The sequence below is a fragment of the Pseudomonas sp. GW822-FHT03F04 genome (assembly GCF_058801405.1).
Genome location: NZ_JBXANF010000007.1, coordinates 115,343 through 173,013 on the forward strand (window position 1 = coordinate 115,343; position 57,671 = coordinate 173,013).

At 59.5% G+C, this 57,671-nt stretch carries 47 protein-coding genes and 3 tRNA genes (1 of these 50 cut by a window edge); 37 read left to right on the top strand and 13 right to left on the bottom strand.

Features of this window, described 5'->3' with window-relative positions; all coding sequences use genetic code 11:
- The 6 genes from dnaJ to AC1RMX_RS17800 form a co-directional block, all read left to right on the top strand.
- Positions 1–53, top strand: partial view of a molecular chaperone DnaJ gene (gene dnaJ, locus AC1RMX_RS17775; RefSeq protein WP_085711856.1) — the end only. The gene continues 1,072 nt to the left of window position 1, outside the view; the window shows 53 of its 1,125 coding nt (coding positions 1,073–1,125); its start codon lies beyond the left edge, outside the window; its stop codon occupies positions 51–53.
- A 9-nt stretch (positions 54–62) separates the two neighbouring features.
- A complete protein-coding gene (gene dapB, locus AC1RMX_RS17780) occupies positions 63–869 on the top strand; it encodes a 4-hydroxy-tetrahydrodipicolinate reductase (RefSeq protein ID WP_085729543.1) in 807 nt (268 codons plus the stop codon).
- Positions 870–1,126: 257 nt separating this feature from the next.
- A complete protein-coding gene (carA, locus tag AC1RMX_RS17785; RefSeq protein WP_493072650.1) occupies positions 1,127–2,263 on the top strand; it encodes a glutamine-hydrolyzing carbamoyl-phosphate synthase small subunit in 1,137 nt (378 codons plus the stop codon).
- Positions 2,264–2,389: 126 nt separating this feature from the next.
- Positions 2,390–5,611, top strand: a complete 3,222-nt coding sequence (gene carB, locus AC1RMX_RS17790) for a carbamoyl-phosphate synthase large subunit (RefSeq protein ID WP_096818824.1) — start codon at positions 2,390–2,392, stop codon at positions 5,609–5,611.
- A 2-nt stretch (positions 5,612–5,613) separates the two neighbouring features.
- Positions 5,614–6,090: a transcription elongation factor GreA gene (gene greA, locus AC1RMX_RS17795; RefSeq protein WP_096819323.1), complete on the top strand. Its 477-nt coding sequence runs from the start codon at positions 5,614–5,616 to the stop codon at positions 6,088–6,090.
- A gap of 28 nt (positions 6,091–6,118) precedes the next feature.
- Positions 6,119–6,523 (top strand): MFS transporter, encoded by a 405-nt coding sequence (locus AC1RMX_RS17800; protein ID WP_493072651.1) that lies wholly within the window; start codon positions 6,119–6,121, stop codon positions 6,521–6,523.
- Positions 6,524–6,532: 9 nt separating this feature from the next.
- On the opposite strand, the gene AC1RMX_RS17805 is transcribed toward AC1RMX_RS17800, so the two are convergent.
- Positions 6,533–6,841 carry a YhbY family RNA-binding protein gene (locus tag AC1RMX_RS17805; RefSeq protein WP_011332401.1) on the bottom strand — a complete coding sequence of 103 codons (309 nt, stop codon included), beginning with the start codon at positions 6,839–6,841 and terminating at the stop codon, positions 6,533–6,535.
- Between the two features lie 101 nt (positions 6,842–6,942).
- On the opposite strand from AC1RMX_RS17805, the gene rlmE reads away from it, so the two are divergent.
- From rlmE to AC1RMX_RS17885, 16 genes are all read left to right on the top strand, one after another.
- Positions 6,943–7,572 (top strand): 23S rRNA (uridine(2552)-2'-O)-methyltransferase RlmE, encoded by a 630-nt coding sequence (rlmE, locus tag AC1RMX_RS17810; protein WP_102619397.1) that lies wholly within the window; start codon positions 6,943–6,945, stop codon positions 7,570–7,572.
- Positions 7,573–7,774: 202 nt separating this feature from the next.
- Complete coding sequence (gene ftsH, locus AC1RMX_RS17815) at positions 7,775–9,685, top strand: ATP-dependent zinc metalloprotease FtsH (RefSeq protein ID WP_085711849.1); 1,911 nt, start codon at positions 7,775–7,777, stop codon at positions 9,683–9,685.
- Positions 9,686–9,693: 8 nt separating this feature from the next.
- Positions 9,694–10,545, top strand: a complete 852-nt coding sequence (gene folP, locus AC1RMX_RS17820) for a dihydropteroate synthase (protein WP_192559751.1) — start codon at positions 9,694–9,696, stop codon at positions 10,543–10,545.
- Positions 10,546–10,561: 16 nt separating this feature from the next.
- A complete protein-coding gene (gene glmM / locus AC1RMX_RS17825) occupies positions 10,562–11,899 on the top strand; it encodes a phosphoglucosamine mutase (RefSeq protein ID WP_493072652.1) in 1,338 nt (445 codons plus the stop codon).
- A 65-nt stretch (positions 11,900–11,964) separates the two neighbouring features.
- Complete coding sequence (gene tpiA / locus AC1RMX_RS17830; RefSeq protein WP_096818836.1) at positions 11,965–12,720, top strand: triose-phosphate isomerase; 756 nt, start codon at positions 11,965–11,967, stop codon at positions 12,718–12,720.
- Between the two features lie 4 nt (positions 12,721–12,724).
- Entirely contained in the window at positions 12,725–13,108 is a 384-nt protein-coding gene (gene secG, locus AC1RMX_RS17835) for a preprotein translocase subunit SecG (protein WP_011332406.1), read from the top strand.
- Positions 13,109–13,130: 22 nt separating this feature from the next.
- Positions 13,131–13,216: transfer RNA gene (locus tag AC1RMX_RS17840), tRNA-Leu, on the top strand.
- Between the two features lie 97 nt (positions 13,217–13,313).
- Positions 13,314–13,390, top strand: a tRNA-Met gene (locus AC1RMX_RS17845).
- Between the two features lie 138 nt (positions 13,391–13,528).
- Positions 13,529–13,987, top strand: a complete 459-nt coding sequence (gene rimP / locus AC1RMX_RS17850) for a ribosome maturation factor RimP (protein ID WP_039769696.1) — start codon at positions 13,529–13,531, stop codon at positions 13,985–13,987.
- 47 nt (positions 13,988–14,034) lie between these two features.
- Positions 14,035–15,516, top strand: a complete 1,482-nt coding sequence (gene nusA / locus AC1RMX_RS17855) for a transcription termination factor NusA (RefSeq protein WP_003221546.1) — start codon at positions 14,035–14,037, stop codon at positions 15,514–15,516.
- Positions 15,517–15,543: 27 nt separating this feature from the next.
- A complete protein-coding gene (gene infB / locus AC1RMX_RS17860) occupies positions 15,544–18,063 on the top strand; it encodes a translation initiation factor IF-2 (protein ID WP_102619400.1) in 2,520 nt (839 codons plus the stop codon).
- A gap of 159 nt (positions 18,064–18,222) precedes the next feature.
- Positions 18,223–18,624 (top strand): 30S ribosome-binding factor RbfA, encoded by a 402-nt coding sequence (gene rbfA / locus AC1RMX_RS17865; protein ID WP_096818842.1) that lies wholly within the window; start codon positions 18,223–18,225, stop codon positions 18,622–18,624.
- A gap of 4 nt (positions 18,625–18,628) precedes the next feature.
- Complete coding sequence (truB, locus tag AC1RMX_RS17870; RefSeq protein ID WP_096818844.1) at positions 18,629–19,546, top strand: tRNA pseudouridine(55) synthase TruB; 918 nt, start codon at positions 18,629–18,631, stop codon at positions 19,544–19,546.
- A gap of 141 nt (positions 19,547–19,687) precedes the next feature.
- Positions 19,688–19,957: a 30S ribosomal protein S15 gene (rpsO, locus tag AC1RMX_RS17875; RefSeq protein WP_011332409.1), complete on the top strand. Its 270-nt coding sequence runs from the start codon at positions 19,688–19,690 to the stop codon at positions 19,955–19,957.
- Positions 19,958–20,151: 194 nt separating this feature from the next.
- On the top strand, positions 20,152–22,257 hold the full coding sequence (pnp, locus tag AC1RMX_RS17880; protein ID WP_096818846.1) for a polyribonucleotide nucleotidyltransferase: 2,106 nt from the start codon (positions 20,152–20,154) through the stop codon (positions 22,255–22,257).
- A gap of 129 nt (positions 22,258–22,386) precedes the next feature.
- Positions 22,387–22,462 (top strand) — tRNA-Thr (locus AC1RMX_RS17885).
- A 6-nt stretch (positions 22,463–22,468) separates the two neighbouring features.
- Here the strand turns inward: AC1RMX_RS17885 and AC1RMX_RS17890 are convergent.
- Complete coding sequence (locus AC1RMX_RS17890) at positions 22,469–22,972, bottom strand: hypothetical protein (protein ID WP_493072653.1); 504 nt, start codon at positions 22,970–22,972, stop codon at positions 22,469–22,471.
- Between the two features lie 276 nt (positions 22,973–23,248).
- On the opposite strand from AC1RMX_RS17890, the gene AC1RMX_RS17895 reads away from it, so the two are divergent.
- Positions 23,249–23,554, top strand: a complete 306-nt coding sequence (locus tag AC1RMX_RS17895) for a DUF6388 family protein (RefSeq protein ID WP_493072654.1) — start codon at positions 23,249–23,251, stop codon at positions 23,552–23,554.
- 51 nt (positions 23,555–23,605) lie between these two features.
- Here AC1RMX_RS17895 and nadC read toward each other — a convergent pair whose 3' ends face one another.
- Positions 23,606–24,454 carry a carboxylating nicotinate-nucleotide diphosphorylase gene (gene nadC, locus AC1RMX_RS17900; RefSeq protein WP_085711842.1) on the bottom strand — a complete coding sequence of 283 codons (849 nt, stop codon included), beginning with the start codon at positions 24,452–24,454 and terminating at the stop codon, positions 23,606–23,608.
- A gap of 255 nt (positions 24,455–24,709) precedes the next feature.
- Between nadC and AC1RMX_RS17905 the strand changes: the two genes are divergently transcribed.
- The 5 genes from AC1RMX_RS17905 (at position 24,710) to AC1RMX_RS17925 (ending at position 31,108) form a co-directional block, all read left to right on the top strand.
- The gene (locus AC1RMX_RS17905) at positions 24,710–26,899 is read left to right on the top strand and encodes a DUF1631 domain-containing protein (protein ID WP_273539757.1); all 2,190 of its coding nucleotides are present in this window, start codon (positions 24,710–24,712) and stop codon (positions 26,897–26,899) included.
- 64 nt (positions 26,900–26,963) lie between these two features.
- Positions 26,964–27,524, top strand: coding sequence for a 1,6-anhydro-N-acetylmuramyl-L-alanine amidase AmpD (ampD, locus tag AC1RMX_RS17910; protein ID WP_096818851.1), 561 nt, complete (start codon positions 26,964–26,966; stop codon positions 27,522–27,524).
- Positions 27,521–28,354, top strand: coding sequence for a regulatory signaling modulator protein AmpE (ampE, locus tag AC1RMX_RS17915; protein ID WP_493072655.1), 834 nt, complete (start codon positions 27,521–27,523; stop codon positions 28,352–28,354). Before ampD ends, ampE begins: the two co-directional genes overlap by 4 nt.
- 179 nt (positions 28,355–28,533) lie before the next feature.
- Positions 28,534–30,564 (top strand): methyl-accepting chemotaxis protein, encoded by a 2,031-nt coding sequence (locus AC1RMX_RS17920; RefSeq protein WP_493072656.1) that lies wholly within the window; start codon positions 28,534–28,536, stop codon positions 30,562–30,564.
- Between the two features lie 154 nt (positions 30,565–30,718).
- Entirely contained in the window at positions 30,719–31,108 is a 390-nt protein-coding gene (locus tag AC1RMX_RS17925; RefSeq protein ID WP_096818857.1) for a hypothetical protein, read from the top strand.
- Here the strand turns inward: AC1RMX_RS17925 and AC1RMX_RS17930 are convergent, their stop codons facing one another.
- Complete coding sequence (locus tag AC1RMX_RS17930; protein ID WP_493072657.1) at positions 31,109–31,885, bottom strand: TatD family hydrolase; 777 nt, start codon at positions 31,883–31,885, stop codon at positions 31,109–31,111.
- A 3-nt stretch (positions 31,886–31,888) separates the two neighbouring features.
- Positions 31,889–32,884 (bottom strand): catabolite repressor/activator, encoded by a 996-nt coding sequence (gene cra, locus AC1RMX_RS17935; RefSeq protein ID WP_096818861.1) that lies wholly within the window; start codon positions 32,882–32,884, stop codon positions 31,889–31,891.
- Positions 32,885–33,190: 306 nt separating this feature from the next.
- Here cra and ptsP point away from each other — a divergent pair, with 306 nt between their 5' ends.
- The 4 genes from ptsP to AC1RMX_RS17955 are packed head-to-tail and all read left to right on the top strand — an operon-like array spanning position 33,191 to position 40,339.
- Entirely contained in the window at positions 33,191–36,052 is a 2,862-nt protein-coding gene (ptsP, locus tag AC1RMX_RS17940; protein WP_493072658.1) for a phosphoenolpyruvate--protein phosphotransferase, read from the top strand.
- Positions 36,052–36,993, top strand: a complete 942-nt coding sequence (gene pfkB, locus AC1RMX_RS17945; RefSeq protein WP_493072659.1) for a 1-phosphofructokinase — start codon at positions 36,052–36,054, stop codon at positions 36,991–36,993. The genes ptsP and pfkB overlap by 1 nt, the downstream gene beginning before the upstream one ends.
- Positions 36,994–37,004: 11 nt before the next feature.
- Positions 37,005–38,738: a PTS fructose-like transporter subunit IIB gene (locus AC1RMX_RS17950; RefSeq protein ID WP_493072660.1), complete on the top strand. Its 1,734-nt coding sequence runs from the start codon at positions 37,005–37,007 to the stop codon at positions 38,736–38,738.
- A gap of 59 nt (positions 38,739–38,797) precedes the next feature.
- The gene (locus AC1RMX_RS17955; RefSeq protein WP_493072661.1) at positions 38,798–40,339 is read left to right on the top strand and encodes an alkaline phosphatase D family protein; all 1,542 of its coding nucleotides are present in this window, start codon (positions 38,798–38,800) and stop codon (positions 40,337–40,339) included.
- Positions 40,340–40,389: 50 nt separating this feature from the next.
- Here the strand turns inward: AC1RMX_RS17955 and AC1RMX_RS17960 are convergent, their stop codons facing one another.
- A complete protein-coding gene (locus AC1RMX_RS17960) occupies positions 40,390–42,918 on the bottom strand; it encodes a PepSY domain-containing protein (RefSeq protein WP_493072662.1) in 2,529 nt (842 codons plus the stop codon).
- Between the two features lie 132 nt (positions 42,919–43,050).
- On the bottom strand, positions 43,051–45,375 hold the full coding sequence (locus AC1RMX_RS17965; protein ID WP_102619411.1) for a TonB-dependent receptor: 2,325 nt from the start codon (positions 45,373–45,375) through the stop codon (positions 43,051–43,053).
- Positions 45,376–45,582: 207 nt separating this feature from the next.
- Between AC1RMX_RS17965 and AC1RMX_RS17970 the strand changes: the two genes are divergently transcribed.
- The 4 genes from AC1RMX_RS17970 to AC1RMX_RS17985 all read left to right on the top strand — a co-directional run bounded on the left by AC1RMX_RS17970 (position 45,583) and on the right by AC1RMX_RS17985 (position 50,401).
- The gene (locus AC1RMX_RS17970) at positions 45,583–46,263 is read left to right on the top strand and encodes a Fe2+-dependent dioxygenase (protein ID WP_085698411.1); all 681 of its coding nucleotides are present in this window, start codon (positions 45,583–45,585) and stop codon (positions 46,261–46,263) included.
- Complete coding sequence (locus tag AC1RMX_RS17975; RefSeq protein WP_096818876.1) at positions 46,264–47,022, top strand: tetratricopeptide repeat protein; 759 nt, start codon at positions 46,264–46,266, stop codon at positions 47,020–47,022.
- A 235-nt stretch (positions 47,023–47,257) separates the two neighbouring features.
- Positions 47,258–49,477: an alpha-xenorhabdolysin family binary toxin subunit A gene (locus AC1RMX_RS17980; protein WP_096818878.1), complete on the top strand. Its 2,220-nt coding sequence runs from the start codon at positions 47,258–47,260 to the stop codon at positions 49,475–49,477.
- A gap of 45 nt (positions 49,478–49,522) precedes the next feature.
- The gene (locus tag AC1RMX_RS17985; protein WP_255261900.1) at positions 49,523–50,401 is read left to right on the top strand and encodes a hypothetical protein; all 879 of its coding nucleotides are present in this window, start codon (positions 49,523–49,525) and stop codon (positions 50,399–50,401) included.
- Positions 50,402–50,444: 43 nt separating this feature from the next.
- Here the strand turns inward: AC1RMX_RS17985 and AC1RMX_RS17990 are convergent, their stop codons facing one another.
- The 6 genes from AC1RMX_RS17990 to AC1RMX_RS18015 form a co-directional block, all read right to left on the bottom strand.
- Entirely contained in the window at positions 50,445–51,608 is a 1,164-nt protein-coding gene (locus AC1RMX_RS17990) for a type III PLP-dependent enzyme (RefSeq protein WP_102619415.1), read from the bottom strand.
- Between the two features lie 323 nt (positions 51,609–51,931).
- Positions 51,932–52,114 carry a hypothetical protein gene (locus AC1RMX_RS17995; RefSeq protein ID WP_176504815.1) on the bottom strand — a complete coding sequence of 61 codons (183 nt, stop codon included), beginning with the start codon at positions 52,112–52,114 and terminating at the stop codon, positions 51,932–51,934.
- Positions 52,115–52,190: 76 nt separating this feature from the next.
- A complete protein-coding gene (locus AC1RMX_RS18000; RefSeq protein ID WP_493072663.1) occupies positions 52,191–53,345 on the bottom strand; it encodes an osmoprotectant ABC transporter ATP-binding protein OsmV in 1,155 nt (384 codons plus the stop codon).
- A complete protein-coding gene (locus AC1RMX_RS18005; protein WP_085729571.1) occupies positions 53,342–53,995 on the bottom strand; it encodes an ABC transporter permease in 654 nt (217 codons plus the stop codon). Before AC1RMX_RS18005 ends, AC1RMX_RS18000 begins: the two co-directional genes overlap by 4 nt.
- Before the next feature lie 13 nt (positions 53,996–54,008).
- Positions 54,009–54,902, bottom strand: a complete 894-nt coding sequence (locus tag AC1RMX_RS18010) for a glycine betaine ABC transporter substrate-binding protein (RefSeq protein ID WP_493072664.1) — start codon at positions 54,900–54,902, stop codon at positions 54,009–54,011.
- 21 nt (positions 54,903–54,923) lie between these two features.
- The gene (locus AC1RMX_RS18015) at positions 54,924–55,613 is read right to left on the bottom strand and encodes an ABC transporter permease (RefSeq protein ID WP_457379587.1); all 690 of its coding nucleotides are present in this window, start codon (positions 55,611–55,613) and stop codon (positions 54,924–54,926) included.
- 357 nt (positions 55,614–55,970) lie between these two features.
- Here AC1RMX_RS18015 and AC1RMX_RS18020 point away from each other — a divergent pair, with 357 nt between their 5' ends.
- On the top strand, positions 55,971–57,554 hold the full coding sequence (locus AC1RMX_RS18020) for a peptide chain release factor 3 (RefSeq protein ID WP_096818886.1): 1,584 nt from the start codon (positions 55,971–55,973) through the stop codon (positions 57,552–57,554).
- Positions 57,555–57,671 lie beyond the last annotated feature (117 nt).

A 57,671-nucleotide genomic window follows, 5' to 3' on the forward strand; every position in this document is an offset into this window, starting at 1 on the left:
CGAAAACCACCGGTTGGTTCGATGGCGTGAAGCGCTTCTTCGGCGATCTGTAAGGAGTCGGCATGCGACGTATAGCTGTGATGGGCGCTGCTGGGCGCATGGGCAAGATTCTGGTCGAGGCCGTGCAACAGCGCGCGCCGTTGACCGGTTTGACGGCTGCCATTGTTCGCCCGGGCAGTACGCTGATCGGGGTGGATGCCGGTGAGCTGGCTTCGCTCGGACGAATCGGCGTGCCGCTGTCCGGTAACCTGGAATCGGTAGCGGAAGAGTTCGATGTGTTGATCGACTTCACGCTGCCGGAAGTGATGCTGAAAAACCTGGCGTTCTGCCGCAAGGCCGGCAAGGCCATGGTGATCGGCACCACCGGTCTGGATGCTGCCCAGAAGCAGTTGCTGGCCGAAGCGGGCAAGGATATTCCGATCGTGTTTGCTGCCAATTTCAGTGTTGGCGTCAACCTGTCGCTGAAATTGCTCGACATGGCAGCCCGTGTGCTGGGTGATGATGCGGACATCGAAATCATCGAAGCTCATCACCGTCACAAGATCGATGCGCCGTCGGGCACCGCCCTGCGCATGGGCGAGGTGATCGCCAGTGCGCTGGATCGTGATCTGCAGAAGGTTGCGGTCTATGGTCGTGAAGGTCATACCGGTGTGCGTGAGCGTGAAACCATCGGTTTCGCCACTGTTCGCGGTGGTGATGTCGTGGGCGATCACACGGTGCTGTTCGCTTGTGAAGGCGAACGTCTGGAGATCACTCATAAGGCTTCGAGCCGCATGACGTTCGCCAAGGGCGCGGTGCGTGCGGCGCTGTGGCTGGATGCTCGCGAGCCCGGTCTGTATGACATGCAGGACGTGCTCGACTTGCGTTGAGCCTTGCTTGAACCCGGCGCAAACGCCCTGTTTGTGCCGGTTTTACCCCGCCCGGCGACGTCCTGTCGCATTCTCCGGCCTTTCAGGCTCATTGGCGGTAGACCAAAAATCCCTTTTTCTGTAAGCTACAGCTTTAGTGTGTCCACTAAAAGCGCGCAGAATAATTCAGTGAAGAAGCGGGGTGACGTGTCCATACGTCACTCCGCTTTTTTACAACCTGCGATTGCCCTTTCATGCGTTATTTACGGGAGGTCTTCTTGACTAAGCCAGCCATACTCGCCCTTGCTGATGGCAGCATTTTTCGCGGCGAAGCCATTGGAGCCGACGGTCAGACCGTTGGTGAGGTGGTGTTCAACACCGCAATGACCGGCTATCAGGAAATCCTTACCGATCCTTCCTACGCCCAACAGATCGTTACCCTGACTTACCCGCACATCGGCAACACCGGCACCACGCCGGAAGACGCCGAGTCCGACCGCGTCTGGTCCGCTGGCCTGGTCATCCGTGACCTGCCGCTGGTAGCGAGCAACTGGCGTAACACGATGTCCCTGTCCGACTACCTGAAAGCCAACAATGTTGTGGCGATCGCTGGTATCGACACCCGTCGCCTGACTCGCATCCTGCGTGAAAAAGGCGCACAGAACGGCTGCATCATGGCCGGCGACAACATCTCCGAAGCCGCTGCCATTGCCGCCGCACAAGGCTTCCCGGGCCTGAAGGGCATGGACCTGGCGAAAGTCGTCAGCACCAAGACCCAATACGAATGGCGCTCCACTGTCTGGGATCTGAAAACCGACAGTCACGCGACCATCGAAGCCTCCGAGTTGCCTTACCACGTGGTTGCCTACGACTACGGCGTCAAGGTCAACATCCTGCGCATGCTGGTCGAGCGCGGCTGCCGCGTCACCGTAGTGCCGGCGCAAACCCCGGCTGCCGAAGTACTGGCGCTGAAGCCGGACGGCGTGTTCCTGTCCAACGGCCCTGGTGACCCGGAGCCTTGCGACTACGCGATCAAGGCAATCAAGGAAGTGCTGGAAACCGAAATTCCGGTCTTCGGTATCTGCCTCGGCCACCAGCTGCTGGCTCTGGCCTCCGGCGCCAAGACCCTGAAAATGGGCCACGGCCACCACGGTGCCAACCACCCGGTACAGGATCTGGACACTGGCGTCGTGATGATCACCAGCCAGAACCACGGTTTTGCGGTTGACGAAGCGACCCTGCCAGCCAACGTTCGCGCGATCCACAAATCGCTGTTCGACGGCACCCTGCAAGGCATCGAGCGCACCGACAAGAGCGCGTTCAGCTTCCAGGGTCACCCTGAAGCGAGCCCGGGCCCGAACGATGTGGCGCCACTGTTTGACCGCTTCATCAACGAGATGGCCAAGCGACGCTAAGCGTTCGCCTTGAGACTGTAGCGAGAAGCCCCTCGAGGGCGGCCCCGAAACCGGCGGCCCCCTCGGGACTTCAGAAATCGATCAAGACGGCTTGCCGACTGACCTGCGGATTTGAGTGACAAACCCATGCCAAAACGTACAGACATTAAAAGCATCCTGATTCTCGGCGCTGGCCCGATCGTTATCGGCCAGGCCTGCGAATTCGACTACTCCGGCGCCCAGGCTTGCAAAGCCCTGCGCGAAGAGGGTTACCGCGTCATCCTGGTGAACTCCAACCCGGCCACCATCATGACCGACCCGGACATGGCCGACGCCACCTACATCGAGCCGATCAAGTGGCAGACCGTTGCCAAGATCATCGAAAAAGAGCGTCCGGATGCGGTGCTGCCAACCATGGGCGGCCAGACTGCTCTGAACTGCGCCCTGGACCTGGAGCGCGAAGGCGTTCTGGAGAAGTTCGGCGTAGAGATGATCGGCGCCAACGCCGACACCATCGACAAGGCTGAAGACCGTTCGCGTTTCGACAAGGCGATGAAGTCCATCGGCCTGGAATGCCCGCGTTCCGGTATCGCCCACAGCATGGAAGAAGCCAACGCGGTGCTCGAGCGCCTGGGCTTCCCGTGCATCATCCGTCCGTCCTTCACCATGGGCGGCACCGGTGGCGGTATCGCTTACAACCGTGAAGAGTTCGAAGAAATCTGCGCCCGTGGTCTGGACTTGTCGCCGACCAAGGAACTGCTGATCGACGAATCGCTGATCGGCTGGAAAGAATATGAAATGGAAGTTGTCCGCGACAAAAAGGACAACTGCATCATCGTCTGCTCGATCGAAAACTTCGACCCGATGGGCGTGCACACCGGCGACTCGATCACCGTGGCTCCAGCCCAGACTCTGACCGACAAGGAATATCAGATCCTGCGTAACGCCTCGCTGGCGGTACTGCGCGAGATCGGCGTCGAGACCGGCGGTTCCAACGTTCAGTTCGGTATCTGCCCGGACACCGGCCGCATGGTCGTGATCGAAATGAACCCGCGTGTATCGCGTTCGTCGGCCCTGGCTTCGAAAGCCACCGGTTTCCCGATCGCCAAGGTCGCGGCCAAACTGGCAGTCGGCTACACCCTCGACGAGCTGTCGAACGACATCACCGGCGGCAAGACCCCGGCGTCCTTCGAGCCGTCCATCGACTACGTCGTGACCAAGCTGCCGCGCTTCGCTTTCGAGAAGTTCGCCAACGCTGACGCTCGCCTGACCACTCAAATGAAGTCGGTAGGCGAAGTCATGGCCATCGGCCGTACCTTCCAGGAATCCCTGCAGAAAGCCCTGCGCGGTCTGGAAGTGGGCGTTTGCGGTCTGGACGAGAAAGTCGACCTGAGCAATCCGGAAAGCATGAGCGTGCTCAAGCGCGAGCTCACCGTGCCGGGCGCCGAGCGTATCTGGTACGTGGCGGACGCTTTCCGCGCCGGCATGACCGTCGAAGAAATCTTCGGCATGAACATGATCGACCCGTGGTTCCTGGTGCAGATCGAGGATCTGATCAAGGACGAAGAGAAGGTCAAGACCCTCGGTCTGTCCGCTATCGACCGCGACCTGATGTTCAAGCTCAAGCGCAAAGGCTTCTCCGATCAGCGTCTGGCCAAGCTGCTGGGCGTCACCGAGAAGAACCTGCGCACTCACCGTCAAAAACTGGAAGTGTTCCCGGTCTACAAGCGCGTCGACACCTGCGCCGCCGAGTTCGCCACCGACACCGCTTACCTGTACTCGACTTACGAGGAAGAGTGCGAAGCAGCGCCGTCCGGTCGCGACAAGATCATGATTCTGGGTGGTGGTCCGAACCGTATCGGCCAGGGCATCGAGTTTGACTACTGCTGCGTACACGCCGCTCTCGCCCTGCGCGAAGACGGCTACGAAACCATCATGGTCAACTGCAACCCGGAAACCGTGTCCACTGACTACGACACTTCCGACCGTCTGTACTTCGAGCCGGTGACCCTGGAAGACGTGCTGGAAATCTGCCGCGTCGAGAAGCCGAAAGGCGTGATCGTCCAGTACGGCGGCCAGACCCCTCTGAAACTGGCTCGCGCACTTGAAGCGGCCGGCGTGCCGATCATCGGCACCAGCCCTGACGCCATCGATCGTGCCGAAGACCGTGAGCGCTTCCAGCAGATGGTTGAGCGCCTGAACCTGCGTCAGCCGCCAAACGCTACCGTGCGCAGCGAAGACGAAGCCGTTCGCGCTGCCGCGAAGATCGGTTACCCGCTGGTGGTGCGTCCGTCCTACGTACTGGGCGGCCGGGCGATGGAAATCGTCTACAAGGAAGAAGAACTCAAGCGTTACCTGCGTGACGCGGTGCAAGTGTCGAACGACAGCCCAGTGCTGCTCGACCACTTCCTCAACTGCGCCATCGAGATGGACGTGGATGCGGTCTGCGACGGCAAGGATGTCGTGATCGGCGCGATCATGCAGCACATCGAACAGGCGGGCGTTCACTCCGGTGACTCCGCGTGCTCGCTGCCGCCGTACTCGCTGCCGGCGCACATCCAGGACGAGATGCGCGAACAGGTCAAGAAAATGGCCCTGGAACTGGGCGTGGTCGGCCTGATGAACGTTCAGTTGGCGCTGCAAGGCGAAGACATCTACGTCATCGAAGTCAACCCGCGTGCTTCCCGTACCGTGCCGTTCGTATCGAAGTGCATCGGTGTTTCCCTGGCGATGATTGCTGCCCGCGTAATGGCCGGCAAGACCCTGAAGGAAATCGGCTTCACCAAGGAAATCATCCCGAACTTCTACAGCGTGAAAGAGGCGGTGTTCCCGTTCGCCAAATTCCCTGGCGTTGACCCGATCCTCGGCCCAGAGATGAAGTCCACCGGTGAAGTGATGGGCGTCGGCGACACCTTCGGCGAAGCCTTTGCCAAAGCCCAGATGGGCGCGAGCGAAGTGCTGCCGACCGGCGGTACCGCATTCATCAGCGTACGTGATGACGACAAGCCGCTGGTTGCGGGCGTGGCCCGTGATCTGATCAACTTGGGCTTCGAAGTGGTCGCCACTGCCGGCACTGCCAAGCTGATTGAAGCCGCAGGTCTGAAAGTGCGTCGCGTGAACAAGGTGACCGAGGGTCGTCCGCACGTGGTCGACATGATCAAGAATGACGAAGTCACCCTGATCATCAACACCACCGAAGGTCGTCAGTCGATCGCCGACTCTTATTCCATTCGCCGCAACGCCCTGCAGCACAAGATTTACTGCACCACCACCATTGCTGCTGGCGAAGCTATCTGCGAAGCGCTGAAGTTCGGTCCCGAGAAGACCGTACGCCGCTTGCAGGATCTACACGCAGGATTGAAGGCATGAGCATAACCAAGTACCCGATGACTGTTCAGGGCGCTCGCGCCCTGGAAGAAGAACATACTCACCTGACCAAGGTCGTTCGTCCGAAGCTCAGCCAGGACATCGGTACGGCCCGCGAGTTGGGTGACTTGAAGGAAAACGCTGAATACCATGCTGCCCGCGAACAGCAGGGCATGGTCGAGGCGCGCATCCGTGACATCGAAGGCCGGATCCAGAATCAGGTCGTGATTGATGTCACGACCATTCCTCACACGGGCAAAGTGATTTTCGGCACCACCGTTGAAATCGCCAACGTCGAGACTGATGAGAGCGTCACTTACCACATCGTTGGTGAGGATGAAGCAGACTTCAAGCTCGGCAAGATTTCGGTCGGTTCGCCTCTGGCCCGTGCCCTGATCGGCAAGGAAGAGGGTGACGTCGTTGCCGTGAAAACGCCTGGTGGCGTTATCGAGTACGAGATTGTCGAAGTCCGTCACATCTGAAACAGGGCGCCCGCTGCATGCGGGCGCCATGCTCTGGCAGCTGACCCAGATGCTGTGGGTCGGCGGATTATGGCTGGTGCACCTTGGTCTGCGGCCGGTGCTGGGCAAGATTGGCCTGGCGCCGCTGCTGATCGACGAAGTCGCCAGTGCGTTTGAAGTGCCGGTGGTGGGTTTCGCTGCCGCGTGCGTGATTTTTCAGGCTTTGGTGCTGGTACAGGCCGAAGGCCTTGCCAGTCTATGGCGGGATTTTCGCGGGCAAGTGCTGCTGGTGGCGTTGTATGCGAGTGCGATGTATATCGCAGTGCGTGTCGGCTGGCCGGATGCGCAGCGCTGGCAGGTGTTCAGCTATCTTGTTCTGGGTTTTTCCGGGCTGGTGCTGGTGTTGCAGCCGGTGCCGGGATGGAGTGGCAGGGTGCGCGAAGCACACCCTTGACCCTTGCCATCACTTGAAGCGATGGACGTTCGACAGCTGCTTGTTGACGCTGAAGTTCTTGCGGTAAATCAGTGCCATCTTGCCGATGACTTGAACCAGATCGGCCTTGCCGACCTTGCACAGCTCTGCAACGGACGCCAGGCGTGCTTCGCGATCGAGGATGTTGAGCTTGATCTTGATCAGCTCGTGATCCGCCAATGCGCGTTCGAGTTCGGCTAAAACACCCTCAGTCAAACCGTTGTCAGCCACCGTCAAAACTGGTTTCAGGTGGTGACCGATGGATTTGTACTGTTTCTTCTGCTCTGGAGTGAGCGGCATAATCTGACCCTTTCGTCTGGATTCTGTAAAATGGCGGCCATTTTACCCGAGGGCTCGTGGATCCGCCCAATTAATCACGACCCTAATCAACGAGGTGCCCAATGGCGCGTTCCAAGACAAGCCTTGGTTGGCTGAAACGACATGTCAACGATCCCTATGTGAAGCAAGCGCAGAAGGATGGCTACCGCTCGCGTGCGAGTTACAAACTTCTGGAGATCCAGGAGAAATACAAGCTGATCCGTCCGGGCATGAGCGTCGTCGACCTCGGCGCGGCGCCAGGTGGCTGGTCGCAGGTCACCAGTCGGCTGATCGGTGGTCAGGGGCGACTGATCGCCTCGGACATCCTGGAAATGGACAGCATTCCGGACGTGACCTTTATCCAGGGTGACTTCACCGAGGACGCAGTGCTCGCTCAGATCCTTGAGGCCGTGGGTAATTCGCAGGTGGACCTTGTGATTTCCGATATGGCCCCCAATATGAGTGGTACGCCTGAAGTGGATATGCCAAAAGCCATGTTTCTTTGCGAACTGGCGCTTGATCTGGCGGAGCGGATACTCAAGCCGGGTGGCAATTTCGTGATCAAGATTTTTCAGGGCGAAGGGTTTGATGTTTACCTGAAGGATGCTCGTCGGAAATTCGACAAGATCCAGATGATCAAGCCGGACTCTTCCCGTGGCAGCTCCCGTGAGCAATATATGCTGGCTTGGGGTTATCGCGGTCGTAGCGAGTAAAACGAGGTTTTTTGGCGGGGTGATAGGTTTTTCGTATTTCGCCCCGCGCGCATAAGCGAATATTGTGTAGAAAGTGTTTCACAAAGGGTTACAGACGGCGCCTGCCAGAGCTGTAGGTAATGTAGTAAGTTAGGCCGGTGAATATCATGCGAAGCGCGCGCCAGTAGCGGAGCTTGCTTCAGAGGGTAGTTAATTGAACGATATGGCAAAGAATCTGATCCTGTGGTTGATCATCGCGGCTGTCTTGGTGACGGTGATGAACAACTTCTCCAGCCCTAACGAGCCGCAGACCCTCAACTATTCCGACTTCATCCAGCAGGTCAAGGATGGCAAGGTCGAGCGCGTGGCCGTCGACGGCTACGTGATTACCGGCAAGCGCAACGATGGCGACAGCTTCAAGACCATTCGTCCGGCAATTCAGGACAATGGCCTGATCGGCGACCTGGTCGACAACCACGTCGTGGTCGAAGGCAAGCAGCCTGAGCAGCAAAGCATCTGGACCCAGCTTCTGGTGGCCAGTTTCCCGATCCTGGTGATCATCGCGGTGTTCATGTTCTTCATGCGCCAGATGCAGGGCGGTGCCGGTGGCAAGGGCGGGCCGATGAGCTTTGGCAAAAGCAAGGCGCGCCTGCTGTCCGAAGACCAGGTGAAAACCACCCTGGCTGACGTTGCCGGTTGCGACGAAGCCAAGGAAGAGGTCGGCGAGCTCGTCGAGTTCCTGCGTGATCCGGGCAAGTTCCAGCGTCTGGGTGGCCGTATTCCTCGCGGTGTACTGATGGTCGGTCCTCCGGGTACCGGTAAAACCTTGCTGGCCAAGGCGATTGCCGGCGAAGCCAAAGTGCCGTTCTTCACCATTTCCGGTTCCGACTTCGTCGAAATGTTCGTCGGTGTCGGTGCCAGCCGCGTTCGCGATATGTTCGAACAGGCCAAGAAACACGCACCTTGCATTATCTTCATCGACGAGATCGACGCCGTTGGTCGCCATCGTGGCGCTGGCATGGGCGGCGGTCACGACGAGCGTGAGCAGACTCTCAACCAGTTGCTGGTCGAGATGGACGGCTTCGAAATGAATGACGGCATCATCGTCATCGCGGCAACCAACCGTCCTGACGTACTGGACCCTGCTTTGCTGCGTCCGGGTCGTTTCGACCGTCAGGTGGTGGTCGGTCTGCCGGATATCCGTGGTCGCGAACAAATCCTCAAAGTGCACATGCGTAAAGTGCCAATGGGTGACGACGTTGCTCCAGCTGTTATCGCTCGTGGTACTCCGGGCTTCTCCGGTGCTGACCTTGCGAACCTGGTCAACGAGGCTTCGCTGTTCGCTGCCCGTGCTGGCAAGCGCATTGTCGAGATGAAGGAATTCGAACTGGCCAAAGACAAGATCATGATGGGTGCCGAGCGCAAATCCATGGTCATGTCCGAGAAAGAGAAGCAAAACACGGCTTATCACGAAGCCGGCCACGCCATTGTCGGTCGCGTCGTGCCTGAGCATGATCCGGTCTACAAGGTGTCGATCATCCCGCGCGGTCGTGCACTGGGTGTGACCATGTTCCTGCCGGAAGAAGATCGCTACAGCCTGTCCAAGCGTGCGTTGATCAGTCAGATCTGCTCGCTGTACGGCGGTCGTATCGCTGAAGAAATGACCTTGGGCTTCGACGGTGTGACGACCGGCGCCTCCAACGACATCATGCGTGCCAGTCAGATTGCGCGGAACATGGTGACCAAGTGGGGCCTGTCTGAAAAACTCGGTCCGTTGATGTATGCGGAAGAAGAGGGCGAGGTGTTCCTGGGTCGTGGCGGCGGTGGTCAGAACGCCAGCTTCTCGGGTGAAACCGCGAAGTTGATTGACTCGGAAGTGCGCAGCATCATCGATCAGTGCTACGGCACCGCCAAACAGATCCTTACGGACAACCGTGACAAGCTCGATGCCATGGCTGATGCCCTGATGAAGTACGAGACGATCGATGCCGAACAGATCGACGACATCATGGCGGGTCGCACGCCACGCGAACCTCGCGACTGGTCGGGTGGCACCGGCACTGGCACGCCTCCTCCGGTGGTTCAGGATGAGCGTCCGGAAACACCGATTGGCGGTCCGGCTGCTGACGTTTAAGGTTTGAAATGACTTCTGTACAGTCCCTGACCCGGTTGCCTTGCGGCAACCGGGTTCTTGATTTGGCCCGGACGCATGTCATGGGCATTCTCAATGTCACTCCCGATTCCTTCTCCGATGGTGGCCGATACAGCCAGCTTGATGCGGCCTTGCGTCATGCCGAGGCGATGGTGTTGGCTGGCGCGACGCTGATTGATGTCGGCGGAGAGTCAACGCGGCCTGGTGCGCGAGCGGTTTCACCGCTTGAGGAGCTGGAGCGTGTGGCGCCAATCGTGGAACTGATCAATCGTGAGCTGGATGTGATCATCTCTGTCGATACGTCGACTCCAGCCGTCATGCGGGAAACCGCACGCCTGGGTGCCGGGTTGATCAACGACGTGCGGTCGCTTCGGCGTGACGGTGCGCTGGATGCCGCTGCGGCCACGGGGTTGCCGGTCTGTCTGATGCATATGCTGGGTGAGCCCGGTGACATGCAGGACAACCCGCAATATCAGGATGTCACCCGGGAAGTGGGTGAGTTTCTCGCCGAGCGTATGGAGCGATGCGCGTCGGCTGGCATACCTGCGGAGCGGATCATTCTCGATCCTGGCTTCGGTTTCGCCAAAACCCTGCAGCACAATCTAAGCTTGTTCAGGCATATGGATGCCCTTCATGCATTGGGGCGACCTCTGTTGGTCGGCGTCTCGCGAAAAAGCATGATCGGGCAGGCACTGAATCGCCCCGTGGGCGAGCGCCTGTATGGTGGTTTGGCCCTGGCTGCACTGGCGTCCGTCAAGGGCGCGCGTATATTGCGCGTCCATGATGTGGCAGAGACGGTGGATGTCGTGCGGATGATCGCGGCCGTGGAATCAGCCGAATAAGAATGATGGAGCACTTATGAGCAAGAAATACTTTGGTACCGACGGTATTCGTGGTCGCGTCGGTGAGTACCCGATTACTCCGGATTTCATGCTCAAGCTTGGCTGGGCAGCAGGGATGGCATTCCGAAAAATGGGCGCCTGCAAGGTGCTCGTAGGCAAGGACACACGAATTTCCGGTTATATGTTCGAGTCGGCTCTGGAAGCCGGTCTCACATCGGCAGGTGCCGACGTGATGCTGCTCGGGCCGATGCCGACGCCTGCTATCGCTTACCTGTCGCGCACATTCCAGGCTGAGGCCGGTATCGTGATCAGTGCTTCGCACAATCCTCACGACGATAACGGCATCAAGTTTTTCTCCGGTCGCGGCACCAAGTTGCCGGATGAGCTGGAACTGATGATCGAAGAGCTGCTCGATACTTCAATGACAGTCGTCGAGTCGAGCAAGATCGGCAAGGTCTCGCGAATCAACGATGCGTCCGGTCGATACATCGAGTTCTGCAAGAGCAGCGTGCCGACCAACACCAGTTTTGCCGGTCTCAAGATCGTGATCGACTGCGCGCACGGAGCAACCTACAAGGTCGCGCCGAGCGTCTTCCGTGAGTTGGGCGCCGAGGTTGTGGTGTTGTCCGCCCAGCCCAACGGCCTGAACATCAACGACAACTGTGGCTCGACGCACATGGGGCCGTTGCAGGCGGCGGTGCTTTCCGAACACGCCGATCTGGGTATCGCTTTCGATGGCGATGGTGATCGGGTCTTGATGGTTGATCACACCGGTGCGGTTGTTGATGGCGATGAGCTGATTTTCATCATCGCGCGCGATCTGCATGAGCGCGGCAAGTTGCAGGGCGGCGTGGTCGGTACGCTGATGAGCAACCTGGGTCTGGAGTTGGCCCTGGCGGATCTGGGTATTCCTTTTGTGCGCGCAAATGTCGGCGACCGTTATGTGATTGCCGAGTTGCTGGAGCGTGATTGGCTGGTCGGTGGTGAGAACTCCGGGCATGTCGTCTGCTTCAATCACACCACAACGGGTGATGCGATCATCGCGGCGTTGCAGGTGTTGATGGCATTGAAAACCCGCAACGAAGGTCTGGCGCAAACCCGCCAGGCGCTGCGCAAGTGTCCTCAGGTGTTGATCAATGTGCGTTTTGGCGGCGGCGACAGTCCGCTCGACCACCCGGCTGTCAAGGAAGCCAGCAAGCGTGTAACCGAGGCGATGGCGGGTCGTGGCCGTGTGCTTCTGCGCAAGTCCGGGACAGAGCCTCTGGTGCGTGTCATGGTCGAAGGCGAGGATGAAGCTCAGGTTCGCAGCTATGCCGAAGAACTGGCAAAACTGGTAACTGAAGTTTCTGCCTGATACGGCTTGCCAGCCATGATTGTGTTGGGTAACATCTGCGCCCACTTTGACCGACGAGGTACAGCATGCGTCGCCCTATGGTAGCTGGTAACTGGAAGATGCACGGTACCCGCGCCAGCGTCGCTGAGCTGATCAACGGCCTTCGTCATCTGGCCTTGCCAAGCGGTGTTGATGTCGCGGTATTCCCGCCTTGTCTGCATATCAATCAAGTGATTGATGGCTTGAAAGGAAAGTCGATTTCGGTCGGCGCGCAGAACTCTGCGGTGGAATCGATGCAAGGTGCATTGACCGGTGAAGTTGCACCGAGTCAGTTGGTGGATGCAGGTTGTTCCCTGGTGCTTGTCGGGCACTCCGAACGCCGCCAGATCATGGGCGAGCGAGACGGGATGCTGAATCGCAAGTTCGCAGCGGCACAGGCATGTGGCTTGATTCCGGTGTTGTGTGTAGGGGAGACCCTGGAGCAACGCGAAGCTGGAAAAACTCTTGAGGTTGTCGGGCGTCAGCTGGGCAGTATCATAGAGGAGCTGGGTGTCGGTGCTTTTGCCAATGCAGTGATCGCTTACGAGCCGGTCTGGGCCATTGGTACCGGGCTGACTGCAACGCCGCAACAGGCTCAGGATGTGCATAAGGCCATTCGCGAGCAGTTGGCGGCAGAGAATTCTGAAGTCGCACGAGGTGTGCGGCTTCTATACGGCGGCAGCGTGAAGGCGGCCAATGCGGTCGAACTGTTCGGCATGCCGGATATCGATGGGGGGCTCATTGGTGGAGCTTCCCTGAATGCAGATGAGTTCGGTGCGATCTGTCGCGCCGCGGGAAACTGAAAAAATGCTGGAAACAGTCGTAGTCGTTTTTCATCTGCTGGGTGCATTGGGCGTAGTTGCTCTGGTTTTGCTGCAGCAGGGTAAGGGTGCGGACGCTGGCGCGTCTTTCGGAGCAGGTGCTTCAAATACTGTGTTCGGAAGCCAAGGTTCCTCTACCTTTCTTAGTAAGTTTACTGCTATACTTGCCGCCGGTTTCTTCATAACCAGCTTGGGGTTAGGATACTTTGCTAAAGAGAAGGCTCATCAGCTGACTCAGGCAGGTTTGCCAAACCCGGCAGTGTTGGAAGTTCCAAAGCAACAACCGGCTTCTGATGATGTCCCGGTGCTTCAAGAGCAAAAGTCGGCTACTCCAGCGACTGACGTACCTCCAGCTCAAGAGCAGAAGTAAGAAGGGTTTCAAACGTAGTATTGCCGAGGTGGTGGAATTGGTAGACACGCAACCTTGAGGTGGTTGTGCCCATAGGGTGTAGGGGTTCGAGTCCCCTTCTCGGTACCAATTAGTCAGGAGAGCCCGCTGTTGCGGGCTTTCTTGCAGGTGGAAGGTTACATTGACCCTATTGGGGATCGGTCGTATACTTCCGCCCCAGCTTTGTCGCGGGGTGGAGCAGTCTGGTAGCTCGTCGGGCTCATAACCCGAAGGTCGTCGGTTCAAATCCGGCCCCCGCAACCAGTTTAAGGAGCCCCTTTTAAGGGGCTTTTTGTTAGCTGGACACTTTCAACGCCGCTGTTCGACGGCGTTTCAAGGATGGGCGTTTCGCCCATTTTTTTATTTTGCATAGCATGCACATACATGCACGAGGGGGTTCAGGTGTCGAGCAAGCTAGAAGAGTTGCAGGCCTTGCTGGCCCCGGTGGTCGTGGCCCTAGGCTATGAATGCTGGGGTATTGAGTTTTCGGCTCAAGGTCGCCACTCAATGTTGCGCGTTTATATCGATAAGGAAGGCGGCGTACTGGTGGACGATTGCGCCATCGTCAGCCGTCAGATCAGCGGTGTGCTGGATGTTGAAGATCCGATATCCGTTGAATACACCCTTGAAGTTTCCTCGCCAGGCATGGAACGCCCACTGTTCACTCTTGAGCAGTTTGCCAAATATGTCGGTGAACAAGTGAAGATCAAGCTGCGCTCGCCTTTTGAAGGACGACGCAACTTTCAGGGCCTTCTGCGCGGTGTAGAAGAACAGGATGTCGTGGTGCAGGTAGATGACCATGAATTCCTGTTGCCGATCGATATGATCGACAAGGCCAACATTATTCCCAGTTTTGACTGAGACGCGGATCCCGCGGATCCAATGGCTTGCGAAAGGCGAGGCGTACGATGAGCAAAGAAGTACTGCTGGTTGTTGAGTCGGTATCCAATGAAAAGGGCGTACCGGCAAGCGTAATTTTTGAAGCGCTGGAGCTGGCTCTGGCCACTGCTACCAAAAAGCGTTTTGAAGACGAAGTTGATCTGCGTGTGGAAATCAACCGCCACACCGGTTCTTACGAAACTTTCCGTCGCTGGACGGTCGTCGAAGAGAATGATCTCGATGATCCGGCCATCGAAACCTGGCCAAGCAAGGTTGCTGAAACGCATCCTGGTGCCAAGGTTGGTGACGTCGTCGAAGAAAAGATCGAATCCATCGAATTCGGCCGCATTGCTGCGCAGACCGCCAAGCAGGTCATCGTGCAGAAAGTGCGCGAAGCCGAGCGCGCACAAGTGGTTGACGCTTATCGCGAGCGCCTGGGAGAAATCATCTCCGGCACCGTGAAAAAAGTGACCCGCGACAACGTGATCGTCGACCTGGGTAATAACGCTGAAGCGTTGCTGGCCCGTGAAGACATCATCTCTCGCGAAACCTTCCGTGTTGGCGTGCGTCTGCGTGCGCTGCTCAAGGAAATCCGCACCGAGAACCGTGGCCCTCAGTTGATCCTGTCGCGTACCGCGCCGGAAATGCTGATCGAGCTGTTCCGTATCGAAGTGCCGGAAATCGCTGAAGGCCTCATCGAAGTCATGGCCGCTTCCCGTGATCCGGGTTCGCGCGCCAAGATCGCTGTCCGCTCCAAGGACAAACGCATCGACCCGCAGGGCGCGTGCATCGGTATGCGCGGTTCGCGCGTCCAGGCCGTGTCGGGCGAGTTGGGTGGCGAGCGTGTCGATATCGTCCTGTGGGACGATAACCCGGCGCAGTTCGTGATCAATGCCATGTCGCCGGCAGAAGTGGCGGCCATCATCGTTGATGAAGATGCCCACGCCATGGACATCGCCGTTGGCGCAGACAATCTGGCTCAGGCCATCGGTCGTGGTGGTCAGAACGTGCGTCTGGCGAGCCAGCTGACTGGCTGGACCCTGAACGTGATGACCGAATCGGACATCCAGGCTAAGCAACAAGCGGAAACCGGCGACATCCTGCGCAACTTCATCGACGAGCTGGAAGTCGACGAAGAGCTGGCTCAGGTGCTGGTTGACGAAGGCTTCACCAGCCTGGAAGAGATTGCCTACGTACCGTTGGAAGAAATGCTCAACATCGACGGCTTTGACGAAGACATCGTCAACGAGCTTCGTGCTCGTGCCAAGGATCGCTTGTTGACCAAAGCCATCGCTACTGAGGAAAAGCTGGCAGACGCCCATCCGGCCGAAGACCTGCTCTCGCTTGAGGGTATGGACAAGGATTTGGCGATGGAACTGGCGGTGCGCGGCGTAATTACCCGCGAAGACCTGGCCGAGCAGTCTATTGACGACCTGCTCGACATCGACGGCATTGACGATGATCGTGCCGGCAAGTTGATCATGGCCGCCCGAGCCCACTGGTTCGAGTAATTAGGCGCGGCCTGAGGAGAGAAATGCATGACGCAAGTCACGGTGAAACAACTGGCCGATGAGGTCAAAACACCGGTAGAGCGCCTGTTGCAGCAGATGCGTGAGGCAGGTCTGCCGCACACCGCCGCCGAAGAACATGTGACTGACAGTGAGAAGCAATCCCTGCTGACTCACTTGAAGAGCAGCCACAAGGCGAAAGTGGAAGAACCACGCAAGATCACGCTGCAGCGTAAAACCACCAGCACCCTGCGTGTGGCTGGCAGCAAAAGCATCAGCGTTGAAGTCCGCAAGAAGAAAGTTTTCGTACAGCGTAGCCCGGAAGAAATCGAAGCCGAGCGCAAGCGTGAACTGGATGAGCGTCGCGCAGTAGAAAATGCTGCCCGTCAAAAGGCTGAAGAAGAAGCCCGTGTTCGCGCCGAAGAAGAAGCGCGTCGCCAGCCTGCTGCTGCATCGACCGCCACTTCCGAGCCTGTTGCAGCACCTGCGCCAGCCGCTGAACCTGTGCGCGAAGCTGCGCCGGTTGTGGCTGCAGCGCCAGCTGCCGACGCTCGCAAGCGCGACGAACAGCGCCGTCCGGACAAACCACGTGCCGACGACAACAACCGTCGCGGCAGTGGCGATGGCGAGCGCAAAAACGCTCCGCATCGCGCTTCGGTCAAGGAAAAGGCACCGGCTCCACGTGTGGCGCCACGCACTACCGACGAAGAAAGCGATGGCTTCCGTCGCGGCGGTCGCGGCAAGGCCAAGCTGAAGAAACGCAACGCCCACGGTTTCCAGAACCCTACCGGTCCTGTCGTGCGTGAAGTGAAGATCGGCGAAACCATCACTGTTGGCGATCTCGCTCAACAGATGTCGGTGAAGGCTGCTGAAATCATCAAGTTCATGTTCAAACTGGGTACTCCAGCGACCATCAACCAGGTGCTTGATCAGGAAACTGCTCAGCTGGTAGCCGAAGAACTGGGCCACAAAGTGACCCTGGTCAGCGACACCGCTCTGGAAGATTCCCTGGCCGAGTCCCTGAAGTTTGAAGGTGAAGCCGTTTCCCGTGCTCCAGTCGTGACCGTAATGGGCCACGTTGACCACGGTAAGACTTCCCTGCTCGACTACATCCGTCGTGCCAAGGTAGCTGCAGGCGAAGCCGGCGGCATCACCCAGCACATCGGTGCGTACCACGTTGAAACCGACCGTGGCATGGTGACGTTCCTCGACACCCCTGGTCACGCCGCGTTTACCGCAATGCGTGCCCGTGGTGCCAAGGCGACCGACATCGTGATCCTGGTGGTTGCAGCGGACGACGGCGTGATGCCACAAACCATCGAAGCCGTTCAGCACGCTGTTGCTGCTGGTGTTCCGCTGGTGGTTGCGGTGAACAAGATCGACAAGCCGGGCGCTGATCTCGATCGCATCCGTAGCGAACTGTCGGCCCACGGCGTGACCTCCGAAGAGTGGGGTGGTGACACTCCATTCGTTCCGGTCTCCGCGAAGATGGGTACCGGCGTCGACGAACTGCTTGAAGCTGTATTGCTGCAAGCCGAAGTTCTCGAACTGACTGCAACCCCATCGGCTCCTGGCCGTGGTGTCGTGGTTGAATCGCGTCTGGACAAGGGCCGTGGCCCGGTAGCGACTGTTCTGGTTCAGGACGGTACTCTGCGTCAAGGCGACATGGTGCTGGTCGGCTCGAACTACGGCCGCGTGCGCGCCATGCTCGACGAGAACGGCAAGCCGATCAAGGAAGCAGGTCCGGCCATTCCGGTCGAGATCCTCGGCCTGGACGGTACGCCTGATGCTGGCGACGAGATGAGCGTGGTTGCCGACGAGAAGAAAGCCCGTGAAGTGGCTCTGTTCCGTCAAGGCAAGTTCCGCGAAGTCAAACTGGCTCGCGCTCACGCCGGCAAGCTGGAAAACATCTTCGAAAGCATGGGTCAGGAAGAGAAGAAGACGCTCAACATCGTCCTCAAATCCGACGTCCGTGGTTCGCTGGAAGCATTGCAGGGCGCTCTGAACGGCCTGGGCAACGACGAAGTGCAAGTGCGCGTGGTCGGTGGCGGTGTCGGTGGTATCACCGAATCCGACGCCAACCTGGCACTGGCTTCCAACGCTGTACTGTTCGGCTTCAACGTGCGTGCCGATGCCGGCGCACGGAAGATCGTCGAGCAGGAAGGTCTGGATATGCGTTACTACAACGTAATCTACGACATCATCGAAGACGTCAAGAAAGCCCTGACCGGTATGCTTGGCAGCGATGTTCGCGAGAACATCCTCGGTGTGGCCGAAGTACGTGACGTGTTCCGTTCGCCTAAGTTCGGCGCTATCGCCGGCTGCATGGTGATCGAGGGTACTGTTCACCGTAACCGTCCGATCCGTGTACTGCGTGAAGACATCGTGATCTTCGAAGGCGAGCTGGAATCCCTGCGCCGCTTCAAGGATGACGCTTCCGAAGTACGTGCCGGCATGGAATGCGGTATCGGCGTGAAGAGCTACAACGACGTCAAAGTCGGTGACAAGATCGAAGTCTTCGAGAAGGTTCAGGTTGCTCGCAGCCTCTGACTCGCGCACTTCAAGGGCCACGTCGGGCCGTCGCATGAAAATGCGCGGCACGGCGTCAGGACTCTAAACGCAACGCCCGGTCTGGCTTTTGTCAGGCCGGGCGTTTGCCGCTTTCAGACCTTGCGGGTTTCACCGCTGGGCAGTAACAGGTAACAAATCATGGCAAAAGAATACAGCCGTACCCAACGTATCGGCGATCAGATGCAGCGTGAGCTGGCCCAACTGATCCGTCGTGAAGTCAAAGACCCGCGCGTCGGCCTGGTCACCATTACCGCTGTTGAAGTCAGCCGTGACGTCGGTCACGCAAAGATCTTCATTACCGTGATGGGGCAGGACAACGCTGAAGACATCGCGCAAAGCATCAAGGTGCTCAACGCTGCCGCCGGTTTCCTGCGCATGCAGTTGGCCCGTGAAATGAAGCTGCGCAGCGTGCCGCAATTGCACTTCCACTACGACGAAAGCGTCGTGCGTGGCGCGCACCTGTCGGCCCTGATCGAGCGCGCCGTGGCTGAGGACAATCAGCACGTGGTTGCGGCAGAACCCGAAGACACCAAGGAGTAACTCGGTGGCTCAGGTCAAACGTATCCGTCGTAACGTCAGCGGCATCATCCTGCTCGACAAGCCGCTGGGATTCACCTCCAACGCCGCGTTGCAGAAGGTTCGCTGGCTGCTCAATGCCGAGAAGGCCGGGCACACCGGCAGTCTCGACCCACTGGCCACCGGCGTGCTGCCGTTGTGCTTTGGCGAGGCGACCAAGTTCTCGCAATACCTGCTCGATTCCGACAAGGGTTACGAAACCCTGGCGCAACTGGGCAAGACCACCACCACGGCAGACGCCGAAGGCGAGGTTTTGCAGGAGCGTCCGGTGACCGTTGGTCAGGCCGACATTGAGGCGGTCCTGCCGAAATTTCGCGGGCAAATCAGTCAGATACCGCCGATGTACTCGGCCCTCAAGCGTGATGGCCAGCCGCTGTACAAGTTGGCCCGTGCAGGCGAAGTAGTGGAGCGTGAACCGCGTTCTGTTACTATTGCGCGCTTGGAATTGCTGGCCTTCGAAGGCGATACTGCGCGTCTTGCGGTGGATTGCAGCAAGGGCACCTATATTCGTACCCTGGTGGAGGATATCGGTGAGCAACTCGGTTGTGGTGCGTACGTCGCTGAATTGCGCCGTACCCAGGCCGGGCCTTTCACCCTGGCGCAAACCGTGACCCTCGAAGAGCTTGAAGCGGTACATGCCGAAGGCGGCAACGAAGCGGTCGACCGCTTCCTGATGCCATCGGACAGCGGCCTGCAGGATTGGCCACTGCTGCACTTCTCGGAACACAGTGCGTTCTACTGGCTCAACGGCCAGCCGGTACGTGCTCCGGATGCTCCGAAGTTCGGCATGGTGCGGGTACAGGATCACAACGGTCGCTTCATCGGTATCGGTGAAGTGAGCGAAGACGGGCGTATCGCGCCGCGTCGACTGATTCGGTCAGAATGACCGGAAACCAGCCTGTGTAACAGCAGGCTGGCGAGTGTGGCTGTTAACAGGCACGGTCACTACTCATTTATAGATACAGGGATTTGTCCCTGGCCTGTTGAAACTGTTTTTGAAACAGTTTCCTGATAAAAGGATTGCCTCATGGCTCTCGACGTTCAAGAAAAAGCTCAAATCGTAGCTGACTACCAGCAAGCTGTTGGTGACACTGGTTCGCCAGAAGTGCAAGTTGCACTGCTGACCGCCAACATCAACAAACTGCAAGGTCACTTCAAGGCCAACGGTAAAGACCACCACTCCCGTCGTGGTCTGATCCGCATGGTAAACCAGCGTCGCAAGCTGCTGGACTACCTGAAAGGCAAGGACGTGAGCCGTTACAGCGCTCTGATCGCTCGCCTGGGTCTGCGTCGCTAATCAGCGATTGCGCTAGAGGTTGGTTGTCTGTCGTGCGTCAGTGGGATTCCCGCTGGCGCATGGCAGGCTCCCAGCCTCAAGTTTTATCTGGATACACGTTTTACCCCGGACAGACGTCGGGCCGATTCCCGGCATTGCCCAAGAATTTCGCAAGAAACCAGTTCCCCCAAGAGCCACAAAGAAGGTAGGACACCGTGAACCCGGTAATCAAAAAATTCCAGTTCGGTCAGTCGACCGTTACCCTCGAGACTGGCCGTATCGCCCGTCAGGCCTCCGGCGCAGTATTGGTCACCGTTGACGATGACGTCAGCGTATTGGTGACTGTAGTCGGTGCAAAACAAGCCGATCCGGGCAAGGGTTTCTTCCCTCTGTCCGTTCACTACCAGGAAAAGACTTACGCTGCCGGTAAGATCCCTGGCGGTTTCTTCAAGCGTGAAGGCCGTCCTTCCGAGAAAGAAACCCTGACTTCCCGACTGATCGACCGTCCGATCCGTCCACTGTTCCCAGAAGGTTTCATGAACGAAGTGCAGGTTGTCTGCACCGTCGTTTCCACCAGCAAGAAGACCGATCCGGACATCGCTGCGATGATCGGTACCTCGGCTGCCCTGGCGATCTCGGGCATTCCGTTCGACGGCCCGATCGGCGCCGCTCGCGTTGCTTTCCACGAAAGCACCGGCTACCTGCTGAACCCGACTTACGAGCAGCAAGCTGCTTCGAGCCTGGACATGGTCGTTGCCGGTACTTCGGACGCCGTGCTGATGGTTGAATCGGAAGCCAAAGAGCTGACCGAAGACCAGATGCTGGGCGCGGTACTGTTTGCTCACGACGAGTTCCAGGTTGTGATCAACGCAGTCAAAGAACTGGCCGCTGAAGCCGCCAAGCCAACCTGGACCTGGGCACCTGCTCCAGAAGCCACCGAACTGCTGGGCGCTATCCGTGCCGAGTTCGGCGAAGCGATCTCCCAGGCTTACACCATCACCATCAAGGCCGACCGTTACGCTCGCCTGGGTGAGTTGAAGGATCAGGTTGTTGCCAAGCTGTCCGGCGAAGAAGGCCAGCCTTCGGCTTCCGACGTTAAAGCCGCTTTCGGCGAAATCGAATACCGCACCGTTCGCGAGAACATCGTAAACGGCAAGCCACGTATCGACGGTCGCGACACCCGCACCGTGCGTCCGCTGAACATCGAAGTCGGCGTTCTGCCGAAGACCCACGGTTCGGCGCTGTTCACCCGTGGCGAAACCCAGGCTCTGGTAGTCGCGACTCTGGGCACCGCCCGTGACGCACAGCTGCTGGACACTCTGGAAGGCGAGAAAAAAGACCCGTTCATGCTGCACTACAACTTCCCTCCGTTCTCGGTGGGCGAGTGTGGTCGCATGGGTGGCGCTGGTCGTCGCGAAATCGGTCACGGCCGTCTGGCCCGTCGTTCGGTTTCGGCCATGCTGCCTGCCGCTGACGTGTTCCCGTACACCATCCGTGTGGTTTCGGAAATCACCGAATCCAACGGTTCGAGCTCGATGGCTTCCGTTTGCGGCGCTTCCCTGGCCCTGATGGACGCTGGTGTTCCGATGAAGGCACCGGTTGCCGGTATCGCCATGGGTCTGGTTAAGGAAGGCGAGAAATTCGCTGTTCTGACCGACATCCTGGGTGACGAAGACCACCTGGGCGACATGGACTTCAAAGTAGCCGGTACCGCCAAAGGCGTCACCGCGCTGCAGATGGACATCAAGATCAAGGGCATCACCGAAGAGATCATGGAAATCGCTCTGGGCCAAGCCCTGGAAGCGCGCCTGAACATCCTCGGCCAGATGAACCAGATCATCGGCCAGTCGCGTACCGAGCTGTCGGCCAACGCTCCGACCATGATCGCGATGAAGATCGACACCGACAAGATCCGTGACGTTATCGGTAAAGGTGGCGCGACCATCCGTGCGATCTGCGAAGAAACCAAGGCTTCGATCGACATCGAAGACGACGGTTCGATCAAGATCTTCGGCGAAACCAAGGAAGCGGCTGAAGCTGCACGTCAGCGCGTTCTGGGTATCACCGCAGAAGCCGAGATCGGCAAGATCTACGTCGGCAAGGTTGAGCGCATCGTCGACTTCGGCGCATTCGTCAACATCCTGCCAGGCAAGGATGGTCTGGTTCACATCTCGATGCTGAGCGACGCTCGCGTAGAGAAAGTGACCGACATCCTGAAAGAAGGCCAGGAAGTGGAAGTACTGGTACTGGACGTGGACAACCGCGGCCGTATCAAACTGTCCATCAAAGACGTGGCAGCGGCCAAGGCTTCGGGCGTTTAATCACCCCGTCGCTTTAGCGCAATAAAAATGCCCCGCCGTGAAAACGGCGGGGCATTTTTTTGCCTGCGAAATATCGAGACATTCAGCGAAGTTGCCGACCTTCAAGACCAGTGCTAGGTTTAGCCCACCGCCCGTGTAGCTCAGCCGGTAGAGCAGCGCACTCGTAACGCGAAGGTCGCAGGTTCGATTCCTGTCTCGGGCACCACTTCTCTTATTTCACCTTGCGGCTCAACTCCTCGACGGTACGTTTGAGCTGATCCATCGCGCGATCCTGATCGTTGAGCTTCTGTTTGAGGCTGGAGATCTCGCTGTTGTTCGAACTGGAGCTGGAGCCGCTGTTGCGCTTGAGGTCTTCGACCTGACGGCTCAGCGTATCGAGCTGACGGTCCTGTTCCTTGACCTTGTTCTTCAGATCGTCGATTTCTCTGCCGCTGGAGCTTGAGCTGGAACCGCTGCTGCGCTTGAACTCTTCGATCTGACGCGACTGCTCATTGACGGTGTCGCGCATCTTTTTCAGTTCCTCGACACCGATGCCGCTCTTGATCACTACGTCTTTGCCGAAATCGTTGTGAATGGCGGAGATCTGGTCGCCATAGGAAGGGCTGCTGCTACTCAGTTCAACTGCCATTGCGCTGGCCGGCAGGGCCAGGGTGCCCAGCAGGGCGGTCAGAGCGGTGGCGGACACAACAGAAGTAATCTTCGAAAAGCTGCGCATCACTGGGTTTCCTTGTGAACAGCGAAGGTAAGTGCCGATATGGCACATCGCTATGACTTGGAATTCCGGTTTATGTTCCCCAGGTCAACTTTTTGTGGGAGAGATGTAAAGACCCGTGTAATTCGCTCGTCAAACGTCCTATATTCGTTGTCTGCATGAGCATCGCCCAGCAGTTTTCAGATGATCCCGAATGGTTCCGAAGGCCGGACAATCCGCGTCAGAGAGATCCTTGATGATCCAGATCCATCTTCCATTCCCATGATCAGCGAGAACGACATGACTGTGAAAGAATTGACCCAAGAGCAAAGGCACGAACAGGCGCTGGAAAAGTACATACTTGATGCGTCGGAGCTGATGGACGAGATCAAGGATCTGAGTCCCGATGAGCAGAAAGACCAGATCCAATGGGCGTTCGAAGACGAAGCCGAAGCCCAGGGATTGCAGCCGTGGGAACTGACGCTCAAATACACCAGCACCCCTGAAGAGTTCGAGGCCAAGCGCCTGGAGCTGCACAAGGAGGCGGCTGAAGTGCTGGGCGTCGAGTGGGAAGAGTACTGCGAGATGAACAATCTGGTGGTCTGAAACAAAAACGCCAGCCTCGAAAGGGCTGGCGTTTTTTATTGCGCGTTCGATTCAGAGGCTGAGTCGCATCGACAGGTCTACGGCCTTCACATCCTTGGTCATCGCACCGATCGAGATGTAATCCACCCCGGTCTGTGCAATCGGCAGCAACGTGCTTTCGTTGATGCCGCCACTGGCCTCCAGTTTCGCCTTGCCGCCGTTCAGGCGCACGGCTTCGCGCATGTCATCGAGGCTCAGTTCGTCGAGCATGATGATGTCGGCGCCTGCCGCCAGCGCTTCCTTCAGTTCATCCAGGCTTTCCACTTCGATTTCCACTGGTTTGCCCGGCGCGATCTTGTGCGCGGCGGCAATGGCCTGCGGGATTCCGCCGCTGGCGGCGATGTGGTTTTCCTTGATCAGGAACGCGTCGTACAGGCCGATGCGATGGTTATGGCAACCGCCGCAGGTGACCGCGTACTTCTGCGCCAGACGCAGGCCCGGCAGGGTCTTGCGGGTGTCGAGCAGTTTCACGTCGGTTTCTGCGACGAAGTCCGCAAGGTATTGCGCGCGGGTGGCCACGCCGGACAGCAACTGCAGAAAATTCAGGGCGCTGCGTTCGCCGGTCAACAGCGAACGGGCCGGGCCTTCCAGGTGAAACAACGGCTGGTTCGGCGAAACCCGTTCGCCATCGCGTACCTGCCAGTGCACCGCCACCCGAGGATCGAGCTGACGGAACACCGTATCGACCCAGGCTGTGCCGCAGATCACGGCAGCGTCACGGGTGATGATGGTGGCTTTGGCCAGGCGTTCGGCCGGGATCAGTTGCGCGGTGATGTCGCCGCTGCCGATGTCTTCGAGCAACGCACGGCGCACGTTGGCTTCGATTTCGGCGGTCAAATCGGCGAGACGTAGATTCGGCATAACGGGCTCCACAAACTAAGTGGCCCGATTATAGGGGCATGGCATCGACCAACCCAAGGCGAGAACTTCCCCGTTGGCTTGCATCCGGTCGAATTTCTTTGAGCAAACCCGATTCCCTGGTGGTCACTTGAAGGTGTCGGCGTCTAGGGGAAACCCTGACGCCTCTGGCGCCGGATGCAACTTTTGCAAGATAATCCGCCTTGCATTTGACGCCATAGCTTTGACGTAGGCAAATCACCGTTTCAGGAGGCTTGGATGCACAACGACGGGAATGTAGTGCCTTTGCACAAGGCTGCTACCGATCAGGCGACTCACTCGCCGCTCGCCCGCCTGCCTGTGATTCTGCTTCAGGTTCGCGACAAGGCTGCACAGCGCCTGCGCAACGGTTTGCAGGAGCTGTTCGATAACGCCGACGACACGCTGTTCGAAATGGCCGACCGGGCGCGCAACGACGTCGAACAGAACATCTTTTTCGAAGCCATGCGCGACCTGCGCCTCAAGCGCAAGAACATCGAGCGTGGCTTTCTCGAGCAATTCTTCGAGGCCTTTGTCGGCCTCACTCAATATGATCCCGCCCAGAATGTCGTGTCTCATGCATTGCAGTACGAAGACACCACGGCGCGCACCGACGACATGGAGCGCAGCGTAGCGATCGAGACCATGGTCGGCCGTGTGCTGAATCGCGACGGTTTCGCCCTCGATCAATTGACCGCGCGGCTCAGCGCGCTGCTGGGCAAATCCCTCGATGATCAACACAACCCGCTGGGCCCGGCGATGCTGTGTGAGTACTTCCTGCAGGCCGGGCGCAATCTGGGCGTGGAGATCAAGGTCAAACTGATCCTGCTCAAACTGTTCGAGCGCTACGTGTTGGCCGATACCGACCAGCTCTTCGCGGAGGCCAATCAACTGTTGGTCGCTACAGGCGTGTTGCCCGAGCTGAAACCGGCACCGGCCCGTCGCGCCAGGGATCATGCTTCGGCCAGTGCACACAGCGAATTCGACGATCTCGATCAATCCCCGGCGGACGCGGGTGTGCAGGAGGTTTTCGCCGCACTCCAGGAACTGTTGATGCACGTGCGCGGCAGCGTCGCGCCGACCCTTGAGCCAAGCGCGGCGACTCAGCCGATTTCCACCCGCGACCTGCTGCGCCTGCTCTCGCATTTACAGCAGTACGTGCCGGCGCTGGCGGGGCAGGAAGACTTCGATCTGCGCAATCAGCTTGAGCAATTGCTGACCCGGGTCAGCGTGAAAAGCGGTAAATCACGGATCGTCGGTGGCGCCGACGAGGACGTGATCAACCTGGTTGCCATGGTTTTCGACTGCATTCTGGATGACCGCAACCTGCCGGATTCGCTCAAGGCGTTGATCGCCCGGTTGCAGATTCCGATGTTGAAAGTCGCGGTGATCGACAAGAGCTTTTTCAGCCGCAGCAGCCACCCGGCGCGACGCCTGCTCAACGAAATCGCCGAAGCGGCCATGGGCTGGGGCGAGTGCGACGGCGACGCGCGCGACAGCCTTTATCTGCGCATCGAACAAGTGGTGCAGCGTCTGCTGACGGACTTCGTCGATGACCCGGCGATTTTCTCCGAGCTGCTGGCGGATTTTCTCACCTTCACCAGCGACGAGCGCCGCCGCAGTGAATTGCTTGAACAGCGTCTGCGCGATGCCGAAGAGGGCCGCGCGAAAACCGAACTGGCCCGTCTGCGTGTCGAACAGGCGTTGAACCAGGCGATGCTGGGCAAAGTCCTGCCGCCGTCGGTGGTGACCTTCGTCCAGACGGCCTGGGGCAAGGTGTTGCTGCTGACGTGCCTCAAGCACGGCGATCAGTCCGCCGAATGGCAAGCCGACGTGCAGACCATGGAGCAGTTGATCTGGAGTGTGCAGCGTCACGAGGATGCCGAGTCAGGCTTGCGCTTGCTGTCGCTGGTGCCGGGCTTGCTCAAGTCGCTGCGTGACGGGCTGAGCAGTTCCGCCTTCGACCCGTTCGCCACCAGCGAGTTTTTCAGTGCGCTGGAAGCATTGCACGTTCGTTTGCTGCAGCCCTCCGTCGAGCCGGATCAGGTTGAATCGCCGCCGATGATCCAGGTGTCGCAAGCCATCGTTCTGCAGACCGCCGACGAAGGCAATCTGACCTTGGGCGCGGGGCGTTTGCCGGCCGATGAGGCGAGCCTGCGCCAGGTCGATCAATTGCGTCTGGGCAGTTGGGTGGCGTTCGAAGAGGATGAAGAACACACGTTGCGCTGCAAACTGGCGGCAATTATCGAGGCGACCGGCAAGTATGTGTTTGTCGACCGCACCGGGATGAAAGTGCAGGAGCGCAATCGCATCGCCCTGGCCATGGAGTTCCGTCGCGGGACGGTGCGGGCGCTGGATGACACCTTGTTGTTCGACCGCGCGCTGGAGTCGGTGCTCGGTAACTTGCGGCGGCTCAATCGCGGCAAGTGATCGCGCGCCAGGGGCCGATCACGGCATACTGGGCGCCAACACAGTCGGCGTTGAAGGAATCGGTATGCAGTTGGATCCCGCAAGCGGGTGGTGTCACGGGGTGCAGGTCTGCCCGTCGCCCAACTTCAATGAACGCCCGGCGGGCGAAGTGTCCCTGTTGGTCATCCACAACATCAGCCTGCCGCCGGCGCAGTTCGCCACCGGCAAGGTGCAGGAATTTTTCCAGAATCGTCTGGATGTCACGGAGCATCCCTATTTTGCAGGGATCGCCGACCTGCGCGTCTCCGCGCATTTCCTGATCGAACGTGACGGCAAGGTCACCCAGTTTGTCTCCTGTCTTGAGCGTGCCTGGCATGCCGGCGTTTCGGTGTTCGAAGGGCGGGAAACCTGTAACGATTTTTCTGTGGGCATCGAACTCGAAGGTACCGATGATCTGCCGTTCACCGATGCGCAGTATCAGGCGTTGATCGTGCTGACCCGCCATTTGCAAAAAGCGTTTCCGGCGATCACTGTCGAACGTATCTGCGGGCACAGCGATATCGCACCCGGACGCAAGACCGACCCTGGACCCGCATTCGACTGGGCACGCTACCGCGCCGCCCTGGCACAAGAGGAAGGACAATGAGTTTTCTGGTGTTACTGCTGGCGGTCTGGATCGAGAAGTTCTCGGCCCTGCGCCATCGGGTTCAACGCGATGGCGGATGGATCCGCGAACTGCACAAGCTTGAAAGCGGCAATCTGGCAAAACGGCCGTGGCTGGTGCTGGTCATTCTGGTTCTCCTGCCGGTGGCGTTGCTGGGGTTACTGCTGGTGGTGCTGGATCCGGTCGCCTACGGCTTGCTGGCCCTGCCGGTGCATCTGCTGGTGGTGATTTACAGCCTGGGTCGCGGCGATCTGCTCGGCGGTCTGGGCCCGTTCCGCGATGCCTGGCGCCGGGAAGACTTGCAGGCCGCCGCCCATGTGGCCAAACGCGATCTGGATATCTGTGCCGAAAATGGCGAGCAATTGCTGGAGCAAGTGCAGCGCCATCTGTTGTGGCAGGCCTACCAGAGCTTCTTTGCAGTGATTTTCTGGTACTTCCTGCTCGGTCCGGTTGCCGCGCTGAGCTATCGCCTGCTGGCGCTGGCTGAAGAAAACGCGCAGAACCCGGCACTGGCCGAGCGGGCAGGGCAACTGCGGCACGCGTTCGACTGGGTGCCGGTGCGCCTGCTGGCGGCGAGTTTCGCCCTGGTCGGCAACTTTGTTGCGGTCAGCCGGGTCATGCTGCATGAACTGTTGAACTGGAACATCAGCGCCGCGCAATTGATCAACAAGGTCGGTCTGGCTGCCGGGGAAATCCCGCCCGCCGCGGTCGGCCCGGAAGGCATCAACACCCTCGATTGCCTGTGGGAATTGCTGCTGCGTGCCGCCGTGTTGTGGTATGCCGGATTTGCGCTGTGGACCGTGCTGCACTAGCACTTCTGTCGTCCTGTTGTAGTCCATGCGTGTAGCGAGGGGGGCAATCCCCCTCGTTAACCTTAAGTTACAAAACCTCCCTTCGATTTGAGCTATACAGAGATAGCGCCCGATAGTGGCTATCTGCTGTCGCCCCGCGCCTGCCAATAAAAACAAGAAAAAACCAAGGGAGACTTCCAGTGAAGAGCTTGCTCTATCCCGCCGTCTCGCTGATGAACCGCTTGAGCTTCGGCATGAAGTTCAGCCTGATCAGCGTGCTGTTCCTGGTACCGATGCTGGTGACCAACTTCTATCTGGTGCGCGATTCCTATCGCGAATTCCAGGGCACCCGGGTGGAGTTGCAAAGCCTCGACCTGCTGGGCAGCAGCCTGACCCTGCGTCGGGATCTGGAAACCCTCAACAACCTGGTGCAGATCAACGTCACCCTCGGCCAGTCGGGCAAGGCCGGCAATGTCGAAGCGCAAATCACTGGCCTTGAGCAAAACGTACTGGCGCGCCTGCAAGGGCTGACGGCCATGACCGAGGAGCCGGAGCAGATCAAGGTCTTCGATGCCAAGCGCGATGAGATGATTACCGCGTTCAAGGCCCAGCAAGCGGAAAACTCCCTGCAAAGCAAAAGTGCGCTGATCGGCAAGCTGCTCGGCAGCGCACAGATTTTCAGTCAGATCATCGCCAGCCAGGCCGGTCTGAGCCGCGACACCCAGAGCGATATCCGCCAACTCAGCGAACTGGTCACCGCGATCACGCCTGCCATTACCCAGACCCTTGGTGAAGGCCGGGCCATGGGTTCTTATTCATTGGGGCAGGGGTTTCTCAACAGTTCCTCCAGCACCCGGTTCGATGAGCTGCTGGCACAGATCGAAAAACTTCAGGGCGAGTACGGGCTGAAATTGCAGGATGCGCTGGGCTCAAGCAAGGCCGCACGGGACTCGCTGAGTACCGTGGCCGACGCCAGCAAGGCCTCGCTGAAGCAGGCCAGCGAAATATTCGAAGAGCAAGTGGTGGTCGCCGAGACCCTCGATGCGCCGTGGCAGGCGTTTTATGATCAGGTCACGGGCCTGATGGACCGGACTTACCAGCTCAATGAAGCCACCCTGAAATTCCTCGATACCCAATTGCAGCAGCGTCTGGCGCAGAACCGCACGCACATGGTGTTGCAGGCCGTGGCGCTGTCGGTGGTGTTCGTGTTGATTTTCTATCTCTATGGCGGCTTCTACGCCTCGACCCGCACCACGCTCAAACGCCTTGGCGCGATGATGGACAAAGTCGCGGCCGGGGACATGACGGTCAACTTCGTAGCCCATAGTCGCGATGAGCTGGGCGAACTGGGTGAGGTGTTCAATGGCACGGTGCGCAAGATCCATGACCTGATCGAGCGGGTCGGGCATACCGTCGGCGAAGTCGAGCGTCAGGCCGGGCAAGTGGAAAACGTCTCGGCGCAAAGCAATCAGGCCGTGGCCGGACAGCGCACCCAGATCGAACAAGTGGCTACGGCCATGAACCAGATGTCGGCCACCTCGCAGGAAGTCGCCCGCAGTGCGGCGGCTGCGGTGAGCAGCGCCCACAGCGTCAACGACGAAACCATCAGCGGACGTGGCCTGGTGGAGTCGCAACAGGGCAGCATCGCGGCACTGGCCAGCGAGATTGATCAGTCGGTGCTGGTGATCAACCAGTTGGCCAGCGACAGCCAGTCGATCAGCCGGGTGCTGGAGGTGATCAAGAGCATCGCCGAGCAGACCAATCTGCTGGCCCTCAACGCGGCGATCGAGGCGGCGCGGGCCGGGGAACAGGGGCGGGGCTTTGCCGTGGTGGCGGACGAGGTACGAACCCTGGCTAAGCGCACTCAACAATCGACCGAAGAAATCGAGCAGATGATCGCCAGGCTTCACGGCGGGGTCGGCGCAGCGGTGAAGGCCATGGGTGTCAGTCATTCGATGGCCAACGGCACGGTTGGGCAGTCGGAAAAGGTCCAGCAAGCGCTGGAAAACATCCTCGGTGCGGTAGGCATGATCGTCGATCAGAACCAGCAGATCGCGGCTGCCGTGGAGCAGCAGACTGCTGTCGCCCATGACATCGACCAGAACATCGTCGAGATCAACCGCGCCGGTGAGCGCACGGCCGAAGGTGCCTATCAGACCGAAAACGCGAGTCGGGCCCTGTCGGCGCAGGTGGTTGAGTTGAAGCAGTTGATCAGCGCCTTCCGGGTCTGAACGAGTCTGCCTCTCAGGAGGCAGGTTTGTCGGAATAATTTGTAGTACTTCTTTGCTTACGTTTGTAAGCAATTTCCTGATTTCCTCCGTGCTCTGATTTTTCGTCTTCAATGGATCAAGATCACATCAACTGACCGTTTGGAGGAGGCCACGCATGTCTGTTGCAACCCTGGGAGTCCAGGGCCGCTGTGCCCATTGTCAGACCACGCTGCTGCTCAAACCCTGGCAACTGAATGCCATCGCGATCAATGAACCGTTCACCTGTGCCCACTGCCAGAAAAGCTTGGAGCTGCGCTGCCCGAAACAGATCAGACGCTTCAGATCCCTCGATTCGCTGGGCTGGTTGCGCTTCAGTGCATCGTTGACGGTGTGCACCGCGTTGCTGGTGGCGCTGGTGATGGAATGGATCGGGCTGCTCAACGTGACGGAACAGTTGAATGCCTCTTTGATCGTGATTTTCGTGTACTTCGCACTGATGCGCCTGGTTCACCACCGCCAACACATGACCCTGACGCTCGACGCCGTCAGGTCCCTCGACGACTGACTACCAGCCGAACACTTCGCAGCCGTTGGCAGTGCTGGCCTCGGCGAGTTGTTCTGCAGTGACGTTCATCAACCCGGCAAGTGCCGTGCAGATGGCCGGCAAATGCGCCGGTGTATTGCGCACGCCGGGGTACATGGCGGGTGCCATGTCCGGTGAGTCGGTTTCTAGCACCACCGAACCCAGTGGCAAGTCGGCCAGCACCCGATGCATGCGCAAGGCCTGGGGCCAGGTGGGTGCGCCACCGAGGCCGAGTTTGAAACCGAGTTTGATGTATTCCCGCGCTTCTTCACGACTGCCGGCGAAGGCATGGATGATGCCCCCGCGCATGAGCTTGAAGCGCTTGAGCGTGGCAATCACCGCCGCATGACTGCGCCGCACATGAATCAACGCCGGTAATTCGAAATCCGCTGCCAGTTGCAGTTGCGCGTCGAACAGCGCTTGCTGGCGTTCGCGGTCGAGGGTTTCGATGAAGTAATCCAGTCCGATTTCGCCGACGGCGCACAGTTGCCGATGACCGCGCAGCCGTGTCAGCCAATCGCCCAGTGCAAGCAAATCTTCTGGCCGATGCTGATCGAGATAGACCGGGTGCAAGCCGAAAGCGGCGTACAGTTCGGGATCGCTTTGCACCAGATCCCACACCCGCTGCCAGTTGCCCTCATATACCCCCAGCACCACCATCCGCCGCACCCCGAGGGCACGGCTTTCCGCCAGCAACGCCGCACGGTCGGCGTCGAAGTCGGGAAAGTCCAGGTGGGTGTGGCTGTCGATCAGCTCCACGGCTCAGTCCCGATGAATACGCTGCTTGAAGGTACGAGCGATGGCCTGTACGCCAGGCTGGTAATCAGATTGCTCGACCGCCGCCAGCGCCAATGCCAGCGCCTTGTCGGCGATCAACTGGTGCTGCTGGGCCATGGCGTTGACCGGCAGCGGCAGGAAGTCCAGCAACTGGGTGTCGCCAAATGTGCCGAGACGCAGCGGGCGGTTTTTCAGCGGGAAGTCATGCAGCGCGTCGAACACACCCTGCAACAGCACGTAGGACGTGGTCACCAGCGCATCCGGCAAATGCCCGAGGCGTTGCAGGAGTTCTTCCATCAATTGCTTGCCGCACTCGCGGCTGAAGGACTCGGCGTGTTCGATCAGCACTTCGCCCTTGAAGCCGGTGAGGGCCTGTTTGAAGCCGGCGGCACGTTCCTGGCTGATGCTCAGTTCCGGGCGGGCGCCCAGCAGCACGATCTGTTTCGGCTGCGGGTCGAGCAGGCTTTCGGTGAGGTGCAGGCTGGCCTCGCGGTCGTCGCTGACCACCGAGCAGAAGTGCTCGGGGTCCATCACTCGGTCGATGGCGATGACCGGCAAACCCTTGGCCTGCAACTGGCGATAACTGTCATCACCGGCCGGTAGGCAACTGGCAACGATCAACGCATCGCAGCGCCGGGCGCGGAACAGTTGCAGCAGTTGCCGTTCGCTGTCCGGCGCATCGTCGGAACTGGCGATCAGCAACTGATAGCCCCGCGCCCGGGCGCCTTGTTCCAGCAGCTTGGCGATCCGCGCGTAACTGGGGTTTTCCAGGTCCGGCAGGATGAAACCCAGGGTCCGGGTGTGCCGACTGCGCAGCCCGGCCGCCTGGGGATTGGGGGTAAAGCCGTGCTGATCGACCACCGCCCGCACCCGCTCGACGGTCGCGGTGCTGATGCGTTGCTGTTCGGCCTTGCCGTTGATGACGTAGCTGGCGGTGGTCACGGACACTCCGGCCAACCGCGCGATATCACTGAGTTTCAACCCGGGATTTCCTTGTTTTTTCGAGCTTGCCGCCACATTTTCGCCAATCCTACCCGATTCAGGCAGGCGACCATTGTCGCAGCGCATCCGACAAGTTGGACTTCAAGGATGAGACATTATCGAGTAACGTGCCGATCAATCTAGATTAAACGTTTCAGCAAGCGTATTTTCTACGTTTTAGACGCCTTTGGCCGGTGCTGCCGTGAAACCGCCAAAACTGCCTCCTGAAAGGGAAGCGCACAAGCGCCTAAGCTGGAACCATTCAAAACAATACCTGGCGCCCCGTGACGCCAAAAAGGAGAACGCATGCTCGAGCTCACTATAGAGCAGATATCCATGGGCCAATCGGCTGTGGATAAACCCGCTGCCCTGCAATTGCTGGCCGATCATCTGGTGGCCGATGGTCTGGTCGCCGACGGTTACCTTGCCGGTTTGCAGGCGCGGGAAGCCCAGGGCTCGACCTTTCTCGGCCAAGGCATTGCGATCCCGCATGGCACGCCCGAAACCCGCGATCAGGTGTTTGCCACCGGCGTTCGGCTGATGCAGTTTCCCGACGGCGTGGATTGGGGCGACGGCCAGATCGTCTATCTGGCCATCGGTATCGCCGCCAAATCCGACGAACACCTGCGCCTGCTGCAATTGCTGACCCGCGCCCTCGGCGAAACCGATCTGGGCCAGGCCCTGCGCCGCGCCAGTTCGCCCGAAGCGCTGCTGAAGCTGCTGCAAGGCGCGCCACAGGAACTGGCGCTGGATGCGCAGATGATCGGCCTCGGGGTCTCCGCCGACGATTTCGAAGAACTGGTCTGGCGCGGTGCACGTCTGCTGCGTCAGGCCGATTGCGTGAGCAACGGTTTTGCCGGTGTGTTGCAGCAAGTCGAAGCGCTGCCGCTGGGCGATGGCCTGTGGTGGCTGCACAGCGAGCAGACCGTGAAGCGTCCGGGCCTGGCCTTCGTCACTCCGGACAAGCCGATGCGTTACCTCGGTCAGCCACTCAGCGGTCTGTTTTGCCTGGCCAGCCTCGGCGAAGCGCATCAGGCGTTGCTGGAGCGTTTGTGCGCGTTGCTGATCGAAGGTCGTGGCCATGAACTGGGCCGCGCCACCAGCAGCCGCAAAGTCCTCGAAGTGCTCGGCGGCGAGTTGCCTGCGGACTGGCCGAGTGCGCGTATCGCACTGGCCAACGCCCATGGTTTGCATGCGCGGCCGGCGAAGATCCTCGCCCAACTGGCGAAGAGTTTTGACGGTGAGATGCGCATCCGCATCGTCGACGGCCAGGACAGCGCCGTGTCGGTGAAAAGCCTGAGCAAACTGCTGAGCCTCGGCGCCCGTCGCGGCCAGGTGCTGGAAATCATCGCCGAACCGAGCATCGCCGCCGACGCCTTGCCGGCCTTGCTGGCGGCCATCGAAGAAGGCCTCGGCGAAGAAGTCGAACCGTTGCCGGCCGTGAGCCAACAACGAGAAGTGATCGCCGACATCGCCGAAGTCTTGAGCGCCCCGGCCTCCGGCAGCCTGCTGCAAGCCATTCCCGCCGCCCCCGGCATTGCCATCGGCCCGGCGCACATTCAGGTCCAGCAAACCATTGATTACCCGTTGCGCGGTGAGTCTGCCGCCATCGAGCGCGAGCGTCTGAAAAATGCCCTGGCCGACGTGCGTCAGGACATCCAAGGCCTGATCGAGCGCAGCAAGGCCAAGGCAATCCGCGAGATTTTCATCACCCACCAGGAAATGCTCGACGACCCGGAGCTCACCGACGAAGTCGACACCCGTCTCAAGCAGGGCGAAAGCGCCGAGGCAGCGTGGATGGCGGTGATCGAGGCCGCCGCAAAACAACAGGAAGCGTTGCAGGACGCCTTGCTCGCCGAACGTGCTGCCGATCTGCGCGACATCGGGCGTCGAGTGCTGGCGCAACTGTGCGGCGTGCAGACGCCCACCGAGCCTGAGCAGCCGTACATTCTGGTGATGGATGAGGTCGGCCCGTCCGACGTCGCGCGTCTGGATCCGGCGCGGGTCGCGGGGATTCTTACCGCCCGTGGTGGCGCCACCGCTCACAGCGCCATCGTGGCGCGCGCGCTGGGGATTCCGGCGCTGGTCGGTGCGGGCGCTGCGGTATTGCTGCTGAAACCGGGCACGCCGTTGCTGCTCGATGGCCAGCGCGGTCGCCTGCATGTCGATGCCGATGCCGCGACCTTGCAACGCGCCACCGAAGAACGTGACACCCGCGAACAACGCCTGAAGGCCGCCGCCGAACAACGCCATCAACCGGCGCACACCACCGACGGCCACGCCGTGGAAGTGTTCGCCAACATCGGCGAAAGCGCCGGTGTCACCAGCGCGGTGGAGCAGGGCGCCGAAGGCATCGGTCTGTTGCGCACCGAGCTGATTTTCATGGCCCACCCGCAGGCGCCGGACGAGGCGACTCAGGAAGCCGAATACCGCCGCGTCCTCGACGGCCTCGCCGGTCGGCCGCTGGTGGTGCGCACTCTCGACGTCGGCGGCGATAAACCGCTGCCGTATTGGCCGATTGCCAAGGAAGAAAACCCGTTCCTCGGCGTACGCGGGATTCGCCTGACCTTGCAGCGTCCGCAGATCATGGAAGCGCAGTTGCGCGCCTTGCTGCGCTCGGCGGACAACCGCCCGCTGCGGATCATGTTCCCGATGGTCGGCAGCGTCGACGAGTGGCGTCAGGCTCGCGACATGACCGAGCGGCTGCGCCTGGAAATCCCGGTCGCCGACCTGCAACTGGGGATCATGATCGAAGTGCCGTCCGCCGCGTTGCTGGCGCCAGTGCTGGCCAAAGAAGTCGATTTCTTCAGCGTCGGCACCAATGACCTGACGCAATACACCCTGGCCATCGACCGCGGTCATCCGACCCTGTCCGCCCAGGCTGACGGCCTGCACCCGGCGGTGCTGCAACTGATCGACATCACCGTGCGCGCGGCCCATGCCCACGGCAAATGGGTCGGCGTCTGTGGCGAACTGGCGGCGGACCCGCTGGCGGTGCCGGTGCTGGTCGGTCTGGGAGTGGATGAGCTGAGCGTGTCCGGACGCAGCATCGCCGAGGTCAAGGCGCGCATCCGCGAACTCAGCCTGACCCAGACTCAAACCCTTGCTCAACAAGCCCTGGCCGTGGGCAGCGCCAACGAAGTGCGCGCATTAGTGGAGGCCCTGTAATGGCCAAGATTCTTACCCTGACCCTCAACCCGGCGCTGGACCTCACGGTGCAGTTGCCGCGTCTGGAAGCCGGTCAGGTCAATCGCAGCGACGAAATGCACACTCACGCCGCCGGCAAGGGCGTCAACGTCGCGCAAGTGCTGGCCGACCTCGGTCATCAACTGACGGTCAGCGGCTTTCTCGGCGAAGACAATCTGCAGGCGTTCGAAACCCTGTTCGCCAAGCGTGGTTTTGTCGACGCCTTCATCCGCGTGCCGGGCGAGACCCGCAGCAACATCAAGGTCGCGGAACGGGACGGACGCATCACCGACATCAACGGCCCGGGCCCGGTGGTCGGCGTGGTGGCGCAACAGGCGTTGCTGGAGCGTCTGGTGCAGATTGCACCGGGGCATGACGCGGTGGTGGTCGCCGGCAGTCTGCCGCGCGGGGTCAGTGCGAAGTGGTTGCGTGAGTTGATCGAGCGCCTGAAGGGCCTGGGCCTGAAAGTCGCGCTGGACACCAGCGGCGAAGCGTTGCGCACGGCACTCAAGGCTGGCCCGTGGCTGATCAAACCGAATACCGAAGAGCTGGCGGATGCGCTGGGCTGTGAAGTGGTGTCGCACGCGTCTCAGGCCGAAGCCTCCAATCGGCTGCACGCTCAAGGCATCGAGCATGTGGTGATTTCCCACGGTGCCGAGGGGGTGAACTGGTTCAGTGTCGGCTCGGCGTTGCACGCCACGCCGCCGAAGGTCAGCGTCGCCAGTACGGTCGGTGCCGGCGATTCGTTGCTGGCCGGCATGCTGCACGGTCTGCTTAGCGCCGATACGCCGGAGCAAACCCTGCGCACGGCCACGGCGATTGCGGCGCAGGCGGTGACCCAGATCGGATTCGGTATTCACGATGCTGCGCAACTGACGCAGCTCGAACAGGGCGTGCGCGTGCGTCCCCTGACAGAACAATAAGAGGGTTTGTCATGAAGTTAGCCATTGTCACGGCCTGCCCGAACGGCATGGTCACCAGTGTGCTGTGCGCCCGGCTGCTGGATGCTGCGGCCCAGCGTCAGGGCTGGAGCACCAGCGTCGAAGTGGTGGATGCGGCGCATCCGGAACGCGAATTGTCGGCGGCCACGATCGAGGCGGCGGAGTGGGTGTTGCTGGTGACCACCGGATCGGTCGACATGACCCGATTCGTCGGCAAACGGGTCTACAGGATTGCCCCGGCGCAAGCGTTGCAGGATGTCGAAGCGGTGCTGCGTCGCGGTGCCGAAGAAGCCGAAATTCATGTTGCCAGCGAAGTTGCACCGACGGCCGCTGAGCAACGCGCACCTCGCATCGTCGCTGTCACAGCGTGCCCGACCGGCGTCGCCCATACCTTCATGGCGGCTGAAGCCTTGCAGCAAGCGGCCAAGCGCCTGGGCTATGAGTTTCTAGTGGAAACCCAGGGCTCGGTCGGCGCGCGAAATCCACTGAGCGCGACGGCAATTGCCGAGGCCGACGTGGTGCTGCTGGCAGCGGATATCGAAGTCGCCACCGAGCGTTTCGCCGGCAAGAGAATCTACCGCTGTGGCACCGGAATCGCGTTGAAGCAATCCGAAGCCACGCTGAAAAAAGCGCTCGCTGAGGGCCAGCAGGAAAGCGCCGCGAGCGACGGCAAGGCCCCGGCCAAACAAGAGAAAACCGGCGTCTACAAACACCTGCTGACCGGTGTGTCGTTCATGCTGCCGATGGTGGTGGCGGGCGGCTTGATGATTGCGTTGTCGTTCGTGTTCGGCATCACCGCGTTCAAGGAAGAAGGCACGCTGGCGGCGGCGCTGATGCAGATCGGGGGCGAGACCGCGTTCAAATTGATGGTGCCGTTGCTGGCCGGTTACATTGCCTACTCGATTGCTGACCGTCCGGGTCTGGCACCGGGGATGATCGGCGGTTTGCTGGCGAGCACCCTGGGCGCCGGATTCATCGGCGGGATCGTCGCCGGTTTCATTGCCGGTTATGCGGCGAAGCTGATCAGTCGTTATGTGGCATTGCCGCAGAGTCTGGAAGCGCTGAAACCGATTCTGATCATCCCGCTGTTCGCCAGTCTGATCACCGGGCTGGTGATGATTTACGTGGTCGGCAAACCGGTGGCCGGGATGCTCGCGGCGCTGACGCATTTCCTCGACAGCATGGGCACCACCAACGCGATCCTGCTCGGTGTGCTGCTGGGCGGCATGATGTGCGTCGACCTCGGCGGGCCGATCAACAAGGCTGCGTATGCGTTCTCGGTGGGGCTGCTGGCCTCGCAGAGTTACGCACCGATGGCCGCGACCATGGCCGCCGGCATGGTGCCGCCGATCGGTCTGGGTATCGCCACGTTCATCGCCCGACGCAAGTTCGCCCAGACCGAGCGCGAAGCCGGTAAAGCGGCACTGGTGCTCGGGTTGTGCTTCATCTCCGAAGGGGCGATTCCGTTTGCCGCGAAAGACCCATTGCGGGTGATCCCGGCGAGCATTGCCGGCGGTGCGCTGACCGGTGCGCTGTCGATGTACTTCGGCTGCAAGCTGATGGCGCCGCACGGTGGCCTGTTTGTGCTGGCGATCCCGAACGCGATCAACCATGCGTTGTTGTATCTGCTGGCAATCGTTGCGGGCAGCCTGCTGACGGCGGTGGTGTATGCGTTGGTCAAGCGGCCGGAAGCCGTCGAGCTGGCGCTGGAGCCCGCCAACGCCTGAGGTGTCATACCCGCTTCATCTGGTGATGGTTAAGTTTTCCTTTTTTCAGGGAGAACAGCATGAGCGATTTCAACCTCGGTCGCCGGCGCGTGATGCAAGTGGTCGGCGCCGGTTTGCTGATGCCAGGGCTGGCACCGGCCGTGATCGCCTCGGTCAAGGATCGACCGCAACTCACCGACGGCGTGCAGTCCGGCGACTTGCAGGGCGATCGGGCGATGATCTGGAGCCGCAGCGATCGCCCGGCGCGGATGGTGGTGGAGTGGGACACCCGCAGTCAGTTCCGCCATCCGCGACGCGTCATCTCCGCGTTGGCCGACGCGCGCAGCGATTTCACCGCCCGCGTCGAACTCACCGGATTGCCCGCCGATCAGGCGATTTTCTACCGCGTGTATTTCAAGGACGCCCAGACGGGTGTTGCCAGCGAACCGTGGCTCGGCCACCTGCGCAGTGCACCGACCGCACGGCGCAATATCCGCTTCGTGTGGAGCGGCGACACCGTCGGCCAGGGCTTCGGCATCAACCCCGATATCGGCGGCATGCGCATCTACGAATCCATGCGCATGCGCCTGCCGGACTTCTTTATCCACAGCGGCGACACGATCTACGCCGACGGCCCGGTGCCGGCGCAACTGACCACCGAGGGTGGCCGCGTGTGGCGCAACCTCACCACCGAAGCCAAGAGCAAGGTCGCCCAGACCCTCGACGACTATCGCGGCAATTACCGCTACAACCTGATGGATGAAAACATCCGCCGCTTCAACGCCGAAGTGCCGCAGATCTGGCAATGGGATGACCATGAAGTGGTCAACAACTGGTCGCCGGGCAAACAGCTCGACGAGCGCTATCAGGAAAAAGATATCCACACCCTGGTCGGCCGTGCGCGTCAGGCCTGGCTCGAATATTCGCCGATGCGCCGTCAGGCAGCGGACGGTGGCGGGCGGATCTATCGCAAGCTGAGCTACGGGCCGATGCTCGATGTGTTCGTACTCGACATGCGCAGTTATCGCGGCGCCAACGACGACAACCTCGGGGCGGAAAAACCGTTCCTCGGGCGCGAGCAATTGAACTGGCTTAAGCGCGGATTGAAGGCATCGAAAGCCCAGTGGAAAGTCATCGCCGCCGACATGCCGATCGGCCTTGGCGTGCCGGACGGCGAAGTCAGCCCCGGTGTGCCGCGTTGGGAAGCCGTGGCCAACGGCGACCCCGGCCCGGCTCAGGGACGTGAACTGGAAATCGCCGAATTGCTGGGGTTTCTGCGGGCGCAACAGGTGCGCAATTTCGTGTTCCTGACGGCGGACGTGCATTACTGCGCGGCGCATCACTATCACCCGGATCGGGCCGCGTTCCAGGATTTCGAACCGTTCTGGGAGTTTGTCGCAGGGCCTCTGAACGCCGGGAGTTTCGGGCCCAATCCGCTGGACAAGACCTTCGGCCCGGAAGTGGTGTTTCAGAAAGCACCGCCGACGCAAAACGCTTCACCGTTTGCCGGGTTTCAGTTTTTTGGCGAGGTGAACATTGAAGGACAGAGCGGGGAGTTGAGTGTGGTGTTGCGGGATCTGGATGGGGTGGCGGTGTTTGAGCAGAAGCTGCAGCCAGTCTAAATGCAGTGAACCTGTGGGAGCAGGCTTGCTCCCACAGGAATGCAGGTGAATCAGTAAACGTCGCGGCGATAACGACCCTGTTCGATCAGGCGTTCGACTTCGGCGGCCCCCAGCACTTCATTGAGCACCTGATCCACCCCTGACGCCATGCCTTGCAAGCTGCCGCAGATGTAGATCACGGCACCGTCCGCCAGCCATTTCTTCAGCTCGGCAGCCGACTCGCGCAAGCGATCCTGCACATAGATTTTTTCTGCCTGATCCCGCGAGAACGCCAGGTCCAGTCGCGCCAGATCACCGTTGATCAGCCACTCCTCCAGCTCTGCACGACAGAGGAAATCGTGTTCCCGGTTGCGCTCGCCGAACAGCAGCCAGTGGCGTTGCTGCCCGTCGGCAATCCGCGCCTTGAGCAGGCTGCGCAGGCCGGCAAGGCCGGTGCCGTTGCCCAGCAAGATCATCGGCACCGGCTGGTTCGGCAGATGGAAGCCGCTGTTGCGGCGTACCCGCAGGCTGATGCTGCCACCCACGTGAGCATGCTCGGTCAGCCAGCCGGAGCCGATGCCGAGGGTGCCGTCGCTGTGTTGTTCCTGACGCACGATCAATTCCAGCACGCCGTCGGCGGCAATCGAGGCGATCGAGTATTCGCGCATCGCCAGCGGCACCATCGCATCGACCAGTGCCTGGGCATGCAGGCCTACAAGATGGGCGCGGTGTTCGGGCAACTGGCGGGTGGCGAGGGCCACTTCCAGCGACTCTTCCAGGCCGTTGACCTTCACGCTGGTTTCGCCACGAATGCCGAGGCCGTCGAGGAAATGTTCGATGGCCCACGGGCAATTGCGTGGCAACACTTCCACCAGATCGCCAGCGAGCCAGCTGCTGGTGTCAGGCGCCGAGAGACCCAGCAGGAAAACCGGTGAACCGCTGCTGTCAGGGTTCATCAGTTCGCGGCGTTCCAGCGTCCAGTTGCTGTAGCTTGGTGCCTGCCAGGTGTCGACCGGTGCTTGCCCGGTGATCAGGCCGAGCTGGGTCTGCCAGTGACGCAGTGCGTAAGGATCACCATTGTCGACCTCCACCGGAGCGAACAGCGTCTTGCCGCCATGCTCGCCCAGCCATTGGTGCAGACGTCGGGCGAAACCGCAGAAGTGCTGATACTGACGGTCGCCGAGACCGAGTACGGCGTAATTGAGGCTGTCGAGTGTCGAGGCGTTGTTCAGCACTTTGCGTTCGAAACCGCGAGCGCTGTCCGGTGCTTCGCCGTCGCCGAAGGTGCTGACCACGAACAGCGCATTGTTGGATTCCTGCAGATCCTGCTCGCTGACATTCGCCAGCGGCTGCACCTTCACCGGCAATCCTGCTGCCTGCAACTGGCCGGCGGTCTGCCAAGCGAGTTGCTCGGCAAAACCGCTCTGGCTGGCGAAACCGATCAACCATGCCGGGGTGTCACCGGTCGGTTGCTCGAGGCCTTGGCGGGCATCCTTGATCTGCTTTTTCTTGCGGCGGCGATCGAGGTACAACAGCCATCCGGTGATAAAGAACAACGGCATCAGCACCGCTGCGACTGTCACGATGATTCGCCCGACCAGACCGAAATAGCTGCCGACGTGCAGCGCGTAAATGCTGGTCAGCAATTGCGCCTTGAAGCTCTTGTCTGCGTAGCGGTCGACGCGTTTGACGACGCCGGTGGCCGGGTCGAGGATGATCTGGTTCAGCGCGCGCTCGTGGGGCGAGCTGTCTAGCAGATAGAACACGGTCGCCGGTTGGCCGGCCACAGGCGGCATTCGGATGTTGTAGGAGGCGAGGCCTGGACCTGCGGAGCTGTAGATGCTGACCCACATTGCGGCGTAATCGGCGGTCGGCGCCGGGCCTTCAGGTGCCGGGCCGCGTCCGCCGCGCACGCGTTCGTTTTGCGGCGCATCGGAAAGCAGTCTGGTCAGGCCTTTGTTGTACCACTCGTAGGACCAGGACAGACCGGTCAGCGCCAGCAGCAGGTAAACCAGCATGCACCAGGTGCCGAACACCGAGTGCAGATCCCAGTTGAAGCTGCGGCCCTTTTTCTTCCAGTCCAGGGTCAGCCACACGCGCCAGCTGTTCCACTGACGCGGCCAGCGCAGGTACAGGCCGGACAGGCAGAAGAACAGCAGCATCAGGGTGCAGGCGCCGGTAATGTTGCGGCCGGTGTCGCCCATGGCGAGGAACCGGTGCAGTTGCAGCATCAGGCCGAAGAAGTCCTGGCCGGTGGCCTCGCCCTTGAACTCGGCGGTGTAGGGATCGAAGTAGCGCATCTCGCCACGACGCTCACCTTTCGGCGGGGTGAACCAGACGCGTCCGGCGCTGCCGCTTTCCGTTTCGACCGAGAGCATCGAGACTTTCTTGCCCGAGGCCGCTTCGATGTGCGCCACCAGGTCGGCGGGCGGCAGGACGCCGGCCACCTGCTTCTCCACCTGCAACACGGATGGGTTGAGGGCTTTCAGGATCTCGTCCTGAAACGAATAGGCAGCGCCGGTGATGCCCATCAGGGCCAGCACCAGCCCGGCAGTGATGCCAAAAAACCAGTGCAACTGGAACAGGGTTTTCTTCAACACGTCGCTTGCCTTGTCCGTTCGGAAATTGTGTTCACGGCGTGCATTATGCCGTGGCTTATCGAGAAACGTTCTTTATTACGCACAAAAGCCCCGTTCAAGTGAATGAACGGGGCCCGAGGCTTCCGGCTTCTATCAGAAGTGGAAGTTGGTGCTCAGCAATGCCGTACGGCCCGCCGCCTGGTTGGCGAAGTGAGTCGAGAAGGCTTTGTCGTAGTAGGTTTCGTTGGTCAGGTTCTGCACGTTCAGTTGAAGGTCGACGTTCTTGGTCAGCTTGTACGCAGCCATCGCGTCGTAGCGAACGTAGGAATCGACCATGGTGGTGTTGGCCACGCTGCCGAACACGTCATCCACGTAGAACGCACCGCCCCCGATGGTCAGCTTCGGCGTGACCTGGTAAGTGGTCCACAGGCTGGCGCTGTTTTTCGGCGTGTTAGGCAGTTCGTTGCCGTCGGTGGCACGGTTCAGCGGGCCGCCATCCACTTGCTCGCTGTCCATGTAGGCGTAACCGGCGAACACTTGCCACTTGTCGGTGATCTTGCCGCTGGCCGACAGCTCGATACCTTGTACACGAGTCTTGCCGGCGTTTTCGTACGACGTGGTATCAACCTGGACACGCGCGTTTTCTTTCTCGGTGCGGAAGATGTCGGCGGTCAGCGACAGGCGATCGTTCAACAGATCCCACTTGGTGCCGATTTCGTAGTTCTTGGTGGTTTCCGGCTCCATGTCGCTCTTGAGCAGGTTGCCGTTGCGATCGGTGGTGCCGCCCAGCGGGTTGCCGTCCATGCCTTCGCCCAGGGTGTTGCCCGGCGGCGTGGCGGAGGTGGCGTAGGAGGCGTAGATGCTGCCGTTCTCTGCCGGTTTGTAGACGATGCCGAACTGACCGGTGACAAATTCGCTGGTGTCAGCGCCTTTGGCGGTGGTGGTGCCAGCGTTGTTGTAGGTGTGGTAGCCGGTTTCGAAGTGGTCGTAACGCAGGCCCATGTTCACCAGCCATTGCTGGGACAGTTCCAGGGTGTCGAACACATACAGCGCGTAAGTATCGGACTGGGTGTCAGTGCCGGCGTAGTTGCGCGAAATGGCGCCGTTCCACGGATCGTTCGGGTTCGGGTTCGACAGCGAGGTGCAGTTGTAGCCGCTCGACGCGCCGATCATCGACGGGGTGCAGTTGGTGCTGGACGGCACGTTGGTGGTGCGCGGCGTGGTATCGGTGTTGACGTTGTAAGAGGACTTGCGGCTTTCCTCACGGGTGTATTCGACACCGGTGGAGAAGCTGTTCTTGAAGCCTGCAACGTAGAAGTTACCGAACAGGTCAGTCTGGTTGGTGGTGGTCTCGGTGTTGCTCACGCGAGTGTTCGCACGACGCCAGACGCTGCCGTTGTTGACGTTGCCCTTGCTGTCGTCCGGCTGGGTCAGGATGTAATCCTGCATGCTGGTGCCGTGACGCAGAGTGTTCTTGATGGTCAGCGAGTCATTCAGGTCATGCTCGATGGCGAACGTCGCGGTGTCGGTACGACCCTTGCGGAAGTCGCGACCGTCCAGACCGTAGAAGTTGCTGTGATCGCCGCCCGAGTACGGCTTGTCCGGATTGGACTTGGTACGTGCCGCCGAGCCGGCAGCCGGAATGGTGTACGGGATGCCCGAGTCCGGCGTGTCGTTGCTTTCGAGATGGTAGTAGTCGAGGTTGACGCGAGTATCGGTGCCCAGGCCGAAGGCCAGGGATGGTGCGATGCCCCAGCGGTCGTAGTCGACGCTGTCGCGACCGGCGACGTTGCTCTCGTGGCTCATCAGGTTCAGACGGCCGGCTGCGGTGTCGCTGAACTGGTAGTTGCCGTCCAGGGTGTAGCGCTGGGTCTGGTCGGAACCCCAGGTGAAACCACCGTCGAACGAGTTGCCCAGGTGCGCTTTCTTGCTCACCAGGTTGATGCTGCCGCCCGCCGCGCCGCGACCGCCGATGGCGGAGTTCGGGCCCTTGCTGACTTCGATGTTTTCCACGGCGAAGATCTCGCGGCTCTGCGAGCCGGTGTCGCGCACGCCGTCGAGGTAGGTGTCGCCCTGGGCGTCGAAACCACGGATGAACGGACGGTCGCCCTGCGGGTTGCCACCTTCACCGGCACCGAAAGTGATGCCCGGTACGGTGCGCAGCGCGTCCTGCATGTTCAGGGCGCCGGTGTCCTTCAGGACTTGTTGCGGAATAACGGTGACCGAGCGCGGCGTATCGACCAGCGGCGCGGTGTACTTGGGCGAGGAGGCTTTCTCGACCTGGTAGGACGTCGAGTCCTGGGCTTCGCCGGTGATGGCGGTGGCGTCCAGGGCGATGGCATTGCCGGAGGCTTTGCTGTCGGTCTTTTCAGCGGCGAACACCATGTGGCCAGCGGAGCCGGCGGTGATTGCCACGCCGATGGCGGAAGCGAGCAGACGTGGTGAACTGACCGGTAATTGTGCTTGTTGACGTGCCATTTTTATTCCCCTCCCCAAGGATTTGAGGCGGCGGAATATAGGGTAAACAGGTATTCGTATCAATTGCGAAACATTGCTATCCGCACTGAATTTACATTCTTTACAATTTAACCTTACGGTTTTTGCCAGTTCATTCGTCTAGCGGGTTTTACACAGCCAATAAGAATCAATACCATTGCCGCCTCTTTGCCATCAGGTGACTTCGACATGCTGCTGCACATCCCCGCTCTGTTCGAGAAAGACGAAGTGCGGCGCATCCGCGAGGCTCTGGAGCAGGCCGACTGGGCCGATGGCAAGATCACCGCCGGCTATCAATCGGCCAAGGCCAAGCACAATCTGCAACTGCCCGAAGGCCATCCGCTGGCCAAGGAAATCGGCGCCGCGATGCTTGAGCGCCTGTGGAAAAATCCGCTGTTCATGTCCGCCGCGCTGCCGCACAAGGTATTTCCGCCGTTACTCAACTGCTACACGGCGGGTGGCAGTTTCGATTTCCACATCGACAACGCCGTGCGCCAGCCCAAGGGCAGCATCGAGCGGGTACGCACCGATCTGTCGGCCACGCTGTTTTTCAGCGAACCCGAGGACTACGACGGCGGTGAGCTGGAAATCCAGGACACCTTCGGCACCCAGCGCGTGAAACTGCCCGCCGGCGACATGGTGCTTTACCCCGGCACCAGCCTGCATAAAGTCAACGCGGTGACTCGTGGCGCTCGGTATGCCTCGTTCTTCTGGACCCAAAGCCTGGTGCGCGAGGACAGCCAGCGCGCCTTGCTGTTCGAGATGGACGGTGCGATCCAGCAACTCACGCAAGACATGCCCGATCACCCTTCGCTGATCCGCCTCACCGGCACCTATCACAACCTGTTGCGCCGTTGGGTCGAGGTCTGAGTGGCGGACTTTCGGTTACGTCGCGAAGAAGTCCTCGACGGTGAACGCCTCACCGCCATGCTCGAAGAAAGCCCGGCTCGCGCGGCTCAGGCCATTCTGTTGGCGGCGGGCGAGGGCGTGCTCGAAGCGCAGGCGCTGCTCGGGCAGATTCTGCTCGATGGTCATGGGATTGCTCAGGATCAACCGCTGGCATTGCGCTGGTTTGAAATCGCCGCAGGGCAAGGTCATTTGATGGCGCGCAACATGCTCGGTCGCTGTCATGAACACGGGTGGGGTTGTGTGGCCGACGCCGAGCGCGCTGCGCGCCATTACCAAACAGCCGCCGACGCGGGGCTGGATTGGGCGATGTACAACCTGGCAAACCTGCACGCCACCGGACGTGGAATACCCGAAGACCAGGCGCTGGCCCTCGTCCTGTACCGCCGTGCTGCCGAGTCGGGGCATGCCAAGTCGATGAACCTGCTGGGCCGGTATCTGGAAGAGGGACGCCACTGTCCGCAAGACCTGCCAACGGCGCGCGACTGGTATCGGCGTGCGGCCGAGGGTGGCGACTTTCGTGGGCAGTTCAGTCATGCGGCAATGCTTGCCGACGAGGGGCGCATCGATGACGCACTCGGCTGGCTGCGCAAGGCGCTGGACGCGGGCAATGTGAATTTCCTGCGAGTCGCCAGTGAGTCTTTGATGAATGCTCAGTACTCGCAAATACGCGCAATGTCCGACGCTTATAAGTTGCGGCTGGCAGAACTAGTTGCTTTGTAGTTATTTATTTTGCAGTTGATTGATTTAATCAAGTTGATCGGATTGTTGTTCGGTGCTTGCGCGGGTGAGTGGTTTGTTTGTCTTGATTGCTAATATTTAAGTGCTTGTTGATTATTGTCTTGCTGTCCTAAGGTTGTTTTGCGATGTCGACGCTCAAGTTGGAATGAGTCGCTCGGTGATGTCGTATATCTAAAACGACTTTTATTAAGTATCCGAAGAAGACAAGGAGTCTCTTATGGAATTCAAGATGGACAGCAAGATTGCCGAGGTCGCCGCAAAGGCGCCTCGGGTGTTTGTAAGTGCTTCGCTCGGCGAGAGTGAAGAATACAATCGGGAAACCGGTATTCAATTAACCAAAGAACAGATTGTCAGCCTGCGCAAGTATGAAGTGCTGGGGTTGTCGCTTCCCGTTCGGCTGGCGGATGTCGTTGCCTATCTAAACTATGGCGCCGGGGATGCAGGGGGCGTTGGTCTCAAGGCCACGGATTTTTTGCGGACATTCACCTACACCTACGACCATGCCAAGCGCTGGTCACCGTTGCGTGAAAAAATCATGCTGACAGGGACCGATCTCAAGATTTTTGCCGGCAGCATTATTCGTACGGGTGAAGGAATCGTAGAGATCTACGAAGACCTGAAAGCCTCCAGGTATCTGGAGGAATACGATATCAATACGCCGGAAGAGTATCTGGAGTTGAAACGCACGATTCCGGGTCTTCCAGACCTGGGTTTGCCGTCCGGTGATGTGCCAGAAATCAAGGTCTACCTCAATGACATGCTGGCCAAAGTCATGCAATGCCACGCGAAGGCCGAGTATGTCAGATCAGAGCTCGACAGTTTTGGCGCTGACATGCGCGAGATCGTGCTGCCGGAGATCAGGCTGCGACTGGAGTTCGTGTCGCGCAATACCTATCAGGCAGACATCCAGGCCCTGCAGGACGAAATCGACCAGCGCTCGAAAGAAATCGATGAGCTGAACAAACAATATGATCAGTTGGTTCAGGAAGCGATCAGGTCAGCAGCGACACTGAATATCGGTGGTTTGATTCTCGGCATCTATCAGGGCGTCAAGGCTGAAAAAATCCGCAAGGAGCGAAACAGGTTGAAGGCAGAGCAACAGGCTTCCAACCAGGTAATGGCCAGCAAAAACCAGACGCTGAGTTCCCTGAACAAAGTGCGCGATGATTTACAGAACCTGAGTTATGTAGCGATTGAAGCTGAAGTCGCCACGCAAAACCTGATGCTGGTCTGGAATGCACTGAGTACTTATATCACTGCATCTGTCAAAGAAGTTGATCTGCTTGAGGAAGCCACTTCCCTGAGGAAATTCAAAAATCAGATTCTCGGCATTATTGATCCGTGGGAGCAGATCAAGGTGAGTTCCGATCAGCTGTTGGACGTCTTCGCTGCGGCAGATAAAGAATATGGAAACAGCTTTACAGTATTCGGGAGTAAAACAACTATGTTGTCGCCAAATAATCATCCAGCCGTTTCGGATTTTGACATCGTTGCTTTGCGTTCCTGCGCTGCAGCTGTTCAAACAAGCAATGTCACTGCACAAATGCTGGGTGAGCAATTCAATTATCTGCCGGGTACCGTCCGCACAATGAATGGGCTGACGGTGGCTATCCAGAAAGCCACATTCGAACTTCGTAATCAGGCCCAGACTACGGGGATCAATCTGGAGCGTGCGCAGAACAAGCTGGAAATATCTCAGGCCGAACTTCTCGAATATCCGGAAGACGCGGATGAAATCCGCGAGGAAATGGAAAGCGAACTCAAGAATGTATCGATGAAAATCTCCGAGCACACAGGTGACTTGAAGATGACGCACAGCAGCTTGAGTACCGCCTATGACCGATCGGCTTCGGCGCAATGGATCGTGACGCTGCAGCAGGACCGGGCCTTCACGGAAGCCCTGAAGGTCAAGTCGGAAGAAAAAGTCGCCGATTTCGAAAAGCAGATGAAATCGGTGTCTGAAGCGCTCGAGCTGATTGCGAACGCCGGGGTGGAGAAAATCGGTAAGGAAGCCCAGCTGACGCTGGATAACCTGAAAGCACTGGGGCTGGCGCCACCGCAGGTTCAAGTCGCGTTGTTCGCCATTGATACCTTGAAAAAAATGATCTCGGGTATTGGTGAGGCGATCTCTTATCTGAACATGCTGGCGGCTTACAACCAACTCAAGGAAAAAGCGGCTGATCTGAAGGCGCAGTTGAAGAAACACATCAACGATATTGCGCAGATCGATGGAAAGATTCACCTGGTGCAAGTCCTCGACCAACTGGACGAGGAGCGCTGGAGTTACGTGAATGAATTCTCGAATCTGGTGGCCGTATTCGAGTCCTTCGCCCGAGACTTCAAACAGGACAAGTCGCAGCCTGTCGAGCAGCGAACGGCTTCTGCCATCGCCCGTATTGCCGACGTCCGGCAGTATCTGAAAACGGTTCAGCAGTAAGGAGTCGAGGCGGTGGGCGTTCAGCCCACCGCTTCCCGATCAGTCATGAATACACTTGCCTATGAGTTTTCCGCAGCACAACGACGCGTACTGGATCGATACACGAATTTCCTGGGCTCTCTGAACCCAACCTTCAATAACATTCCTTTGGTGTTCGAGCGCCGCAGAGCCATCGGTCATCAAATGGCGGTACTGGCCAACGATTCGCGTTTGAACAACGCCAGGTTCAATGCGCGCTACTTGCAGGAGTTCTGGGAGCGTACTGAAGACGCTCGACGCCTGTGCAGCACTTATGTTGCGGATCTCGCCCTGTTCACCGTTGAAACTCAGGAAATCATCAAAAACACCTCAAGGAACGAGCCCCTCAGTCAGGTGGATTTCAAGTTGTACAGTTTATCCAGGTCGCCAACCTGGAAGTTGTTTCCCCCCACCGATGTGCCGGACCTTGTTCACGAACTGGCACTTCGGTTTTCCTCGCTGAGGGCGGCGATACGCCAACTGAAATACACCATCGCTGAGGTGCATGACGAGTCGTTCGGGCTTAAGTCGGTGTTCATCAGGGCGATGGATCATCGCTCGTGCCAGTGTCATACCCAACCAACAGTGGTCGAGGAGTTGTTTCGCGAAGCGCGTACAGCACCAGTCTGGGACTTCGCTTGGTCGTCAGCTGATCCGCTCGTAAAAGCCGCAGAGTACAAAACCGATATCGCCGCGTTGTTTAACGGACTGGCTTCCGTGAGTTTGCAACTCAGCATGTTTCTCGAAGAGACCGGCTTGCGCATCGATACTGTGTTCTATGAGTTGTTGAGAGCTGAACGTGTATCGAAACTCGGGGAGTTGAATTTCCAGCTCGCCGCCTTGAAGGAGGGCGCTGAAGAGTTCATGGCGATGATCAATCACCTTGAGACTTGGCTGCGCAAATAAAAAAGGCCCATGCATGCATGGGCCTTTTCAGTTGAAGCGTCGCTTACACGTAGAACGATTTCAGCGGCGGGAAGCCATTGAACTCTACGGCGCTGTAACTGGTGGTGTACGCACCGGTCGACAGCCAGTACAGGCGATCACCGATCGCCAGGTTCAGCGGCAGGCCGTACTTGTAGTTTTCGTACATGATGTCGGCGCTGTCGCAGGTCGGGCCGGCGATCACGACTTCTTCCATCTCGCCTTTCTTCTCGGTCCAGATCGGGAACTTGATTGCTTCGTCCATGGTTTCGATCAGGCCGGAGAATTTGCCCACATCGGTATAAACCCAGCGCTCGACGGCGGTGCGGGATTTACGTGCAACCAGTACCACTTCGCTGACCAGGATGCCGGCGTTGGCAATCAGCGAACGGCCCGGCTCCAGAATGATTTCCGGCAGGTCATCACCGAAGTCTTCCTTCAGGAAGCGGATGATCTCTTCGGCGTAGGTTTCCAGGCTGTTGGTGCGGGTGATGTAGTTGGCCGGGAAGCCGCCACCCATGTTGATCAGCTTCAGGTGGATGCCGTCTTCTTCCTTCAGGCGCTCGAAGATCACTTTGACCTTGGCGATCGCCGCGTCCCAGACACTGATGTCACGCTGTTGCGAACCGACGTGGAACGAGATGCCGTAAGGCACCAGACCCAGGTCACGGGCGAGGATCAGCAGGTCCATGGCCATGTCGGTCTGGCAGCCGAATTTGCGCGACAGTGGCCAGTCGGCCGTGGTCGAGCCTTCGGTCAGGATGCGCACGTAGATTTTCGAGCCCGGCGCAGCCTTGGCGATGTTGCGCAGGTCGGCTTCGGAGTCGGTGGAGAACAGACGCACGCCCTTCTCGTAGAAGTAGCGGATGTCCTTGGATTTCTTGATGGTGTTGCCGTAGCTGATGCGGTCCGGGCTGACGCCACGGCCCAGCACTTTGTCCAGCTCATAGATCGAGGCGATGTCGAAGCTCGAGCCCTTCTCTTTGAGCAGGTCGATGATCTCGACGGCCGGGTTGGCCTTGACCGCGTAGTAGACCTTGGCGAATTCGAAACCGGCGCGCAGGTCATCGTAGGCCTGGGCGATCATCGCGGTGTCGATCACCACGAACGGGGTTTCCTGTTTGTCGGCGAACGCCTTCATTTTGTCAAAAGTGGCGCGCGCGAAATAGTCTTCGACCTGGATCGACATACTTGGGAGCTCCTATGGGCAAACTCGTAAAAACAATGGGTGCAAATGAACGCCCTCCGTATCCCCACTTTGGTTCGCCTACTTCCCAAGGCATGTCGCCGAAAGCAAAAAGGCCATGGGTCGCTGCCCTTGGCCTTGCTGTCTCGTCGTCAGTACTTGAGCCGGATGGATCGTTTCCAGCATGGACGTTCGGCGCGAACTTTAGGGCGTGAGGGGCCTGAGATCAACTAAAAATGTCGCGTTTTTGCACGCTTCTGACGTGCGTCGCGGATATCACTCTTTGTAGCCGACCGAGATGACGGTCAGATGTTCCGCAATAATTTTCAGGTGTTAAAAATACCTGCACGTTCGATGCCGATGCGCGCCAAGTCACGGATAAGTACGATCACTTCAACATCGGCGACGTTGGCGGCGAGAAGGGCGGGTGAGGGGGAAGTTGCTGGTTGAGACTGATAAAATCGGCCGGGTTTGGCCCTCTGATGTGTTGATATTTCTTGCCGGCTCATCGCCGGCAAAAAAATCCTGGCTTTGAGGATCCGGTGGTCGAAAAAAAGGGCTGTTGAACAGCCCTTTTGTTTTTGATCAGGCCACCGCCTCGGCTGGCGAGACGATATTGGTCTTCATCCCGCGTGATCGGCCCGAACTCAGGTAAGCCGCAATCGACTCCTGGGTCACCTCGCCGAGGAACACTCGCTCGGCATCCATCACCGGCAACCATGCCCGATTGAACTCGTACATCCGCGACAGAAGGATGCGCAAATGCTCGTCGTACGCCGCGGTGGCGTTGAACTCCCGCAGGAACTGCGCGCAGGTGCCGGTCTGACGGTGCAGGTCTCGACGTCGTACATACCCCAGTGCCTTGTTCTCGGCACAGGTGACCACCACATAGCGACGGTCATGTTCGTCCATCAATTCCAGCGCATCGGCCACCAGAGTTTCCGGGCTCACGGATGGCGCATTGTCTGCCGCGTCTTCGGCCTTCACCAGCAGCAAGCGTTTGAGCGTGCTGTCCTGGCCGACGAAGTTGCTGACGAAGTCGTCTGCCGGATGGGCGAGCAGGGTGTCAGGATGGTCGATCTGCAACAACTTGCCGGCGCGGAAGATCGCGATCTTGTCGCCGAGCTTGATTGCCTCATCGATGTCGTGGCTGACCATGATCACGGTCTTGTTCAGCGCGCGCTGCATTTCGAAGAACTCGTTCTGGATCATCTCGCGGTTGATCGGGTCCACCGCACCGAACGGCTCGTCCATCAACAACAGCGGCGCATCCGCCGCCAGTGCGCGGATCACGCCGATCCGTTGCTGCTGACCGCCGGACAATTCGCGTGGATAACGATGCAGATATTGCTTGGGCTCAAGCTTGATCATGCTCATCAGTTCGCGGGCGCGGTCGTGGCATTTCTGTTTGTCCCAGCCGAGCAGTTTCGGCACCACCACGATGTTCTCTTCGATGGTCATGTTCGGGAACAGACCGATCTGCTGGATCACGTAACCGATGTTGCGGCGCAGGGTCACTTCGTCGAGGTCGGTGGTGTCTTCGCCGTTGATCAGGATCTTGCCGGAGGTCGGCTTGATCAGGCGGTTGATCATTTTCAGCGTGGTGCTTTTGCCGCAACCCGATGGCCCGAGGAATACGCAGATTTCGCCTTCATTGACGGTCAGGCTCACCGAGTCCACGGCTTTCACATCTTTGCCGTTGCTTTGGAAGGTCTTGCTGAGGTTTTGAAGTTCGATCATTTGAGTAATCCTTTTGGAGTCAAAGAGCGTTGCAGCCACTGCAAAAACAGGTCGGCGAAGATCGCCAGAAGACTGACCAGCAGTGCGCCGACGATCAGCATCGACATGTCGCTGCGGCTGATGGAGGCGAGGATCAGCACGCCGAGGCCGCCGGCGCCGATGGTCGCGGCGATGGTCATCACGCCGATGTTCATCACCACGGCGGTGCGCACGCCGGCGAGGATCACCGGCACTGCAATCGGCAACTCGACCATGCGCAGGCGCTGACCGAAGGTCATGCCGATGCCGCGTGCAGCTTCGCGGATGCCCGGCTCGACACCGGTCAGGGCGAGGTAGGTGTTGCGCATGATCGGCAGCAGTGAATAAAGGAACACGGCGGTGATCGCCGGCATCGGTCCGAGGCCCTGGCCGAATTTGGAGTAGAACGGCAGCAGCAGGCCGAACAACGCAATCGACGGCACGGTCAGCAATACCGTGGCGCTGGCCTGTAACGGGCCGGCGAGGCTCGGGAAACGCGTCATCAGGATGCCCAGCGGCACGCCGATGAGAATCGCCAGGCTGACGGCGATGCCGACCAGCGTGATGTGTTGCCAGGTCAGGTGCATCACCTGCTGCCAGTCGAGGTGGGAAAAGGCGTTCAGGAATTCCATGACTTTTCCTCCTTTAGTTCAATGGGTGCTGGCGCAGGAAATCGGCGGCGACTTTCGACGGGCTCTCGTGATCGACATCGACCCGCGCATTGAGCTGACGCATGGTTTCGTCGTCGAACAATTCGGCCAGCGGCTTGAGTTGCTCCGCCAGTTGCGGGTGGGCGTCGAGGTAGGCCTGACGCACCACCGGGGCGGCGGTGTAGTCCGGGAAATAATGCTTGTCGTCTTCCAGCAGCTTCAGCCCGAACGCGTTGAGGCGACCGTCAGTGGTGTAGACCAGACCGGCAAACACTTGCCCGTTGCGCAGTGCGGTGTAGACCAGCCCCGCGTCCATCTGCCGGATGTTCTGGCGGGTCAGGTTCATGTCGTACAGCTTGACCATGCCGTCCAGACCGTCCGAGCGGTTGGCGAACTCGGTGTCCAGCGCCACCAGGTGATTGCGCTTGGCTTCGCTGCGCAGCACGTCGTTCAACTGGCTGATGTTGCTGATCTGCGGATATTGCTCAGCGACCTTTTTTGGCAGGGCGAGGGCGTAGGTGTTGCTGAATTTCGACGGCGTGAGCCAGACCAGACCCTTTTTCGCGTCGAGTTCTTTGACCCGGGCGTAGGACTGTTCGCTGTCGAGTTTTTCGGTGACATGGTTGTAGGCCACCAGCGACACGCCGGTGTATTCCCAGAGCATGTCCAGTTGCCCGCTTTCGTGGGCGCTGCGGGCCAGGTTGCTGCCCAGACCACCGGTGATCTGCGCGTCGTAGCCTTTGCTGCGCAGGTATTGGGCGGTGATTTCCGCGAGCAGGGTTTGTTCGGTAAACACTCGGGCACCGAGGCGAATGAGCGGCTTTTCCGCCGCCTGGGCAAATCCTGCGAACAGCAGGGCGCAGCCTAGAATCAAGCTAAGTCGTTTCATGAATATTCCTTTGCCGAAGCCTTAAGACGGGCGCAAACCGCGTTCCAGCCAGAGACGGCTGGCGAGGGTGACCACGCCATCGAGCAGCAGGGCCAGCAGCGCGGTGCACGCGGCGCCGAGCAGCAGTTGCGGCTGATTGTTCAGGGCGATGCCGGGGAAAATCAGGCTGCCGAGGCTGTTGGCGCCGATCAGGAAGGCCAGCGGCGCAGTACCGACGTTGATCGCCAGCGCCACGCGCACACCGCCGATGATGATCGGCACGGCGTTGGGCAATTCGACCTGCCACAGCACCTGACGCGGGGTCATGCCGATGCCGGTTGCGGCTTCTTTCAGCGAGCCCTGGACGTTTTTCAGGCCTTCGTAGGTGTTGCGCACAATCGGCAAAAGAGAGGCGAGGAACAGGGCGAAGATCGCCGGGCCGCTGCCGATGCCGAGAATCCCCAGGGCAATCGCGAGCACGGCCAGTGGTGGCACGGTGTTACCGATGTTGAATATCTGCATGAAGCGTTCGGCGCGGCCGACCATGGTCGGGCGGCTCAGGAAGATACCGGCGGGGATGCCCACGACAAGGGCGGCCAGCATTGAAGCGAGGACGAGAATCAGATGAGCTTGCAGGTAAAACAACAAATCGTCGCGGTAGTGTTCGATCGTGTTGATGCCGATCCAGTGGACCAGCAGGGCCAGGAGCGCGATCACCACCGCACCTCCCATCAGCCCTTTGCCATAGCGGATAGCCACAGGCGGACTCCTTTTTTATAGTCGGCGAACGCCGTCCCGAGTGGCATGCCATGCCTGGCTGCCGGGAAAATAACGTTCGCGAGAAGCAGCTCCCCCAGCACCGGCAACAGCGGTCTGAAAGCGAGCCATGAGCGCAGCCTCGTCAGGCTAACTTGCTGATTTTTCAGCCCCTGACGAAAAGTCGTAACAGGGGATGGACGTCTCCGTGCTTTAAAAGGTTCCCATCCACGGCAGCATTTGGCCACCCTTAATGTGCTCAACGGTTCGGTTATTGCGTTGACTTGGGCTATAATCGCGGCCCTTTTTTGAATCACCGCCAGGCGATTTCCCATGACCAACCAGGCCGCCGAAGTCGCGAAACGCCGCACTTTCGCCATTATTTCCCACCCCGATGCCGGTAAAACCACCATCACCGAAAAGCTCTTGCTGATGGGCAAGGCGATTGCCGTGGCCGGTACGGTGAAATCCCGTAAATCCGACCGCCACGCGACATCCGACTGGATGGAGATGGAAAAGCAGCGGGGTATCTCGATTACCACGTCGGTCATGCAGTTCCCGTATCGCGAACACATGATCAACCTGCTCGACACCCCGGGCCACGAAGACTTCTCCGAAGATACTTACCGCACCCTGACGGCGGTGGACTCGGCCTTGATGGTCCTCGACGGCGGTAAAGGTGTAGAGCCACGTACCATCGCGCTGATGGACGTCTGCCGTCTGCGTGACACGCCGATCGTCAGCTTCATCAACAAACTCGACCGTGACATCCGCGACCCGATCGAACTGCTCGACGAGATCGAAGCCGTCCTGAAGATCAAGGCTGCGCCGATCACCTGGCCGATCGGTTGCTACCGCGACTTCAAGGGCGTGTACCACCTGGCCGACGACTACATCATCGTCTACACCGCCGGTCACGGTCACGAACGCACCGAAACCAAGATCATCGAGAAGCTCGACTCCGACGAAGCCCGCGCACACCTGGGCGACGAGTACGATCGTTTCCTCGAACAGCTGGAACTGGTGCAGGGCGCCTGCCACGAATTCAATCAGCAGGAGTTCCTCGACGGTCAGCTGACCCCGGTGTTCTTCGGTACGGCGCTGGGTAACTTCGGTGTCGACCACGTTCTCGACGCCGTGGTTGACTGGGCACCGCGTCCGCTGGCCCGTGTGGCCAACGAGCGCACCGTGGAGCCGGTGGAAGAGAAGTTCTCGGGCTTCATCTTCAAGATCCAGGCGAACATGGACCCGAAACACCGCGACCGTATCGCCTTCATGCGTATCTGCTCCGGCAAGTACGAGAAAGGCATGAAGATGCGCCACGTGCGCACCGGCAAGGACGTGCGCATCGGCGACGCCCTGACGTTCTTCTCCTCCGAGCGTGAGCAACTGGAAGAGGCGTACGCCGGCGACATCATCGGTCTGCACAACCACGGCACGATCCAGATCGGCGACACCTTCAGCGAAGGTGAAAGCCTGGGCTTCACCGGTATCCCGCACTTCGCCCCGGAACTGTTCCGCCGCGTACGCCTGCGCGATCCGCTGAAATCCAAGCAACTGCGCCAGGGCCTGCAACAGCTGGCCGAAGAAGGCGCGACCCAGGTGTTCTTCCCGGAACGCAGCAACGACATCATCCTCGGCGCCGTCGGTGTGCTGCAGTTCGATGTGGTCGCCAGCCGCCTGAAAGAGGAATACAAGGTCGAGTGCTCCTACGAGCCGATCACCGTGTACTCCGCGCGCTGGATCGAATGCGGCGACAAGAAGAAGCTGGAGGAATTCTCCAACAAGGCTGTGGAAAACCTGGCGCTGGACGGCGGCGGTCACCTGACCTACCTCGCTCCGACCCGCGTCAACCTGGCCCTGATGGAAGAGCGCTGGCCGGACGTGAAATTCCGTGCGACCCGTGAGCATCACTAAGCGCTGATTGGCGACACCCGAAAGCCCACTGATAAAACAGTGGGCTTTTTTTTGCCTGTTGATTGAGTATGGGCGGGTCCATTTGATCCGGGTGCGAACCTGCGGCGAAGAATGATC

Coding starts and splice junctions, on each gene's coding strand:
- nadC (WP_085711842.1), bottom strand. CDS start 24,454: ATGCCGAATCTACGTCTCGCCGATTTGACCGCCGAAATCGAAGCCAAC.
- AC1RMX_RS17890 (WP_493072653.1), bottom strand. CDS start 22,972: ATGCGCAGCTTTTCGAAGATTACTTCTGTTGTGTCCGCCACCGCTCTG.
- carB (WP_096818824.1), top strand. CDS start 2,390: ATGCCAAAACGTACAGACATTAAAAGCATCCTGATTCTCGGCGCTGGC.
- tpiA (WP_096818836.1), top strand. CDS start 11,965: ATGCGTCGCCCTATGGTAGCTGGTAACTGGAAGATGCACGGTACCCGC.
- secG (WP_011332406.1), top strand. CDS start 12,725: ATGCTGGAAACAGTCGTAGTCGTTTTTCATCTGCTGGGTGCATTGGGC.
- AC1RMX_RS17895 (WP_493072654.1), top strand. CDS start 23,249: ATGACTGTGAAAGAATTGACCCAAGAGCAAAGGCACGAACAGGCGCTG.
- rbfA (WP_096818842.1), top strand. CDS start 18,223: ATGGCAAAAGAATACAGCCGTACCCAACGTATCGGCGATCAGATGCAG.
- AC1RMX_RS17800 (WP_493072651.1), top strand. CDS start 6,119: ATGCTCTGGCAGCTGACCCAGATGCTGTGGGTCGGCGGATTATGGCTG.
- ampD (WP_096818851.1), top strand. CDS start 26,964: ATGCAGTTGGATCCCGCAAGCGGGTGGTGTCACGGGGTGCAGGTCTGC.
- AC1RMX_RS18020 (WP_096818886.1), top strand. CDS start 55,971: ATGACCAACCAGGCCGCCGAAGTCGCGAAACGCCGCACTTTCGCCATT.
- ptsP (WP_493072658.1), top strand. CDS start 33,191: ATGCTCGAGCTCACTATAGAGCAGATATCCATGGGCCAATCGGCTGTG.
- AC1RMX_RS18015 (WP_457379587.1), bottom strand. CDS start 55,613: ATGGGAGGTGCGGTGGTGATCGCGCTCCTGGCCCTGCTGGTCCACTGG.
- ampE (WP_493072655.1), top strand. CDS start 27,521: ATGAGTTTTCTGGTGTTACTGCTGGCGGTCTGGATCGAGAAGTTCTCG.
- rpsO (WP_011332409.1), top strand. CDS start 19,688: ATGGCTCTCGACGTTCAAGAAAAAGCTCAAATCGTAGCTGACTACCAG.
- AC1RMX_RS18000 (WP_493072663.1), bottom strand. CDS start 53,345: ATGATCGAACTTCAAAACCTCAGCAAGACCTTCCAAAGCAACGGCAAA.
- AC1RMX_RS17950 (WP_493072660.1), top strand. CDS start 37,005: ATGAAGTTAGCCATTGTCACGGCCTGCCCGAACGGCATGGTCACCAGT.
- AC1RMX_RS17990 (WP_102619415.1), bottom strand. CDS start 51,608: ATGTCGATCCAGGTCGAAGACTATTTCGCGCGCGCCACTTTTGACAAA.
- ftsH (WP_085711849.1), top strand. CDS start 7,775: ATGGCAAAGAATCTGATCCTGTGGTTGATCATCGCGGCTGTCTTGGTG.
- rlmE (WP_102619397.1), top strand. CDS start 6,943: ATGGCGCGTTCCAAGACAAGCCTTGGTTGGCTGAAACGACATGTCAAC.
- glmM (WP_493072652.1), top strand. CDS start 10,562: ATGAGCAAGAAATACTTTGGTACCGACGGTATTCGTGGTCGCGTCGGT.
- AC1RMX_RS17955 (WP_493072661.1), top strand. CDS start 38,798: ATGAGCGATTTCAACCTCGGTCGCCGGCGCGTGATGCAAGTGGTCGGC.
- AC1RMX_RS17965 (WP_102619411.1), bottom strand. CDS start 45,375: ATGGCACGTCAACAAGCACAATTACCGGTCAGTTCACCACGTCTGCTC.
- AC1RMX_RS17985 (WP_255261900.1), top strand. CDS start 49,523: ATGAATACACTTGCCTATGAGTTTTCCGCAGCACAACGACGCGTACTG.
- AC1RMX_RS17980 (WP_096818878.1), top strand. CDS start 47,258: ATGGAATTCAAGATGGACAGCAAGATTGCCGAGGTCGCCGCAAAGGCG.
- AC1RMX_RS18010 (WP_493072664.1), bottom strand. CDS start 54,902: ATGAAACGACTTAGCTTGATTCTAGGCTGCGCCCTGCTGTTCGCAGGA.
- folP (WP_192559751.1), top strand. CDS start 9,694: ATGACTTCTGTACAGTCCCTGACCCGGTTGCCTTGCGGCAACCGGGTT.
- AC1RMX_RS17905 (WP_273539757.1), top strand. CDS start 24,710: ATGCACAACGACGGGAATGTAGTGCCTTTGCACAAGGCTGCTACCGAT.
- infB (WP_102619400.1), top strand. CDS start 15,544: ATGACGCAAGTCACGGTGAAACAACTGGCCGATGAGGTCAAAACACCG.
- pfkB (WP_493072659.1), top strand. CDS start 36,052: ATGGCCAAGATTCTTACCCTGACCCTCAACCCGGCGCTGGACCTCACG.
- AC1RMX_RS17995 (WP_176504815.1), bottom strand. CDS start 52,114: ATGAGCCGGCAAGAAATATCAACACATCAGAGGGCCAAACCCGGCCGA.
- AC1RMX_RS17970 (WP_085698411.1), top strand. CDS start 45,583: ATGCTGCTGCACATCCCCGCTCTGTTCGAGAAAGACGAAGTGCGGCGC.
- AC1RMX_RS17925 (WP_096818857.1), top strand. CDS start 30,719: ATGTCTGTTGCAACCCTGGGAGTCCAGGGCCGCTGTGCCCATTGTCAG.
- AC1RMX_RS18005 (WP_085729571.1), bottom strand. CDS start 53,995: ATGGAATTCCTGAACGCCTTTTCCCACCTCGACTGGCAGCAGGTGATG.
- dapB (WP_085729543.1), top strand. CDS start 63: ATGCGACGTATAGCTGTGATGGGCGCTGCTGGGCGCATGGGCAAGATT.
- AC1RMX_RS17805 (WP_011332401.1), bottom strand. CDS start 6,841: ATGCCGCTCACTCCAGAGCAGAAGAAACAGTACAAATCCATCGGTCAC.
- nusA (WP_003221546.1), top strand. CDS start 14,035: ATGAGCAAAGAAGTACTGCTGGTTGTTGAGTCGGTATCCAATGAAAAG.